Source organism: Bacteroides faecis MAJ27 (assembly GCF_900106755.1).
GTDB classification, from domain to species: domain Bacteria; phylum Bacteroidota; class Bacteroidia; order Bacteroidales; family Bacteroidaceae; genus Bacteroides; species Bacteroides faecis.
The window spans coordinates 1-57,671 of the sequence record NZ_FNNN01000024.1 but is presented as its reverse complement, the minus strand read 5'-3'; the positions used below and the strand labels follow the sequence as shown (position 1 = coordinate 57,671).

General features: G+C 39.4%; 49 protein-coding genes, 4 pseudogenes and 1 riboswitch (1 of these 54 running past the window's edge). Of the genes and pseudogenes, 24 read left to right on the top strand and 29 right to left on the bottom strand.

The features are described from left to right. Positions 1-3,751: the 3' portion of a hybrid sensor histidine kinase/response regulator transcription factor gene (locus tag BLW31_RS18370; RefSeq protein ID WP_010535405.1), read on the top strand. Its footprint begins 383 nt before the window's first position; the window shows 3,751 of its 4,134 coding nt (coding positions 384-4,134); the start codon falls outside the window, past its left edge; it ends in the stop codon at positions 3,749-3,751. Between the two features lie 53 nt (positions 3,752-3,804). Here the strand turns inward: BLW31_RS18370 and BLW31_RS18365 are convergent, their stop codons facing one another. Beyond that, on the bottom strand, positions 3,805-6,042 hold the full coding sequence (locus BLW31_RS18365; protein ID WP_029425007.1) for a TonB-dependent receptor: 2,238 nt from the start codon (positions 6,040-6,042) through the stop codon (positions 3,805-3,807). Beyond that, positions 6,043-6,139: riboswitch (TPP riboswitch) on the bottom strand. A 131-nt stretch (positions 6,140-6,270) separates the two neighbouring features. On the opposite strand from BLW31_RS18365, the gene BLW31_RS18360 reads away from it, so the two are divergent. Beyond that, a complete protein-coding gene (locus tag BLW31_RS18360) occupies positions 6,271-7,182 on the top strand; it encodes a mechanosensitive ion channel family protein (protein ID WP_022301675.1) in 912 nt (303 codons plus the stop codon). Positions 7,183-7,279: 97 nt separating this feature from the next. On the opposite strand, the gene BLW31_RS18355 is transcribed toward BLW31_RS18360, so the two are convergent. Together BLW31_RS18355 and BLW31_RS18350 are read right to left on the bottom strand one after the other, a co-directional pair. Further along, positions 7,280-7,519: a hypothetical protein gene (locus BLW31_RS18355; protein ID WP_008763772.1), complete on the bottom strand. Its 240-nt coding sequence runs from the start codon at positions 7,517-7,519 to the stop codon at positions 7,280-7,282. Positions 7,520-7,579: 60 nt separating this feature from the next. Further along, complete coding sequence (locus BLW31_RS18350) at positions 7,580-8,866, bottom strand: O-acetylhomoserine aminocarboxypropyltransferase/cysteine synthase family protein (protein WP_010535402.1); 1,287 nt, start codon at positions 8,864-8,866, stop codon at positions 7,580-7,582. A gap of 178 nt (positions 8,867-9,044) precedes the next feature. On the opposite strand from BLW31_RS18350, the gene BLW31_RS18345 reads away from it, so the two are divergent. After that, the gene (locus BLW31_RS18345) at positions 9,045-9,515 is read left to right on the top strand and encodes an Lrp/AsnC family transcriptional regulator (protein ID WP_010535401.1); all 471 of its coding nucleotides are present in this window, start codon (positions 9,045-9,047) and stop codon (positions 9,513-9,515) included. Here BLW31_RS18345 and BLW31_RS18340 read toward each other — a convergent pair. Both BLW31_RS18340 and BLW31_RS18335 read right to left on the bottom strand, forming a co-directional pair. Continuing rightward, a complete protein-coding gene (locus BLW31_RS18340) occupies positions 9,512-10,369 on the bottom strand; it encodes a 23S rRNA (adenine(2030)-N(6))-methyltransferase RlmJ (protein WP_010535400.1) in 858 nt (285 codons plus the stop codon). The genes BLW31_RS18345 and BLW31_RS18340 overlap by 4 nt on opposite strands. 77 nt (positions 10,370-10,446) lie before the next feature. Continuing rightward, on the bottom strand, positions 10,447-11,019 hold the full coding sequence (locus BLW31_RS18335; protein WP_010535399.1) for a Crp/Fnr family transcriptional regulator: 573 nt from the start codon (positions 11,017-11,019) through the stop codon (positions 10,447-10,449). A 260-nt stretch (positions 11,020-11,279) separates the two neighbouring features. Here BLW31_RS18335 and BLW31_RS18330 point away from each other — a divergent pair, with 260 nt between their 5' ends. The 4 genes and pseudogenes from BLW31_RS18330 (at position 11,280) to BLW31_RS18315 (ending at position 15,164) form a co-directional block, all read left to right on the top strand. Further along, positions 11,280-11,903: a CatB-related O-acetyltransferase gene (locus tag BLW31_RS18330; RefSeq protein WP_010535398.1), complete on the top strand. Its 624-nt coding sequence runs from the start codon at positions 11,280-11,282 to the stop codon at positions 11,901-11,903. 175 nt (positions 11,904-12,078) lie between these two features. Further along, positions 12,079-13,448, top strand: a pseudogene (locus tag BLW31_RS18325) (MATE family efflux transporter). 301 nt (positions 13,449-13,749) lie between these two features. Then, entirely contained in the window at positions 13,750-14,706 is a 957-nt protein-coding gene (locus BLW31_RS18320) for a bifunctional helix-turn-helix transcriptional regulator/GNAT family N-acetyltransferase (protein WP_010535397.1), read from the top strand. Beyond that, positions 14,703-15,164 (top strand): DUF3795 domain-containing protein, encoded by a 462-nt coding sequence (locus BLW31_RS18315; RefSeq protein WP_010535396.1) that lies wholly within the window; start codon positions 14,703-14,705, stop codon positions 15,162-15,164. The genes BLW31_RS18320 and BLW31_RS18315 overlap by 4 nt, the downstream gene beginning before the upstream one ends. Positions 15,165-15,186: 22 nt before the next feature. Here the strand turns inward: BLW31_RS18315 and BLW31_RS24915 are convergent, their stop codons facing one another. Both BLW31_RS24915 and BLW31_RS18305 read right to left on the bottom strand, forming a co-directional pair. Beyond that, on the bottom strand, positions 15,187-15,390 hold the full coding sequence (locus tag BLW31_RS24915; RefSeq protein WP_029425004.1) for a hypothetical protein: 204 nt from the start codon (positions 15,388-15,390) through the stop codon (positions 15,187-15,189). A 77-nt stretch (positions 15,391-15,467) separates the two neighbouring features. Beyond that, positions 15,468-15,896, bottom strand: coding sequence for a DUF3788 domain-containing protein (locus BLW31_RS18305; protein ID WP_010535394.1), 429 nt, complete (start codon positions 15,894-15,896; stop codon positions 15,468-15,470). A gap of 147 nt (positions 15,897-16,043) precedes the next feature. Between BLW31_RS18305 and BLW31_RS18300 the strand changes: the two genes are divergently transcribed. Both BLW31_RS18300 and BLW31_RS18295 read left to right on the top strand, forming a co-directional pair. After that, positions 16,044-17,999 carry a DUF3857 domain-containing protein gene (locus tag BLW31_RS18300; RefSeq protein ID WP_010535393.1) on the top strand — a complete coding sequence of 652 codons (1,956 nt, stop codon included), beginning with the start codon at positions 16,044-16,046 and terminating at the stop codon, positions 17,997-17,999. 6 nt (positions 18,000-18,005) lie between these two features. Then, positions 18,006-19,568 (top strand): DUF3857 domain-containing protein, encoded by a 1,563-nt coding sequence (locus BLW31_RS18295; RefSeq protein ID WP_010535392.1) that lies wholly within the window; start codon positions 18,006-18,008, stop codon positions 19,566-19,568. Between the two features lie 181 nt (positions 19,569-19,749). Here BLW31_RS18295 and BLW31_RS18290 read toward each other — a convergent pair. Then, positions 19,750-20,032 (bottom strand): annotated as a pseudogene (locus BLW31_RS18290) (AraC family transcriptional regulator); the annotation flags it as partial. Between the two features lie 122 nt (positions 20,033-20,154). Between BLW31_RS18290 and BLW31_RS18285 the strand changes: the two are divergent. Next, on the top strand, positions 20,155-20,778 hold the full coding sequence (locus BLW31_RS18285; protein ID WP_010535390.1) for a hypothetical protein: 624 nt from the start codon (positions 20,155-20,157) through the stop codon (positions 20,776-20,778). 20 nt (positions 20,779-20,798) lie between these two features. On the opposite strand, the gene BLW31_RS18280 is transcribed toward BLW31_RS18285, so the two are convergent. Next, positions 20,799-21,200 carry a GNAT family N-acetyltransferase gene (locus BLW31_RS18280; protein WP_010535389.1) on the bottom strand — a complete coding sequence of 134 codons (402 nt, stop codon included), beginning with the start codon at positions 21,198-21,200 and terminating at the stop codon, positions 20,799-20,801. 12 nt (positions 21,201-21,212) lie between these two features. Further along, positions 21,213-22,088 (bottom strand): helix-turn-helix domain-containing protein, encoded by an 876-nt coding sequence (locus BLW31_RS18275; protein WP_010535388.1) that lies wholly within the window; start codon positions 22,086-22,088, stop codon positions 21,213-21,215. 231 nt (positions 22,089-22,319) lie between these two features. Here BLW31_RS18275 and BLW31_RS18270 point away from each other — a divergent pair, with 231 nt between their 5' ends. Then, positions 22,320-22,625 (top strand): hypothetical protein, encoded by a 306-nt coding sequence (locus tag BLW31_RS18270; protein WP_010535387.1) that lies wholly within the window; start codon positions 22,320-22,322, stop codon positions 22,623-22,625. Between the two features lie 551 nt (positions 22,626-23,176). Continuing rightward, positions 23,177-23,401: a winged helix-turn-helix domain-containing protein gene (locus BLW31_RS18265; protein ID WP_010535386.1), complete on the top strand. Its 225-nt coding sequence runs from the start codon at positions 23,177-23,179 to the stop codon at positions 23,399-23,401. 210 nt (positions 23,402-23,611) lie between these two features. Here BLW31_RS18265 and BLW31_RS18260 read toward each other — a convergent pair whose 3' ends face one another. The 6 genes and pseudogenes from BLW31_RS18260 to BLW31_RS18235 all read right to left on the bottom strand — a co-directional run bounded on the left by BLW31_RS18260 (position 23,612) and on the right by BLW31_RS18235 (position 34,976). Next, positions 23,612-24,760 (bottom strand): acyltransferase family protein, encoded by a 1,149-nt coding sequence (locus tag BLW31_RS18260; protein WP_010535385.1) that lies wholly within the window; start codon positions 24,758-24,760, stop codon positions 23,612-23,614. Between the two features lie 109 nt (positions 24,761-24,869). Continuing rightward, complete coding sequence (locus BLW31_RS18255; protein WP_010535384.1) at positions 24,870-25,433, bottom strand: Crp/Fnr family transcriptional regulator; 564 nt, start codon at positions 25,431-25,433, stop codon at positions 24,870-24,872. Between the two features lie 263 nt (positions 25,434-25,696). After that, positions 25,697-27,190 carry a RagB/SusD family nutrient uptake outer membrane protein gene (locus BLW31_RS18250; RefSeq protein ID WP_010535383.1) on the bottom strand — a complete coding sequence of 498 codons (1,494 nt, stop codon included), beginning with the start codon at positions 27,188-27,190 and terminating at the stop codon, positions 25,697-25,699. 33 nt (positions 27,191-27,223) lie between these two features. Further along, positions 27,224-29,796: pseudogene (locus tag BLW31_RS18245) on the bottom strand (SusC/RagA family TonB-linked outer membrane protein). A 242-nt stretch (positions 29,797-30,038) separates the two neighbouring features. Further along, the gene (locus BLW31_RS18240) at positions 30,039-31,871 is read right to left on the bottom strand and encodes a RagB/SusD family nutrient uptake outer membrane protein (protein ID WP_029425002.1); all 1,833 of its coding nucleotides are present in this window, start codon (positions 31,869-31,871) and stop codon (positions 30,039-30,041) included. A gap of 18 nt (positions 31,872-31,889) precedes the next feature. Then, positions 31,890-34,976 (bottom strand): SusC/RagA family TonB-linked outer membrane protein, encoded by a 3,087-nt coding sequence (locus tag BLW31_RS18235; RefSeq protein WP_010535381.1) that lies wholly within the window; start codon positions 34,974-34,976, stop codon positions 31,890-31,892. A gap of 329 nt (positions 34,977-35,305) precedes the next feature. On the opposite strand from BLW31_RS18235, the gene BLW31_RS18230 reads away from it, so the two are divergent. From BLW31_RS18230 to BLW31_RS18220, 3 genes are all read left to right on the top strand, one after another. Next, positions 35,306-35,695 (top strand): helix-turn-helix domain-containing protein, encoded by a 390-nt coding sequence (locus BLW31_RS18230; RefSeq protein ID WP_010535380.1) that lies wholly within the window; start codon positions 35,306-35,308, stop codon positions 35,693-35,695. 43 nt (positions 35,696-35,738) lie between these two features. After that, positions 35,739-36,149 (top strand): helix-turn-helix domain-containing protein, encoded by a 411-nt coding sequence (locus BLW31_RS18225; RefSeq protein WP_011108252.1) that lies wholly within the window; start codon positions 35,739-35,741, stop codon positions 36,147-36,149. A gap of 1,112 nt (positions 36,150-37,261) precedes the next feature. Beyond that, on the top strand, positions 37,262-38,659 hold the full coding sequence (locus tag BLW31_RS18220) for a bacteriophage abortive infection AbiH family protein (protein WP_010535378.1): 1,398 nt from the start codon (positions 37,262-37,264) through the stop codon (positions 38,657-38,659). 230 nt (positions 38,660-38,889) lie between these two features. On the opposite strand, the gene BLW31_RS18215 is transcribed toward BLW31_RS18220, so the two are convergent. From BLW31_RS18215 to BLW31_RS18160, 12 genes and pseudogenes are all read right to left on the bottom strand, one after another. Then, entirely contained in the window at positions 38,890-39,258 is a 369-nt protein-coding gene (locus BLW31_RS18215) for a DUF6463 family protein (protein ID WP_010535377.1), read from the bottom strand. A gap of 81 nt (positions 39,259-39,339) precedes the next feature. Then, positions 39,340-40,143, bottom strand: coding sequence for an AraC family transcriptional regulator (locus tag BLW31_RS18210; protein ID WP_029424999.1), 804 nt, complete (start codon positions 40,141-40,143; stop codon positions 39,340-39,342). A gap of 448 nt (positions 40,144-40,591) precedes the next feature. Further along, the gene (locus BLW31_RS18205) at positions 40,592-41,209 is read right to left on the bottom strand and encodes a hypothetical protein (RefSeq protein ID WP_010535375.1); all 618 of its coding nucleotides are present in this window, start codon (positions 41,207-41,209) and stop codon (positions 40,592-40,594) included. Next, positions 41,200-42,702, bottom strand: coding sequence for a transglycosylase domain-containing protein (locus BLW31_RS18200; protein WP_010535374.1), 1,503 nt, complete (start codon positions 42,700-42,702; stop codon positions 41,200-41,202). Before BLW31_RS18200 ends, BLW31_RS18205 begins: the two co-directional genes overlap by 10 nt. A 297-nt stretch (positions 42,703-42,999) precedes the next feature. Beyond that, positions 43,000-43,723 (bottom strand): annotated as a pseudogene (locus BLW31_RS18195) (DUF5712 family protein); the annotation flags it as partial. Positions 43,724-43,727: 4 nt separating this feature from the next. Next, positions 43,728-44,312 carry a BfmA/BtgA family mobilization protein gene (locus BLW31_RS18190; RefSeq protein WP_010535373.1) on the bottom strand — a complete coding sequence of 195 codons (585 nt, stop codon included), beginning with the start codon at positions 44,310-44,312 and terminating at the stop codon, positions 43,728-43,730. A 284-nt stretch (positions 44,313-44,596) separates the two neighbouring features. Beyond that, entirely contained in the window at positions 44,597-44,929 is a 333-nt protein-coding gene (locus BLW31_RS18185; RefSeq protein ID WP_010535372.1) for a helix-turn-helix domain-containing protein, read from the bottom strand. Between the two features lie 129 nt (positions 44,930-45,058). Further along, complete coding sequence (locus tag BLW31_RS18180) at positions 45,059-45,403, bottom strand: RteC domain-containing protein (RefSeq protein ID WP_010535371.1); 345 nt, start codon at positions 45,401-45,403, stop codon at positions 45,059-45,061. Between the two features lie 43 nt (positions 45,404-45,446). Then, positions 45,447-45,728 (bottom strand): hypothetical protein, encoded by a 282-nt coding sequence (locus tag BLW31_RS18175; RefSeq protein WP_010535370.1) that lies wholly within the window; start codon positions 45,726-45,728, stop codon positions 45,447-45,449. A 66-nt stretch (positions 45,729-45,794) separates the two neighbouring features. Then, positions 45,795-46,445: an HAD family hydrolase gene (locus BLW31_RS18170; RefSeq protein WP_010535369.1), complete on the bottom strand. Its 651-nt coding sequence runs from the start codon at positions 46,443-46,445 to the stop codon at positions 45,795-45,797. After that, entirely contained in the window at positions 46,442-47,047 is a 606-nt protein-coding gene (locus BLW31_RS18165) for a sugar O-acetyltransferase (protein ID WP_007485298.1), read from the bottom strand. The genes BLW31_RS18170 and BLW31_RS18165 overlap by 4 nt, the downstream gene beginning before the upstream one ends. Positions 47,048-47,058: 11 nt before the next feature. After that, positions 47,059-47,568 carry a nitroreductase family protein gene (locus BLW31_RS18160; RefSeq protein WP_022302430.1) on the bottom strand — a complete coding sequence of 170 codons (510 nt, stop codon included), beginning with the start codon at positions 47,566-47,568 and terminating at the stop codon, positions 47,059-47,061. Positions 47,569-47,677: 109 nt separating this feature from the next. Here BLW31_RS18160 and BLW31_RS18155 point away from each other — a divergent pair, with 109 nt between their 5' ends. The 8 genes from BLW31_RS18155 to BLW31_RS18120 all read left to right on the top strand — a co-directional run bounded on the left by BLW31_RS18155 (position 47,678) and on the right by BLW31_RS18120 (position 55,939). Beyond that, positions 47,678-48,520: a helix-turn-helix domain-containing protein gene (locus tag BLW31_RS18155; RefSeq protein WP_010535367.1), complete on the top strand. Its 843-nt coding sequence runs from the start codon at positions 47,678-47,680 to the stop codon at positions 48,518-48,520. 196 nt (positions 48,521-48,716) lie between these two features. Beyond that, positions 48,717-49,031, top strand: a complete 315-nt coding sequence (locus tag BLW31_RS18150) for a helix-turn-helix domain-containing protein (RefSeq protein ID WP_010535366.1) — start codon at positions 48,717-48,719, stop codon at positions 49,029-49,031. Beyond that, positions 49,018-49,221, top strand: coding sequence for a DUF3876 domain-containing protein (locus BLW31_RS18145; protein WP_010535365.1), 204 nt, complete (start codon positions 49,018-49,020; stop codon positions 49,219-49,221). The genes BLW31_RS18150 and BLW31_RS18145 overlap by 14 nt, the downstream gene beginning before the upstream one ends. Before the next feature lie 126 nt (positions 49,222-49,347). Beyond that, complete coding sequence (locus tag BLW31_RS18140) at positions 49,348-49,686, top strand: helix-turn-helix domain-containing protein (protein WP_010535364.1); 339 nt, start codon at positions 49,348-49,350, stop codon at positions 49,684-49,686. Beyond that, entirely contained in the window at positions 49,667-51,745 is a 2,079-nt protein-coding gene (locus BLW31_RS18135; protein WP_010535363.1) for a toprim domain-containing protein, read from the top strand. The genes BLW31_RS18140 and BLW31_RS18135 overlap by 20 nt, the downstream gene beginning before the upstream one ends. Continuing rightward, complete coding sequence (locus BLW31_RS18130) at positions 51,742-52,125, top strand: helix-turn-helix domain-containing protein (RefSeq protein WP_010535362.1); 384 nt, start codon at positions 51,742-51,744, stop codon at positions 52,123-52,125. Before BLW31_RS18135 ends, BLW31_RS18130 begins: the two co-directional genes overlap by 4 nt. A 368-nt stretch (positions 52,126-52,493) precedes the next feature. After that, positions 52,494-54,245 carry an SIR2 family protein gene (locus tag BLW31_RS18125; RefSeq protein ID WP_010535361.1) on the top strand — a complete coding sequence of 584 codons (1,752 nt, stop codon included), beginning with the start codon at positions 52,494-52,496 and terminating at the stop codon, positions 54,243-54,245. Positions 54,246-54,283: 38 nt separating this feature from the next. After that, positions 54,284-55,939 (top strand): DUF8451 domain-containing protein, encoded by a 1,656-nt coding sequence (locus BLW31_RS18120; RefSeq protein ID WP_010535360.1) that lies wholly within the window; start codon positions 54,284-54,286, stop codon positions 55,937-55,939. A 207-nt stretch (positions 55,940-56,146) separates the two neighbouring features. On the opposite strand, the gene BLW31_RS25210 is transcribed toward BLW31_RS18120, so the two are convergent. Further along, on the bottom strand, positions 56,147-56,776 hold the full coding sequence (locus tag BLW31_RS25210; protein WP_022302434.1) for a hypothetical protein: 630 nt from the start codon (positions 56,774-56,776) through the stop codon (positions 56,147-56,149). Positions 56,777-57,249: 473 nt separating this feature from the next. On the opposite strand from BLW31_RS25210, the gene BLW31_RS18110 reads away from it, so the two are divergent. Continuing rightward, positions 57,250-57,480 carry a hypothetical protein gene (locus BLW31_RS18110; protein ID WP_010535359.1) on the top strand — a complete coding sequence of 77 codons (231 nt, stop codon included), beginning with the start codon at positions 57,250-57,252 and terminating at the stop codon, positions 57,478-57,480. The last annotated feature ends 191 nt before the right edge of the window (positions 57,481-57,671 follow it).

Below are 57,671 nucleotides of genomic sequence, written 5' to 3'. Positions count from 1 at the left end.
TTCTGTAAGTGCTATGGAAATAACGGGGGATTCACTTTTTTGGATAGTAAAAGGCGGACAATTGCAATGCTTGAAACGACATTATAAATTAGTGAAAGGTGACTTACAAATAGAGATGACCGTCGAAGCAGGCTATCCGTTTTTTTTAGATGAGGGGGAATCTTTTTCGAATTTATGTGCTTCACAAGACGGGCATTTCTTGTATTTGGTTACCGATAAGGGAAATTTGTTGTTCTTTGATAAGATTGCAGGTAAAGTGGTCCGGAAGTTCAAATACTCTATTAATCCTAGTGCTAATGCTACTACTATCATGAGTGAAGGGGAATATATTTGGGTTTCTTCTATAGTGGGTGGAGTAACTCGTCTGCATATTCCCACGGGAAAATCTGATTATTATCAGTATAATGAGGATGCCAGGTTGTCTTCTTTATCACATTCAGATGCGTATGGGGTGGTTGCATTGGATAATGATTCTTACATTGCAGTAACCTGGAATGGATATACTCTGTTAGCTCCTGAAGAAAATGATCCTTCTAAGTTGTTGGCAACGCCTTATACGAATACCTCATTTTTGCAGTACCGGAATGTAGAGACAAGAATGATTTCTGTTTATTATGATAAAGAGGGAATACTATGGATCGGAACTAGAGGAGGAGGGATTGTCTATTTTGATTTTAGACAGCATTCTTATATGCAATATCACAGCAAAAAACATAATGAAATCTCTGCTCAGGTAGCTGACAAAGATGGTCGAATTTGGTTGGGCACTTACCATGAAGGAATTATGCGTAGTGACCAGCCTTATGCTAAATCGCGACCACTGAACTTTTCTCCTGTGGGCAATCAAAAGGAAGTCCCGGTGTTTTGTGCAATCAAAGATTCATGTTCTAATTTATGGTTTGGAAATGCTTCCGGAAACTTGATTTGTTATGACTGGAGTTCCGATTCTTTCCATATATATCCGCTCAATTATTTAGGGAAAAAGGTAAACTCCTATATAGTGGCCTTAATGATTGACTCCCGTTATCGGTTTTGGGTATGCACTTCTGCCGGATTGTACTTATTTGATCATCAGACAGGTCATTTTGAATTATTCTCATTGCGTGAAGCCTTGAAAGAAGATGCAGAGCCATGGGTCACTGCTATTTGTGAAGATAAACAGCGGAATATCTGGATAGGGACAGCAAAAGGTATTGTACGATTATCACAGGTCAATGTTCGTCCATTCAAGATGGTTCATGGATATGAAGAAAAAGAAAATATAGGAGCTCGTGTAGTTAGTGCTTTACTGACTGGTACTGACGGAACTGTATATGTGGGTTATAAAAATGGATTTGGAATCATTCCTGTGGGCGAAGATAGGATAACGTCTTTTTATACAGTAAAAGATGGACTTTGTAATGATTGTATAGATTGTATAGTGGAAGATGAGAAGAAGCGTATTTGGTTGGGGAGTATATCCGGTATCTCAAGATATAGCCGACAACAACATGTCTTCTACAACTATTATATTTCTAGTAGCAATAAATCTGTGATGTTGTTTAAGAATACTTTATTTTGGGGAAATAACAAGAGCTTAACTTATTTTGAACCGGAAATACTGACATCTGCCACCATTGCCAGCAAAACTCTTTTAACTGGATTGGAAGTCGATAATAAACAAATCAATATAGGTGAGAAGATAAAAGGGCAAGTTGTTTTGGACTCAAATATTGCATCAATTGACCATTTGGAACTGGTCAATGCAAACCGTGATTTCTCTCTCCTTTTCAATAATCTGGCTTTTTCGAAGGATCTGCAAAAATATAGCTATCGGTTATATCCATATCAAAAAGATTGGATTGTTTCTGAAGCGGGTAAGGTCTCGTTTACCAACTTGTCTGCCGGTTATTATATTTTTGAAGTCAAAACATTGTTCCCTAATAATACGGAAGGAGACGTTACTGCATTGCCGATAACAATCCTTCCACATTGGAGCCAGACCGTTTGGTTTCGTTTGCTTTTGATTTTCTCGGTTTTATTTTTGGTTGGTTATATTTTCTATAGTTTGTTGCGGCGGCAACATCGTTTCAAAAAAATGATTCAATTGAAACATGAACTGACGATTGCAAATTTGGAGAGAAACGCAGAACGGCATATACGGGAAGAACGTGAGAACTTTTTTATGAATGCTGCTCATGAGTTAAGAACTCCTCTTACTTTGATACTTGCTTCTATACATGATATAATGAAGTCCATTACCCCATCGGATAATTGGTTTGATTCATTTAGCAGATTGCACAAGAATTGTCTTTCTCTACAGACATTGGTTGATCGTCTGCTATATGTACAGAAGATAGAGGGAGGCATGATAAAACTTCATTTGTCAGAATCGGATATAAAGGAGATTGTTAGCCGGGTGGCTAATCCTTTTCTGCAAATGGCTATGGTCAAGAAGCGGGAATTTTTGGTCCAGGTGGATACAGTGCCTTTGTATTTATGGGTGGATGTGGCGAAAATAGAATCAGCTGTTCAAAATTTGTTATCAAATGCCTTTAAATACACTTCTCAGAATGGACGTATTGAACTGGCTGTGTCAGAGGCGGAAATTGACGGAAGACCTTATTGCCTTGTAACAGTGTCTGATAATGGAGTTGGGATACCTGATGATTTGCAACAGCACGTGTTTGATTCGTTTGTAACAGGGAAACGTATCCCGCAATATTCCACGTCAATAGGTCTTGGATTACATATTGTAAAGCATACGATGGGGTTGCATCATGGATTTGTAACGTTAACCAGTCGTGTTGGAGAAGGAAGCCGGTTCGTTCTGCACATTCCGGTGGGACTTTCTCATTTTGTTCCAGGAGAATATGAAATGGTACCTGATCCGGTGAAGGGAGATTTGTTGGAAGAGTGTACGACAGAAGAACGTCCGATGGAAGAAGTAATAGCAGAAAAGAATGAGACTATGGAGGAGACCGTTAACAGAGTGAAAAATAATAAGGAATTTTTGTTGATCATAGAGGACCACGATGAGATGAGAGAATATTTATGCAGTCTATTTAAAGAAGATTATAATGTTATTGAGGCTGGAAATGGAGAAGAAGGGGTGGCTATGGCTGATAAATATATACCTAAATTAATCATATCTGATATAATGATGCCTGTTAAAGATGGGTTTGAATGTAGTCGGGAGATTCGTGAAAATAAGCGGACTTTTCATATACCGGTTATCTTTTTAACAGCTAAAGCAGAGGATGCTGACCGGTTGAAAAGTTTACAAATAGGGGTAGATGACTATATAATGAAACCTTTTAATCCGGAGTTATTGAAAGAGAAGGTGAAAGCGTTGATAGAACAACGTGATCTGTTAAGAAAACTTTATGCGAAAACTCTTATGCTGGATGAAGAGGTACTGGAATCTTCAGAAGATGTTCAGGATGTTTTTATGCCTAAAATGCTTCAGATTATAGAAGAAAATTTATCAAACCGGAATTTTACAATAAAAGTGCTGACGGACCAATTGAATATGAGCCAGCCGACCCTTTATCGCAAGGTTAAGCAGAAAACTGGTTTGTCGATTATAGAGGTGATTCATGGAGTACGGATGAGTAAAGCTGCATCTATTATCATGAGCAGGCGATATAGCAGTCTGACAGAAGTTGCGGAAATGGTAGGATATGATTCGATGATTTCCTTCCGTAAGCAGTTCGTTGCACAGTTTGGGGTGCTTCCTTCCAAATATATGGAAGAGAAAATGAGGAAATAAGAAGCCGCGTTTCATGTTGGCGGCTTCTGTACTATCTGTTTGAATTGTTATTGTTAAAAACGGAAAGACACATGTCCCATAACGTTTGTTCCCGCCTGGGCAGCATATCCGGCAGAATCTATTCTATGATTCACGTCCTTATCGTATGAACTGGATGCCCAGCCGTTATTCTCATATTCTTCGTTGAAGAGATTATAGACGGTCACACCCAAAGTGATTTCTTTCGCTACCTTGCGGGGCTTGAATGTATAAGCCAGATTCAGGTTGTTTACAAAATACTTATCCAGTGTCAATGCTTCTACTTCGGCGTTTGTCATGTATTGCTTACCGACAAACTGAGATTGAAGAGAGGCTTCGAATCCCTGATACGTAAAAGCGAAACGGTTGTTTAGCAGGAAATCTGGTGAAAAAGCGATTCGGGTACTCTTATGAGAAACGCTTGCGACATCCAATAAGTTCCAGTCATCATCGTATATGGGAATGTTTTCTACGAAATTTTTGATACGGTTTTTGCTCCATGTGGCATTGATATCCCACTGGAACCATTTGCACGGCTTGATGCCTAACATGAGTTCGATTCCCATCCGGTAACTGTCCGGAACGTTTTCAGTCAGAGCTTCACCAATATCATTTAGTGCACCGGTGAGGACAAGCTGGTCGGTATAATCCATGTAGTAAAAATTGGCACCTGCTGTCAGCCAATGAGTGGCAAAGGTATATCCGGCTTCGTAGTCGAGCAGCTTTTCGGCTTTCGGGTAGCTGTCCGGATTGCCATCGGTATAGTTGTTTCTTGTCGGTTCTTTTTGGGCAACGGAGAAAGAGGCATAGATGCGATGGTTGGAGTTGATATTCCAGTTCAGTCCGACTTTCGGGTTGAAGAAGTCGAATTTCTTGTCTATGGCGAGTGGTCGCAACGTGTTTTTATTCCAGTCGTATTTGTCATTTGTCCCGTCGATGGTGTAGTCTATATGCCGGTATTGGAGATCGGCATAGGCACTTAGGCCTTTGGACAGGTCGTAAGTTGCTTTCAGGTAGATGTTGCCATCGGTTTTCTTCGATTGGTTACGATAGTATTCGTGTTCGGGAGATAATGCGCCGATGTAGTTCTTCACCCAGGTCACTCTTCCAAAGTTGCTGCCCCGGTACTGATTCAAGCCTCCGCCCAAGGAAGCTGTCAGCCGGTGGTTGGTATAATTGAGGGAGAATACACCTCCGCCAAACTTATTGTCCATTTTCTTTTGGCGGACCAGATCGCTTTTCGAAACTTCTTTTCCATCCATTGTAAATGGTTTCAGCCCGTATGTTACCAGATAGCTACTGTCTTTGTACTCTTCATAGTAGCCGTCTCCTTTGGTATAGTGCAAGGCTGCGTTCAGATTCCATGCGGTAGAGAAACTATGATTGAAAATAAGTTGATAGTTCTTTTGTAGATAATTATCTGTCTGGTCAGCATAATAATGTTTCTTTCCGTCGTCTCCTTTATACTCCCCACAGGAATTATAACGTCTTCCGAATTCCTGCATTTCCTCCTTGCTGGCGTAGTTCCACGCATGATAAGTCTTTTCTTTTCCGGAAAATGCGATGAGTTTGACAGATGTGTTTTCTGCAAAATATCCTCCTTGCAGATAGTACGAACTGAGATTGACTGAAGCACGGTCGATGTAACCGTCCGTACCGATATTGGAGAGGCGGGCATCGAATGTCCAGTGGTTGTTCAGCAGTCCGGTTCCCACTTTAACGGTTTCCTTGTGCGTGTTGAAAGAACCATAAGAACCGTTGAATTCTGCATACGGTTTCATAGATGCACCTTCGGTCTGCATATTGACACTGGCTCCGAATGCACCGGCTCCATTGGTCGATGTGCCTGCACCACGTTGTACCTGCATATCTTTTACAGAAGAAGAGAAGTCGGGCATATTTACCCAAAACAGGTTATGGCTCTCAGCGTCATTCATGGGGATACCATTGACGGTGATGTTGATACGTGTGCCATCCGTTCCGCGTACACGAAGTGTCGTATAACCGATTCCCGACCCCGCATCCGAGGTGGTGAGTGTGGAAGGAGTCATACTCAACAGGTAAGGGATATCCTGTCCGAAGTTCACCTTTTTAAGTTCGGCTTTGCCTATATTGGTAAATGCTACGGGAGTTTTTGCTGTAGCACGGGTGGATACTACCTGCACCTCTTGCAGGTTGATTACTTTCAGACTGTCTGATACTGCACTCGTTTGTGCATGGACAGGGAAGCCTGCGCCCAATAAGGCGACGGCCATCATCATATTTTTTTTCATCTTGCTTATTAATTGGTTCTCTACGCCGGCATTACCCGGTTCAGATTCTATGGGTATGTTCTCAGCCCGTCATGTTAAGGCACCCCTACTTTGTGAATCGGTGACAAAATTACAGCTTTTGCGGGAGGAAAGCAAAAAAAACTTTTAGATTTGCTAAAAACAATATAACTTTGTCGTTTGTTAAAATATAGCAAGATAGGGATTTATTCATTTTAATATATATCAATTATGCTACTATTATTTCAAGCGACAGCAACACAGCTTGCTGATTCAACGCAAATCGTCGCAGATAAATTAATGGAAGAGGCGATTGCCAATGCGGATGGACTGGACAAGCTTACTCTTATCACCCAACAATTGGTAGACTTCGGTATCCGTGCCGGAGAACGTATCCTGATTGCAGCCATTGTCTTCACTGTAGGACGTTTCCTGATATCAATGCTCAACAGATTTGTCGGACGTCTGATGGACAGAAGAAAAGTCGATGTAAGTATCAAGACTTTTGTGAAAAGCTTGGTAAACATCCTGTTGACTATTCTTTTAATCATTTCCGTAGTCGGAGCTTTGGGAGTTGAAACAACTTCGTTTGCTGCTTTGCTGGCTTCTGCCGGTGTGGCCGTAGGTATGGCATTGTCCGGAAATTTGCAGAACTTTGCCGGAGGACTGATCGTATTGCTCTTCAAGCCTTATAAGGTAGGAGACTGGATTGAAAGTCAGGGAGTTTCCGGAACCGTGAAGGAAATACAGATATTCCATACGATTTTGACTACCGGAGACAATAAAGTGATCTATATACCAAACGGCGCAATGAGCAGTGGAGTCGTAACAAACTACAATACACAGACTACCCGCCGTGTAGAATGGATTGTCGGAGTCGATTACGGAGAAGATTATAATAAGGTACAGCAGATTGTCCGTGATATTTTGACGTCTGATAAGCGGATTCTGAGTGATCCGGCTCCGTTTATAGCTCTTCATGCGTTGGATGCCAGCAGTGTGAATGTGGTGGCACGAGTTTGGGTGAATACAGCAGATTATTGGGGAGTTTATTTTGATATAAACAAGACTATTTATGAAACCTTTAATGAAAAAGGTATCAACTTCCCGTTCCCGCAACTTACAGTGCACCAGGGCAATTGATTTCTATGCTATATATGCTAAAACGAGAGAGTTTCACTTGGGTGAGGCTCTCTCGTTTTATATGAACAGTTTGTCTGGTGTGATTGGAAAATTTCTTTTATTTTATGCCGAAGTCTTCAGCAAATTCATATCGGTCTTCTTTGATTCCCAGTACATGGTTGATCTTCCTCCTTTTTTCGAGGTCTTTAAAGTAGCTTTCTACGACCTGATAGAGATCAAAATTACTGGTTGATCCTGCGGCAAGATCAAGTGATTCCACCATTTTTTCTACTGCCTGGTGGATTTTTCCTGCGTCTATCAGATGCAGTTCGTTGCTGTGTATTAAATATTTTTCCATAACTGCAATGTTTTAATGTTATATTGTTATAACGTATCACGGTGATGGAAAGTTCAATCCTCAGATTTTGGCAAGTGCCTGATCCAGGTCAGCAATCAAATCATTGATATGTTCTGTCCCGATGGACAAACGTACCGTTCCCGGATAAATTTCCTGTTCCGCAAGCTCCTGTGCATTGAGTTGCGAATGGGTAGTGCTTGCCGGATGGATAACCAGTGATTTTACGTCGGCTACATTAGCCAGTAATGAGAAAATTTCCAGACTGTCGATAAAACGGTGTGCCTCTTCTTGTCCGCCTTTTACTTCAAAAGTAAAGATTGAACCTGCGCCATTCGGGAAATAGCGTTGATAGAGCGCATGATCCGGATGATCGGGAAGTGAAGGATGGTTGACTTTCTTCACCTTTGGATGATTATTCAGGAAGTTCACAACTTTTAGTGCGTTTTCTACATGGCGCTCTACACGCAGTGAAAGTGTTTCCAGACCTTGCAGCAATATAAAAGCATTGAACGGACTGATAGTCGCTCCCGTATCACGTAGCAAAGTGGCGCGGATACGGGTGACGTAAGCGGCAGGACCGGCAGCATCTACAAAGCGTACTCCGTGATAACTTGGGTCGGGTTCTGTCAGTTGCGGGAATTTTCCGGAAGCTACCCAGTCGAATTTTCCGGAATCAACGATTACTCCTCCCAATGAACTGCCATGACCGCCAATGAATTTGGTTGCAGAATGCACGACGATGTCTGCACCATGTTCGATAGGACGAATTAAATAGGGAGTGCCGAATGTGTTATCTATGATCAACGGTATTTTATGGCTGTGAGCAATTGCGGACACGGCTTCTATATCGATAATATTGGAATTCGGATTTCCGAGTGTCTCGATAAATATGGCTTTTGTATTTTCCTGAATCGCTTTCTCAAAGTTGGAAAGGTCGCTCGGGTCAACGAACGTGGTAGTAACTCCATAGTTGGGTAACGTGTGTGCCAGCAAGTTATAACTTCCCCCGTAAATTGTCTTGGCAGCTACGATGTGGTCGCCTGCGCGAGTGATGTTTTCGAAAGCATAAGTAATTGCGGCGGCGCCGGAAGCAACCGCCAGCCCTGCTATCCCTCCTTCGAGGACAGCTACCCGTTCTTCAAAAACACCTTGGGTGGAGTTGGTCAGACGCCCATAGATATTACCCGGATCTTGCAGACCGAAACGTGCGGCTGCATGAGCCGAATTATGGAATACATAAGAAGTAGTCTGATAAATAGGTACTGCGCGTGCATCTGTTGTCGGATCTGCTTGTTCTTGTCCTACATGAACCTGTAATGTCTCAAAGTGTAAATTCTTTCTTTCCATAATCGTATGCTTTTTAAGTTTAATGTTCTCTCTTTATTTTCTTGCAAAGTTATGGAGCGTAGAAATATCGAACAATATATAACTGAAATATAGAAAATAATACTATTTTTGTATCGTTATACAGAATAAGACGATTGTCTTATTCTTTAAAATCACCTGTTAGAAGAATATTTTTCTTATGGATACTTTTGAGAAATTGGATAAAGTGGATTTGCAGATACTTCGTACTTTGCAAGAGAATGCGCGATTGACGACTAAAGAGTTGGCTGCGCGGGTAAGTCTTTCATCAACTCCTGTTTTCGAACGACTCAAACGTCTTGAAAGCGGAGGATATATAAAGAAGTATATAGCTGTGCTGGATGCAGAGAAACTGAATCAGGGCTTTGTAGTCTTTTGCAGTGTCAAACTAAGGCGGCTAAACAGGGATATTGCGGCTGAGTTTACCCGGATCATACAGGATATTCCCGAGGTGACCGAATGCTATAATATATCGGGCAGCTATGATTACTTGCTGAAGATTCATGCTCCCAATATGAAATATTACCAAGAGTTCATCCTTAATATACTGGGGACTATCGATAGCTTGGGTTCACTGGAAAGCACATTTGTGATGGCGGAAGTGAAGCATCGGTATGGAATCCATATTTAGTTGAAGGGCTTATCTCTGTATAGGCTTCCATCCTTATCCTTGTATGTTGCGTTCTGGTAGAGACGAACCAGCATATCACTATAATCAAGAATAATCTTCTTTGATTGTTGCGATAAGTTTGTAGCCAGAATGCCGCTGCCTATAATACCGGGATTGTATAATACCGTATCTTGTCTGATAGATTTCATTATTAGCTCTACACAAGTATACTCTTTGATTCCTGCATCTTTTAGCCGGGGCATAATGTATGAATTCAGATAGCTTTTATCGTTTAGAGTCATGAAGCCATACCATAATAAGCACTTCATTCCCAATCGGGTAGCTTCTATTAATAGATCCAGATAAGTTAGTCCGGATGTTCCTTTCTTGTCAATCTCATAAGGGTCGATATGAACGAAAGTGTCTTTACGCAGCGAAGGCAGTAGGGCTATGACTCCTTCAAGGGAATCGGTGTGATACAGGTGGACAGAAGGAAGTAGATCTGCTCGTTCCGCAAACAGTGCTACATTATCCAGAGCACTCTTTTCGAGATCAAAGAATATAAATCTTTGTGCCTTCCTTCCTGCTATTTTCATGGCTAAAGCCGGAGAGCCTAAATAGCAGCCTCCCTGCATTTCTGTATATTCCAGCTGAAAGTAAGTGGAGTCTTTTAAATCTTGATTGTCGCCTTCTGCCACTTTTTCTAAGAAATGATAAATGCCATATTGCTGTTCCGGAGTTTGTTTCATCGGATAAATAGCACAGGCAGAATTTGTTTCTACATAGATTGATGAACTCTCTCTGCGAAGAACTTCGCAAAGTACCAGATGTTTCAGTACATCGGGTTGTTTGCCAAAATGAATATAAGTTGCCATATCTTTGCCAATTTACTGTTTACGGTGGCAATATTAGGGCATATACGACAAGAAAACATTGACCAAAGTCAAGACTTTTATTTAAATAGCTGTTTTCTCCGTATTCTGCTCAATGTTTCAGAGGTGATTCCCAAAAACTGGGCTATTTCTTTCAGGGATAGATGTTTTTGCAAATCAGGACATCGCTTCATCAGAGTCTGATAACGCTGTTCGGGAGTATCGCAGTAAAAACCTAATAAACGCTGGTATATTTCTGCAAACATATTTTCTGCTATTTGTCTTCCCAGACGTTGAGTATCCATGTCTGTTTCCCAAAACTGGTTAAGTCTGTCTGAAGTGAGGAGATAAACTTCGCAGGCTGTAGATGCTTGTATGTTGACTGTAGAATTTGTCTTGCTCATCAAAGAAGGGTAATCGCAGACAAAGTCGTCTTTGAAACTATAGCCGACAATCCATTCATTGGCGTTTCCATCGATGTGTGACAGGCGGAAGATGCCGGATGAAACGAATCCTATCTGACTGTTCTTTTCATTCTGCCGGATCAGATAGTCGTTTTTTTTTAGCTTCTTGCAGATACCTTCTTCCAGAAATATCTTTTCCAGTTTTCCTGTATCTATTGTTGTATTATCTTTTACGTTGAATGGATTCATATATAATACTGTTAGCATATTTAGCAAATATACATGATAATTCTTAGAATGTCGTGCGGGATATGAAAATTATCCAGTACCTTTGTCAGGTGATATGAACCCTATTCTTTTAACGCAATGAAATGGCAACGTTGTAAATAGCTTCGCTTTATATGGACGATGAACAATGGTAAAGTCTGTTGTTCAGGTCTTTTGTGACTTAATAAGTCATATGGTATTTTATTATTTTATATTAAAAACGATATAAAGAAGCAATTACAATGAATACAAATATATATCCGCGAACTAATGATCTTCAGACTATTTATCTGAATGCCGTTATCGATAATCCTGATATAAAGGTAGGTGACTACACTATATACAATGATTTTGTGAATGATCCTGTCCAGTTTGAGAAGAACAACGTATTATATCATTATTCTATCAATGGAGACCGGTTGATAATAGGAAAATTCTGTTCGATAGCTTGCGGGGCTAAGTTTCTGTTTAATAGTGCCAATCATACTTTACGCTCTTTATCGAATTATCCGTTTCCTATATTTTTTGAGGAATGGCAGTTGGACAAGAGAAATATCACTTCAGCCTGGGATAATAAAGGTGATATCGTGATTGGAAATGATGTCTGGATTGGCTATGAAGCTGTTATTATGGCAGGAGTGCATATTGGCGACGGAGCGATTATTGCGTCACGGGCAGTTGTCACTAAAGATGTTCCTCCTTATACAATAGTGGGCGGAACGCCTGCGAAGAAAATCCGGATGCGTTTTGATGAAGATACGATCGCACAGCTGCAGGAACTGAAATGGTGGGACTGGAATATTGATAAGATAGCTCAATATCTACCTCACATAATGAATGGAAATACGGAAGAACTTATGAAATAAATAATGTTGTTTGTATGGAATGTGAATCAGTGGTTGAATCTGATTCGCATTTCTATTATTTAGAATCATCTGTATTCCTCCTCTATTTTATTTCAGAGTCAATATATCTGTCACCTTTGTAAGATTAGCCTGTTTTTCTAGTAACTTTGTACCGGCTTTAGAAAAGAAATGTGGAATGATAAATAAATATGAAGAACGGCTGGGAACAGAACGTATGTTACCGCTTGTTTTTAAAATGGCTCTTCCGGCAGTAGCCGCACAGTTTGTCAATTTGCTTTATAGCATTGTCGACCGTATATACATCGGACATATTCCGGGAATTGGAACCGATGCGCTGGCCGGTGTAGGGGTGACTACTTCCCTTATTATACTGATTTCTTCCTTCTCGGCGATAGTCGGCGGTGGTGGTCGCTGGCTGCTATGGCACTTGGGCAGGGAGACCGTTCACGGGCTGGGAAAATACTGGGAAATGGCTTCGTTTTGCTGATATTATTTACTCTATTAACATCTTTCATCGCATATACTTTTATGGAGCCTATTCTCCTTTTTACAGGAGCTTCTGAAAACACATTGGAATATGCGGTTGATTATCTTTCCATTTATCTGCTGGGAACGATATTTGTTGAGATATCCACAGGTTTGAACAGCTTTATCAATGCACAAGGGCGTCCTGCCATCGCTATGTACTCAGTCTTAATAGGAGCTTTACTGAATATCGCCCTTGATCCTATCTTCATCTTTTGGTTGGATATGGGGGTAAAAGGAGCGGCTTTGGCTACTGTATTTTCCCAAGCGTGCAGTGCGGCATGGGTATTGAGTTTTCTTTTCTCCCGACGTGCCTCTTTACCTCTGGAAAGACGCTATATCAGGCTGGACCGAAAGATTATACTTGCCATCTTTGCTTTAGGTGTATCTCCTTTTATTATGGCAAGCACAGAGAGCCTGGTCGGTTTTGTTCTGAATAGCAGTCTGAAAGGATTTGGAGATATTTATATCAGTGCTTTGACTGTTCTGCAAAGTGCGATGCAGTTTGCCAGCGTACCGCTCACTGGATTTGCGCAAGGTTTTGTACCGATTATAAGTTATAATTATGGTCATGGCGACAAACAGCGTGTGAAAGATTGTTTCCGTATTGTGATGATTACTATGTTCTCATTTAACCTGGTATTGATGCTTTTCATGATTCTGTTTCCTTCAGTTATCGCGTCTGCATTCACCAGCGATGAAAGACTGATTGATACAGTTCGTTGGACGATGCCTGTCTTTTTGGGCGGCATGACAATCTTTGGGTTACAACGTGCTTGTCAGAATATGTTTGTAGCGCTGGGACAGGCCAGAATTTCTATCTTTATTGCTTTATTGCGTAAGGTGATTTTGTTGATTCCGCTGGCATTGATATTACCGCATTTTATGGGAGTGACCGGAGTCTATGCAGCTGAGGCTATATCCGACGCAACAGCTGCCATTTGTTGTACGTTGTTGTTCTTTTGGCAATTTCCTAAAATTCTGGGAAGGATTCAGGAAGGTTCTCTACGTACGGCTTAGAAATTATTTGATTAATCTCTTATGGGTGAGAATGGCACCAGAGTGCAACATGATCTCATTAATCAATATATCTATAAGATTGTGAAGTAGATAAATGAGACCTGATAACAAAAAAGACTTGGAACTTGTTCATTTTCGGTTAAGTTAGGTATAATTCCGCATTCGTGGGATGTAAAAAAAGGATATTATCCAATAAATATGTAATCAGTTACGTATTTATTGGATAATATTTGTTTGTATAGTCGAAAGTATTTATATTTGCGTAATTAATTACGTATTTAATAACGCAAATAATAAAGACATGGACTTTTTTAATCAGACGGGGAAATTAGCTATAGGCAGCCGACTGCGTATGCTGACTGATAAGATCACAGTAGATGCAGCTGCAATCTACAAAATGTTTGGAGTAGACTTGAAACCCAAGTGGTTTCCTGTATTTTTTGTATTATCTCGTGGGGAGGCGAAAACGATTACCTCTATTGCGAGAGAAATAGGTCACTCTCATCCTTCAGTGAGTAATATAATAAAGGAAATGGTGGCTAAAGGATTGGTAAAAGAATCAAAAGACAAGTCGGACGGGAGAAGAAATGTAGTAATGTTATCTGCCAAAGGGAAGAAGATGTCGGATTCTTTTGCTGAGCAATGTGTGGATGTGACGACCGCTATTGAAGAGATAACCCGGCAGACCCGGAATGATCTTTGGAAAGCTATTGAAGAATGGGAAGAACTATTGTCAGATAAATCTCTGCTGCAACGGGTAAAAGAGGCGAAAATGGTGAGAGAGAATCAGGATATCAGAATTGTACCTTATGAACCATGCTATCAGCCGGCCTTCCGAGCTCTTAATGAAGAATGGATAACTGCCTATTTCCGAATGGAAAAAGCCGACTATAAGGCCTTGGATCATCCGCAGGAATACATTTTGGATAAAGGCGGAACTATTCTGGTGGCTCTTTATAAGAATGAGCCGGTCGGTGTATGTGCTTTGTGCAAGATGGATCATCCGCTTTATGATTATGAGTTGGCCAAACTTGCTGTCAGTCCTGAAGTACAGGGAAAAGGTATCGGAGTACTGCTTTGTGAAGCTGTCGTGAATAAAGCCAAAGAGTTGGGTGGTAAAAGAATCTTTATAGAAAGCAATACACGGTTGAAACCTGCTATTCATATTTATCATAAACTAGGATTCAAGGAACTTTCCGAATATCACACGACTTATGAAAGGGGAGACATTCAAATGGAATTAATAATAGAAGAATGAAAAAGGCAGATAGCGAATTTATAAAGGGGCGTATTGCCCCTTGTGGTCTGCATTGTGGAAAATGCTTTGCTTTTGCAGACGGAGATATTTCTTATCATAGCAATGAACTTAAAAGGTCACTGGGCAACTTTGATGTATATGCACAGCGTTTTGTAGCTATGCTTGACGAACCTGTTTTTGCAAAGTATCCGGACTTTAAAGAGTTTCTGGATCATTTGTCCGTAGCGACTTGTCAAGGATGCAGGAAAGAAAAATGCAAGTTGTTCAAAACTTGTAATGTACGTGCATGCAGCGAAGAGAAACAAGTCGATTTTTGTTTCCAGTGCAGCCAGTTCCCCTGTGAAAATACAGGTTTCGACGAGCATTTATACAAAAGATTTGTAACCATCAACAGGCGAATGCAAGAGATTGGAGTGGAAAAGTATTACGAGGAGGTCAGAAATATACCCCGTTATTAGGTTGTCAATTCCTCCTCTTATTTCATTCCAGTTCTTGTGCATAAATATTGATGGCGCGCAGTGCCTTTGAAATTTCAGTCGGAGTAATGTTCTGACATCCTATTCTTAATACTTTCTCCCAGTCCTCCAAATCTACATTCCATTTGTAGATTTGAGGACATAGGGTGAAAAGAGTTGCGATATGTTTTATTTTTCTGGTATCAAAAATGTTGCAAGGGGGAATTATTTGTTTGGATAGGGCTTCTTGAAGGGGGCAATATGAGAAATTTATTTTGTGGGATATCGTGCTTTTCCTTAAGAAATCTATATATTTATTTTTCTGTTTGGCTTCCTTTTGATTAGTAGGAGTCGTTCCATATCATTGAATAGTTCTGTGTTTTTTAATTCAAACATGATCCATTTACCATCGTGAAAAGTGGTAGCTTCATCATATATCATCTGTACCTCGTTAGAAAACAGTTCTCGCTGCATTTCGAATTTGGCACGTTCATCTTTACCTAAGATAACCATAAATCCCAAAGTACGTTCTTTGGCATATAGTGCACAAAGAGTTTTACCGCCTTTACGGTATTTGTATTCATATGTCCACGCTTTGCCGCCACGATTCCAAAGTTGCTCCATTTCATAGCTTTGCTCAATGAGTTGGCAGAGCCGGTTCCATACATTATGAAGTTCTGTGCCTATCAGAGTCTCTATGTCTCTGGGAGTCGGTACTTGAAAAGTCTCTTTCATGTTATTACTGTTTTATATCAGATATGTAATGTGTCGCAAAGATCGGAAAATCTTTTAGTGAATCGTTGTCAGATATAGCTATCTTGTGCTGGGTAATCGATTATTTTATTTACATTTGTTTTTATAAATAAAAAGTGAGTGAAAAACATGAGAAAACAACTATTAGTGTCATTCCTTTGTTGCCTTCTTGCTTCGGCCACATCATTGGCTCAAAACTGGAAATCTTATGAAAAGATTGCGAAGGGAAAGACTTACGAAACTTCCGATTGCGTGACGCTGTTGGATAGCACGCTGGTGTCTGTCCAACCTACCGGGCAAGGCTCGTTTGCCGTATGTAAAGTAATTAAGGTACAGACTCCGAAAGGAGCAGTGGACAACCGGGTGATAAAATACGATTATGACCCTTTGACTGCTTATGCTGAGTTTAAACACGTAACCATCTATCGTGCCAATGGTAAGATAGATGAGCTTGATGTAAAAGGAACCTGTGATTATGCTGCTCCTGCCCGGGCTATTTATTGGGGAGCGAGACAAATCATGATCGAAGTGGGTGCTTTGCAGCCCGGTGATGTCGTGGACTACGAAATAGCTAAAAAAGGTTTTACTTATGCGTTGCTTACAGCCGGTGATGAAGACGAATCACGTTTTATTCCGCCTATGCGTGGGCAGTTTTATGATATTGTTCCCTTTTGGAGCAATACTCCTACTGTACGTAAAGTTTATGTAGTAAGTATTCCGATGGAGAAGGAACTTCAATTTCAGTTTTATCAGGGGGAGTGCACCTCATCTATGCGCTATGAAGACGGTTGCAAAAAATATAGTTTTGTGATGAATGATATGGTGCCTTTCGCTAAAGAACCGAACATGGTAGATCTTTTCGATGCGGCTCCCAAACTGATGATGTCTTCAACTCCACAATGGAAAGACAAATCGCTTTGGTTCAATAAAGTGAACGAAGATTATGGGAGCTTTGCCCCATTGCCCGAAGCGCAGAAGAAGGTGGATGAATTGGTAAAAGGTAAGAACACCGAAATGGAAAAGATTGCTGTACTGACTCATTGGGTGGCAGATAATATTCGCTATTCCGGTATTTCGATGGGAAAAGGAGAGGGTTTCACGCTCCATAATACGAAAATGAATTATACTGACCGTTGTGGAGTCTGCAAAGATATAGCAGGTACACTGATTTCATTTTTGCGTATGGCCGGTTTCGAGGCCTATCCGGCGATGACTATGGCAGGAAGTCGTGTAGAGAGTATTCCTGCCGATCATTTTAATCACTGTGTGGCTGTGGTAAAATTGAGTAATGGAACTTATATGCCCCTCGACCCTACGTGGGTTCCTTTCTGCCGCGAGTTGTGGAGTAGTGCCGAACAGCAGCAAAACTATCTACCGGGGGTACCCGAAGGTTCTGATTTGTGTATCACCCCGGTTTCATCTCCCGAAAACCATTATGTACGTATCAAAGCTGATAACCGTCTGGAGGCAGATGGTACACTGCGTGGTACTTTCACTCTTACAGCCGAAGGACAAAGTGACAGCAATATCCGCCGCATTTTTACTACCGGTTTTCAGAGCGAATGGAAAAGTACGATGGAGCGCCAACTGTTAACTATCTCTCCTAAAGCCAGATTGCTGAGCGTAGACTATGGAAAGAATCCCAAAGATTATCAGGCTGCACCTATTAAAATCACTTTTCGTTATGAGATACCCGACTATGCCTTGAAAGGGGAGGGAGAGATGTTCTTCCGTCCGATGGTGATGAATAACCTTTATAATCAGGTACGTTCTTATTTGCGTATCGACACTTCAGTAGAAAATCGCAAATATGGTTTCAAAGATGGTTGTTCCCGTTTGGTCGAGCTGGATGAAATGATTCAGCTTCCGGCGGGATACAAACTGGTGAATGCTGCCAAGAATGAAATGATGCAAGGAGTAGGAGCTGACTTTGAAGGTTCGCTGACACAGAAAGGGAATAAAGTGTTGCTCCACAATAGGCTGGCTTTGAAGAAACGTGTCTATGAGGCTTCCGATTGGGAAAGTTTCCGCAATGCTGTTAATGCCCACAAGGCGTATGGTGAATATTTGGTGATAAAAAAGTAGAGCAGAATGAAAAATACATATTATTATATAGTAACACTGGTGATGCTGATTCTGGCACTCCCAATGAAAGCGGCATCCGAAGCTGAATTTGGAAAACTGAGCAAGACTTATACGTTACACGCTGACGGTAGTCAGGAAATGCGTGTGCAAAAAGAGCTGACTTTATTTACCCATGCAGCGATGAACCGTGTGTATGGAGAGAGTTTTATTATTTACAATCCGGAATATCAGAAACTGGAGATACACGATTCTTATACTCGTCAGAAAGATGGTACTATTGTGAAGACTCCTGAAAATGCGTTTGTAGAGGTACTTCCTTCTGCGGCGGCAGATGCTCCGGCTTATAACAGTTTGAAAGAGATGGTAATTGTCCATACGGGGCTGGAGTTGGGAGCCACTATTTATCTGGATTACTCTGTTGTTACTCGTCCGGGATATTTGCCCGAACTGGATGTGTGTGAGCAGGTGGAAGAGCTTTCCCCAATCAGGGAATATGTATTTTCACTGTCAGTGCCCGAAAGCAAACCTCTGCATTATGAATGGTTGAATGGGAAAATTGCTCCGGTTGTAAAAACTGCGGATGGTATGAAAACGGTGACCTGGACATTGAAAAATGTGCAACCACGTCCTTATTCACTTGACGTATCTTTGCCCGCAGGCAATATACAGGCAGTTGTGGCATCAACTTATGCTTCAAAAGCTGATGCGTTGAAAGTGATAAAACAACAATTAGAAAATAATGGAAAAGATGTTTCCGAATTAGCACAGAAGTTGACTGCCGGTGCACAAACTACAGAACAAAAAAAGGATTTACTCACTGTTTATGTAGAAGGGTTAGGAAATTGCAGTCTGACATTATCACAAACCGGATACCGTTTGCGACCGGCTTTTGAGGTGATTCGTTCCGCATACGGAACTGAAGCGGAGAAAGCAGCTCTGTTGGCTGCCTTGCAGCAGGCGATAGGTATTCGTGCGGAGCTAAAAGCGGCTTTTCCTAAAACTGAAGATAAAGATGCAGCCGGGCTTGCTGCTCTTAGTGGATTGTTTGTGACCAATAATGGGGTTGCTGATATACAAGATTTTATTTCAGTTGTTGATCTGAATGCTCAACCGGTAGCTTTGAAGAAGGTTACTCATGTTATTTCACGGACTGATACATTACGGGTGAGTGATAAAACCGGAAAGATGCTGGCTGGTGGTTATCGGAAAATTGATTTGCCACAGGCTCGCGGTGGGTGGGCAAGTTACGATGGACGTATGACGGCTCTGAATACCACTCGTCCTGTTAATTTGCTTTTGCGGTATTTGCCTGATGAAACTTACACCTATATCGTAAAAATCGATGAAGGAATGAAATCAACGGTTATACCAACTAATAAAAAGATGGAAAATCCTGTCGGTAGCATGGAAGTTGCAGTGAAAAAGGCGGTGGATAAAATAGAGATCATCCGTACTTTGAAACTGAAAAAGCAATTGATAACTCCGGCTGACTATCCGGCATATTATTGCTTGATGGCGGAATGGATGGACATCAATGGCAATAGCCTGTTATTTCAAACTATAAAGTAAATCTGATAATTAGATCGTTCTGATTGTTATGCTATCCAAAACTTGTCGAAGGACTTTTCTTTTCTGATTAGAGGAGAAGAGCTCCTTCGATTTACCCGGTAAAGTAAATTATTCATTAAAGAAGTTTTATCGGAATGCAAATATCGACAATGTGCTTGTTCTCCGGATGAATCTAGTGCCTTAATTCTGTAACAATCTCACTTATCCGCATCTCGTTATGTAATAATCGATCTTCTACTAATTTTAGTTTATAATTTAAAATATCGACCTGGGTAATTTGCCGAAATGCCAAAATGCCTGCTGATAACTTTGGTCTTGATTTTATCAGGTTGGTAGATATTAGTTTGGATATATTGCAGAATATCCAATGCCTTTTCTTCTGAGTATTCGTCTACCTGTCTCGGCAAAAACATGGCAATGTTGCGTGCGACTACAATAATTATCGTATTAATCAACTGAATGATACTTATATGGAAAGATATAGTATAAATGGGTGTTTATTCATTAATTCAGCTTGCGATGATAGTATATTTTCCATATAACCTTTATCTTTGCACTGAATTAGAACAAACAGTCAATTAAAAATATGAAAACAGCAATATTAGCATTAGGAGTTTTGTGCATGATGGGAGGTTGTTCATCAAAGGCAACAAGTTCAAAAGGTGTCGTTTGTGATGCGACTATGAATACAGTAACGATTGTTACAAATAAAAATGATACACTTTCATTCAGTACGATGGATGCGAGTAAAGATGAGGTCAATGGTCTGCTTCTGAATGATACTCTGGAGGTATTCTATACAGGAAAATACACACCGGGAATGCAGGCTTCTAAGCTGGTTCAGTATCCGCAATCTCCGATAGTAGGAGGTGACCGTGATGAGCATGGTTGCATCGGCTCTGCCGGATATGTATGGTGTGAGGTGCAACAGGATTGTATTCGTTTGTTCGAAAAAGGAATCCGTACGGAAGCGGTTGATTGCAATGACGCTTCTGCTTTCATTGTTTTTAGCCCTGATTCTACACGAGTAGAGCTTTTCTTTTCTAATGATCAACCCAATGAAATTCTGGAAAGACGTGGCCTGCCATCAGGAGGTTATGCATGGAATGTGGAAGATGATGATACAAAGAATGTACGGTTCGTAGATGGCGTGTGGACGATCAGCCAGAGAAATAGGTTGATTTATAGCCAAAAATCAGAAATAAAATGATTGGCAGTAAATAATCGTTTTTATAAATGCCTGATTTGCATGGCCGCTCCTTCCTCTAATAACGAGAATCCATGTTTCTCGTAGAAAACAATATTTTTCTTTTCATCCGGCATGATGTTGAGGTAGAGGTAATCTCTGTATTTCTCCTTTACAATATCTAGGAGCTTTCCGGCAATACCATTCCCCTGATAATCGGGGTGTACTAATAAATAATGGAGAAATGCAACCATTTCTCCATCATCCAGTGCACGGATGAGGCCAACTAATTGGGTTCCATCCCATGCGGTTACTACTAATGACGAAGATTTTAATGCTTTAATTAGCCGTTCGGGATATTTCCCCGATAACCATTTTACAGACAAGAATAGTTCTTCTACCTCTTGTTCTGTGAAGTCTTTTGTCTCTTTGTATACTATATTCATAAGTTGTTTAATTTATTCTCTGAATTCTGCCGGTAAATATCCTGTCTGTCGTTTGAAGAATTTTACGAAATAAGATGGATCTTCAAATCCCAGATAGAAAGCGATTTCTTTGATCTTTAGACTGGAATGAAGCAGTTGACGTTTGGCTTCCAGTATCACTCGGTCATTGATAATCTTCAATGGTGTACTATGAGAACTTTCATAAACACAGTTAGTCAGAGTTTTAGTCGATACGTTTAGATAATTGGCATATTCTTTAACTGTGTGTATGTGTCGGTAGTGGTGCTCCAATGTTTGACGGAACTGAACAAAAGTACGATTGGACGAATTGTTGATACACAATGGGATGCCTGTTCCCCTTTGTCCGATACGCTGTATGTAGATCAGGAACATTTTTACTAAATACTTTAGATAGTCTTTATGGGCAAATGTATTTATATTCCGGCTTTCAGTCTCCATTTCTTCTGTAATATAAGCCAAACGTTGGATATTCTCCGGGGTTACATTATAATAAGGAACAGCATCGAAGGCATTGAAGACATTATATTTCAGGAATACATTTTCGCTGCTTCCTTCGTCTGAAAGAAAACTTTCATTGAAATGAATAATCACTCCTTCAGCTTCCTGATTATTGTCGAAATAATGTATCTGGCCGGGTGATATAAAGAACAACGTATTGTCGCTTACCGAATACTCCTTAAAATCAACATAGTGGACTCCTGTACCTTTCTGAAACCATATAATCTGGTAAAAGCCATGTATGTGCGGCTGCTTGGGATTGTCGCCGTTTTCAAAGAAAAAATCCGGCATTTTCATTAGCTCGAACTGAATACTGGCAGGTGTCTTTTCTTCCAAATGATAAAGAGGAAATGTTTCTGTCTTTTTCATTAGCGGATATGGTATTAGTAATACAATTGATGGATATAAGTTTGCTTGCAAAGATAAGTTGTTTTTATGTCAGGTCAATGGTAAAAAAGAGATATTTAATGGTAAATTAAGGAAGTGAGTTTGAAAGTATGAAATAGCCTTCTCAAATTTACCATTCATTTTCTTAAAACCCCATTGAATACCAATGCCGGTAGTTCTAACTTTGCAGTGTTAATTTAAAAACAAAAGATTATGGCAACAGAAAAAACTGTGGGAGCTTATTTGGAAATAACTCTTAAAGTAAATGAGAACGATCGTGCGGCTGCCGCAGCTGTGTACACAAAGTATCGTCAACCGTTTTTGGATACAATATCCGGTGCAGTCAGTAAGCAATTACTTGTAAGGGGGGAAGATGTGCAGGTACTTCATGGTTTTACTTCTACAACAGAGGCCGAAGGGTATTTAGTCTCTGATTTGTTTAATCAGGATGTAGTAGTTGAACTAAAGCCCTACTTTCAGGCAGCCCCTGAAGTGTACATTTACAATGTAGTTGGTTGAATTTAGCAAATCTCTCCCTTCCTCTTGAACCCGGCAAATAAATAGGGCGCTTAAGTGGAAGGGAGATTTGATGAGGAGAGAGACTCTATTGTAGTTGTAATGCTAAGAAATGTGATAAATTAGTAGTCGCAAAGCAAAAAAAAAGGACGAATGTAATCTTTAATATAAAATTTTGCTATATTTGTATAGCCGTTGAAAGGTGCGTTCATTGAGACTAAATATTGAAAAGCGTTCAGCTTTTTTACGTAGTAACGAAACTACCAATTTCTTTACCCTCGGGGTAAATATTACAACACGTAAAAATGGCTGAACGCCTACGCTTATTATACATATACTTTGCGTGGGCGTTCTTCTCATTTGTGTTGTAGGGATTGGTAGTTCCTGTTGCTACATTTGGGAAGAAAAGGCTCACGTTTTTTTATACCTATCCTCGATAATCAAGATAACATTCAAAACAGATGAAAAGATCTTTAGTTTGGGTTTTATAGTGAAAAAGCGTTGTCCCTTAGACGAGTTAGTTTCCCTTTTGTATTAATTCTAAAAAGACTACTATGGATAAGAAAATTGTAGGTGTCAACGCGGGAAAGATTTGGCATGTTCTCAATGAAGTCGATGGAATTTCCATCCCGGAACTTGCCCGAAAAGTAAATCTTAGTGTAGAAAGCACGGCTTTGGCAGTCGGTTGGCTGGCACGTGAAAACAAAGTGTTTATTGAACGCAAGAATGGACTGGTAGAGGTTTATAATGAAAGTCATATGACTTTCTCTTTTGGATAGTTCGTAATACTTATTGATTTAATGGGGAGCATTGCATCAAGCATGGTGTAATGCTCTTTTTTATTGTTTGTTTTGAGTAAACTGCCATTGTTATTTACCTTCTATTTTTCTTTAGTCGGACTTTGCCAAAGATGAGAAAATAGCCTCACCTTGATAAGCATTCTTTCTTATCAAGGTGAGATGATTGTTTCTTTTTAAAAGATACTATTCTTATTTTTTGGCCAGAAACTTCTTGCTCAGCCACTTTCTTACAGGCTCATCATATAGTTTCAGACAAAGATAAGCCAGCAAGATGCTTCCGAAGAACACGACCAGGGCTATCGGCCAGGACTGGGAGAAAGTAATATGTGGTTCTTTACTCCACAACCAGGCATAGAACAGATACATGAAAGGATAGTGGATGATGTATACCGGATAAGATATATCTCCCAGAAATTTACAGATCTTGGCTGTGCCTTTATCTGTAGTTTTTCCCGAAGCACCCAGGTAGACCAGTAGCGGGAAAATAAGAATGGTGCATACAGCATCGTAAATGCCGTTCATCCACTGAGAAGTGTGACCGCCAACGTAGGGCATGGAAAGTAAAACGAGAGTTGCCACGCTGCACATCCAGAAAGCCCCTTTGATGTGGACAGGTTTAAAGATGCGTGACATCAATAATCCGATAGAGAATGCAAACAGCATGCGTAGAAAACCTCCGATCAGGTTATAGTCGATCATCGACCAGCCTACTCCTAAGTGATAGTTGCCGGAAAGATTGAATATCGAGAAGGACGCCAATCCGATTCCTGCTATCACAACGAGTATCGTAAGTGCTTTGGTAGACAGTCGGCGAATAAACAGGGCATACAAAATATTACCGATATACTCGAAGAACAAAGACCAGCTGGGACCATTCAAAGGATACATCTCACCGTTTCCACGGACTTCGGGACCTGTACCCGGAACAGCCGGGATCAGGAAAAGATTGAGGAGCATGGCCAACATGACCATGGATATGGAAACACGGGTGCCATCCCATTGCTCGCAGCCTTGTATACAAAATGTAATAGCGCCTAAAACGGCTCCCATAACAACCATCGGATGCAGACGGATTAACCTGCGTTTGAAGAACTCTTTCTGGGTCATCGTTGTTTTCCAACGGTCGTCATAAGCATAGCCGATAACGAAGCCCGACAGAATAAAGAAGAAATCGACAGCCAGATATCCATGATTGAATTTCTGATCGATGGGACTTGTGGCAAAGCCTTCAAATACATGATACCATATAACCAGAAGGGCCGCAACCCCTCGCAGTCCGTCAAGGAGTACGTAATGGGGTTTAGAGTCTGCAAAGGCAGAAGAAGAGATTTTTTGCATGTTTTAAATTATTGTTCAAATTAGTATTAGTCATTGTAGAAGCCGCAAAAATACGGATTTTATAGGTTTAAAAATTTGTCCTGCATCAAAATCTTACCATGTATGAGAATTATTTGTATGCTCTGAGGCGGCTGAGTGTTGAAAGTGTTATGCCCAGATAAGAGGCGATGTATCCTAATTGTATCCGCTGGCACATTTGAGGAAACTGAAGCTTGAATGCTTCATATCTTTCTTTAGCAGACAGGGTAAGGCGGTCTTTGTGCGAACGGTGCAGGCGTCTGTATTCGTTTTGATGAATCACTCTTCCCCAGTTTGCCAGTTCGATATTGGTTTCAAACAACCGGAGCAGATCCGTCAGTGATATTTTGTATGCGACAACATCCTCAAGGGTTTCCACAAATTCTTCGCTCATCTTATTATAATATAATTCATCCATACTGAAGACAATCGCCCCTTCACATGCAAAAGAAGTTGTTATCTCTTCTCCGTTTACCAGCCAGAAAGAGCGGGTCATCCCTTCTTCTATAAAATAAGCCGATTTGCAAAACTTGTTAGCCTCTATCAGTTGATGTCTCTTTGGAAAATGACATAATACTGTATTTTCTTTTAGTATTTGTATCGTTTCATCCGAAATTGGATACAAAGAGTTCATCTTATCTATAATATTCCTCATAAAGTAGCCCTTAATAATTTTCTGTCAAGTGCAAAAATAGGAAAAACAATTCTGCTCACAATAGATGCAGGTGAAAAAGGGCTTTGTTTTATCGATTCGTTTACTAAGGAGGAAAGAAGCGGGAGAGTGAGGACTGTGTTGAATGGTAAAGAAGGTACATTTCAGTTTTTATGAAATGTACCTTCTTTGATATCAGGGGGACAGGTTAAATATGTGAATATAGCCAGTTTATTCCGGAAATTATATACATCAATAGACGTTGGTTATCTTGGATTCTGCTGTATATTCGGATTGGCATCTATCTCACTTTGCGGGATAGGCAGAGCTATTCTCAGATCGGTAGCTTCTATCTTTTGTGCGTTAAATGCTTTCAGAGTTTCAAGATGCCAACTGCCTTTGCGTTCAATAGCCAGGCCATTGCGTAAGTAGTCATAGAAGATTTCCCCTTCTCCAACCAGTTCCTTGCGGCGTTCTTTAAGAATTCTGTCCAGAGTGAAAGTCTCTGTTGATACTTGTTGACTCGTATCCGTGGTACGGCGGCTGATAATGTCATTCAGATAACTTTGTGCCTCTTCAAGATTCGTTCCTTTTTTCAGTCCCGCTTCAGCCGCATTCAGATAGACTTCGGAAAGGCGGATGATGCAAATGTTATTGGTCTTGGGATCATCTCCGGTCTTACCGGGGAATTTGGCAAGATAGACTTTCTCGTGCCTGGCGGCAGTCGGAAGTCCGGTGTTGTTTTCTATAACAGATTCCTTTGTCAGGCAATGGCGTACATCCTTGGGATCTTCATTCAGCAGGTTGAGAAAATCCTCCGACAAGATCAGATTATTCCAGTCGATTGTTGCTTCGTTGGCATAAACCATCGGAGCACCCTCACCGCCTGTACCTCCAGAGGGTTCGGATAAAGTGATGTAGAGTTCGAATAATGATTCCGACTGGAAATCCTGTCCCCATACATTGGGATATTCCTCATAACTGTAAAGCTGGTAACGTCCGCCATTGTTATTGATAACATCCGTAGCGGCATCATAGGCTTTCTGATATTCACCCATATTCAGATAGACTCTCGATAGTAATGCCTGAGCTGCCCAGTAGTTGATATAACCATTGGATGTCTCTTGTGTCAATCCGGAGAGTGCATTGCTCATGTCACTGACTACCTGTTCGTAGCATTGTGCTACAGTATTGCGTGACGGTTTATGCGTGGGATCGGACGGGGAGGTTTCGATGGGTACTCCCAATGAAGCCCCCTTGTCATTCGTATAAGGCATTCCGAACAACCGGGTCAGGTTGAAGAGAGAAAGTCCCCGCATGACCAGCGCTTCGGACTTAATGCGGTTCAGTTCTTTGGTATCACTGCTTTGAATACTGCCCGACTCAATTTTCTGTATCAGATTATTCGTCTGTCGTATTACTTTATAAACGGTGTTCCAGGGCAGTACAATATTCAGATTATCGGAAGCAAGCACGTTGTATTCATAATAGGGAGATACGCGTTTTCCGTCTCCTTTGGTTATACGTGCCTGTACATCGGCGGCACGGCAATCACCGTAATACCAATAGTTATCTCCGTAGTAGCTGTGGCCGGATGCCAGACGATAAATTCCGTTCAGAGCGATTTGGGCATCGTCCAGTGTTACGATTGCCTGTCCTGTTTCTACCGAACTGGTAGTGTTAAGGTCTAACCAGTCTGCCGAGCAGGAACTGTTTAGCAAAACCATTGCTGTAAGTATGTATATATGAATTCGTTTCATTATGCTGTTTATTTAGTTAGAATGACATGTGTGTTAGAATGATAATTGTGCTCCGAAACTGAAAGTACGCATAGCAGGAGCCTCACAAAAGACTTCGCCGTTGACGGGTGTTTCGGGGTCATACTGTTTCCATTTGGCCCAGGTCAGCAGGTTGTTTCCTGAGAAATATATGCGTACTTTGTCAATCATCAGTTTTTGCGTCCACTGGTTGGGCAGTGTGAAGCCGAGTGTAAAGTTCTTCAGGCGTAAATGATCGGTACTATGGATATAGCGGGACGAGTTGGTAGAAGTAGCCGATTCGTTATATACAAACCGGGGAATGTCTGTCTGATCTCCGGGATTCTGCCAACGGTTCATCATATATGCGGGTAAGTTGTATCGTGAACTATAGATGGAGCTAGTGCCGTTTTCAATATAAGTTCCCAGTTTGTCGAACGAGTAGCCGCCCAATGAATAAGTCAGCGTAAAAGTCAGGTCTATCCATTTGTAATTCAGAATATTGGTGAATCCTCCCGATACTTTGGGAGTGGCTGTTTTGTACGGAATGGATTCTGCTTTGTCAGCGTCGGTGGTAAGTTCGCGATTGTAGCTTCCGTCCTCATTTTTAGTGTTCAGGTAATATTGGGCATAACCGGTCTGTGGGTCTACTCCGGCAAACTCTTTTACATAAAACGTATGATAGGGGAGACCTACTTTATGGATGAACCATGTTCCCTCAATCGTTTGATCCAATAGTCCGTTGAGTGAAACAATCTTATTTCGGTTATGGCTCAGGTTGAAAACACTGGTCCAGTTAAAGTCGTTGGAAACAACGTTCAGCGTACGCAACTCAAATTCTATTCCCTTGTTGTTCAAGCGTCCGATGTTGCTCAAATAGCTGGTAAATCCGGTAGTGGCGCTGATGGGGAGGCTGTAGAGCAAGTCTTTGGTATCCCGGTTGTAATATTCCAGACTCGCGAAAATACGGTTAATAAATGAAAGGTCGATACCCAGGTTCAAACTGTAATTCTTTTCCCATGTCAACAAATCATTAGGTTGTGACGATTCATAAGATCCGGCTGCCTCCATGTAGTTTTCGCCATAACTGTATAGCCCTTTGTAGCCATAGTATGAGCCGGGTTGATTTCCGTTTACACCATACGAAGCACGTATCTTGACATCACTCAGAACCGGTTTTACGGCTTTCATAAAATTCTCGTTGCCCAAATGCCACATGCCCGATACAGACCAGAAATTACCCCAACGGTTGTTGGGTGAAAGACGTGAACTGCCGTCCCGGCGGTAACTTCCGGCAATGTAGTAGCGGTCGTCATAATCATAATTCAGTCGTGAAAGATATGAAATCATCCGATAGGCCTGAGTGGCAGACTTGAAACTGTTCAATACGGCGGCATTATCCGGTTCTGTCAGTTTATCACTGGGCAGTTTGGACTTTTCACCCGAAGCGTGGTCTGTCTGGTAACTTTCTATTTCATAAGCTGCCAATACATTCAGGTGATGCTTGTGGGCGAAAGTATGCACATAGTTCAGGGAGGTCGATGAAATCAGTTTGCCGTATTCAATAAAACCTTTGGCTGTCTGGGCATCGCTTCCGCTTTTAGGGCCAGCCGAACTCAAAGGGTTATAATAGCGTGAATCCTTCTGGATGGTATAATCATAGCTTAATGTTTCCTTTAGTTTGAGACCTTTGACCGGCTCTATCGCTGCGTAACCGGTTGAAAACATACGTGTCATACGCACGCGGTTGTAATCGGTCAATATATCACGCAACGGGTTCAGGCTGGTGCCGTCATAAGCTCCTACGTAGTTCCCTTCTTCATCACGTACCACCATGGAGGGTGTCATGGTCATAGCTACGCACAGGAAAGGGTTGATAGATGATCCGCGTTCTTCATTCATCTCCTGATTCATTTGTGAGAACATCATATTTGCTCCTACTTCTCCGTATTTGCCGACTTTTTGCGTCATGTTCAAACGTGCAGAGTAACGGTCCAGACTGGAGTTTTTGGCCAATCCTTCCTGACTGTTGTAGCCGAGCGAGGCATAGAATGTAGAACGGTCGTTACCGCCGGAGACGGAAGCTTCATAACTCTGATGTGTAGCGGTGCGGAGCAGTTCTTTTCGCCAGTCCGTGTATCCCATAGCCGGTTTATACGCATACGTGCCGATATTGGAACTGGCATATTCAGCCGGAGACTCCATACCGTTGTCTGTTGCATAATTCAGCAATCCTTCATAAAGAAGTTCTTCACGTTGGTCACCATTCAAGGTAGGGCGGAAGTCGACAGCCGCATGAGAGAAACCGCCTGACACGTTCAAATCCACACGTACCTTTCCGGTATTTCCTGTGTTTTCATTCCCACGTAAGATACGACCAGCATCTTGGTTCCGGCTTCAACGGACAACTGAAACTGACCGTTGATATCAGTAATCACTCCTTTGGTGGGATTTCCCTTTACACTGACGGTGGCGCCGATAAGTGGTTCATTATCCTCTGATGATATAACAACGCCCGATATGTTCAGTTGCTGAGCGGATGCATACGAAATACTCAACAAACTAAACAGTAAGCTAAAACATAATGTTAACCTTTGATTAATCTTCATACTTTTATATTTAAAAACACATTTGTTGTAAGGTCGATACAAAGTGTATACCAATGGGGTATAAAGAATTTCTTAAAAAGATAAGATACAGATTAACAGCGAAGTTGAAAAATGGATATTTGGGAGGAGGTGTGGAGGAAATGTGGAAAGGTGTGGAAAATATACCCAATCGTTGGTACAGTCAATAGTGTGGCTATATGGATCATTGTACCGATAATGATTGGGTATATGGGTATTATAATTTAATATCCCGGATTCTGATACTCGCTGCCATTAATAATGGTAGCGGTAAAGGTCGTAGAAATGGGACGTAAAGCATAATTCGGATCAAAGAACCGTGCGAGATCCGGGTGAGTATCTTTCAGATAATCGGAACTCTTGAACATCCCTGTCCGTTTCAAATCGTAGAAGCGGCAATATTCACCGCATAGTTCGCGTCCTCTTTCGTCTAATACGTCACGAACCGTCATGTTGCCCGTTAACGGATTTGCTCCGGCACGCTCGCGAACCTTATTCAGGTATTTGGCGGCATTCGCTCCTCCGTTCAGATAAATGTCAGCCTCTGCGGCAATCAGATAGACTTCCGCCATACGCATGATAAACGTAGCGTTTAAGTTTCCGTTTCTTTGTTTGGAGGCGTTTGCAACGTAATAGTTACTGCTGTTGTGCTTGTTTAGTGACGGATAATAGTAACGGAACAGATTCTCGCTGGTACCGTCGTTCTTGTAATTCCCTGTTACATTTGTATACGAGTAGTTCATATTCACATTGTTGTTTCTATCACTGTAGACATGGTTGTGATCAATCAACAAATAGTCGGTCTTGTGCTCATTCTGTTTTTCCGTAGAATAATCCGCATCCTGCGGCATGATAAATTTAATGGCCGGATCACCTTTCTTCAGAGTTTTGCCGATAACTGTTTCGTCTTTGTCGTACATGTGTACGGCACTTTCGTCCCAAGTATAACTTTTATTGGCCTTCCATTGGGTAGTGAATGACTGGTGGAATCTGGGGTCTAACGTGCCGTCATTCTGTACATACAGATTCAGCAAGTGTTGCGTAGGCATGAAGATGCCGCTGACGGAGCCTTCCCATGTCAGTCGTGTCTCCTGATTGTCTTCACGGGCACCGAACTTATTGATGTCACACAGGAAATACTCGTCATTGCGGTTTAACTTGTAGTTACCGTTGCTCGAACCGTGTCCGTCCGTGCCTGCATACCAGCGATGTTTCCAAAGCGCTTCCTTGTTTTCCCAGTTATTGCTTTCTTCGAATACTTCACTGTACGTAGGATACATATAAGTGTTGTATTTCCCGCCACCCGATTCGCAGTCGGAGATCAGCTGCAAGGCTGCGTCGAGAGCTTCCTGCAGGTATTCCGTGCTTCCATACTCGTAGGTCTGCAGACAGGCTTTTGCCAGAAAGCCGAGAGCGGCCTTCTTGGTTGGAGTGGTAGTCGTGGCATGATTCCCGATTGACAGCCATTCGGATGCGAATCTCAGGTCGGGCAGGATGACTTCTTTGTAGATAGTCATCGGGTCGGTGCGGACAGGAGAGTAGTTGAGGCTGGTTTCCGGTTCCGTAAGCATGGTTACCCCTCCGAATTGTTCCACTGCGTTGAAGTAATAGACAGCTCTCATGAAGCGGGCTTCGGCAATTTTCGCATTCCGTTCCTCTTCTGTGGTGTAGGGAGGCTTGTCGCCTAAGGCGATGGCTTCGTTGCAGGAACCTATTCCGTCATATGTCCCGTTCCACCAGTTATTGGTGTAGGTCGTGTTGGGCGATGTGCCGGCGAAAAACCAGAACCATTCGGTGTAGCTTGCCGATTGGTTAGCCTTGTACGTCCAGAGGTCCGTATCCCCTTCGGTCAGCGACATCCAGTCTGCGGCACCGTAGTAAAACCTTTCCATTGCGAAGTAGCACTGGTTGATCAGTGTTTCGTATCCCTCGGTTGAGGTAGCCAATGTTTCATTGGTAAATGCGCCCGGGTTGTACTCTTCCAGCGAGCAGGAATGCAGGAATAGTGCGGACAGCAGGACAGAGTAAAAAACTGTTTTTAAATGTATACTTTTCATTGTCATTTTCTTCTTTAATTAGAATGTGAGATTAACTCCAAATACAAATTGCCGATAGGTGGGAAACGCGTCCGAACCGTTCGTTTCGGGGTCTGTGTCCTTCAGTTGCTTGTCTTTCACAAAGATGAACGGATTGTAGGCCGTAGCGTAGATGCGGCATTTCTCCATCAATACTTTGCGGGAAATGTTGGCGGGGAGGGTATATCCCAGAGTGATATTCTTGATCTTGATGAAGGAGCCGTCGTGTACTCTCAGCGAAGGATATACCGTTTTTTGTTCGTCTCCCGTTCCGGGACGCGGGAAGTATGCGCCCTGATTGTCCTCTGTCCAGTAATCCACGCCTGCCAGCTGATTCTTGGTCACACTTTGCTCTGCGGTATAGTAGCCGAGCAGGTCACTGTTGATTGTCTGCCCGTAGCGTGCCATTGCAAAGACGGATAAATCGAAGTTCTTGTAGGTGAAGGAGTTGTTCAGTCCGATGATCCAGTCCGGATTCGTGTGTCCCAGAATCTGTCTGTCATCGGTGCTGTATTTATGTACTCCGCCGTCTCCGTTTTTATCCACTGTTTCTATCTTGATAAATCCCGGATTTACGCCATACGCATCCAGCGTCTCCTTTGGAGTGTCACTTCCCCAGATTCCTGCATATTTATAGCCGTAAATGGCATGAATCGGTTCACCGGTAAACAGGTTCTCGGAGATCAGGTCACCGTCGGGCAGCTTGTCTATCTTCTCCTTGCTCCAGGTGGCGGACAGGGTCGTGTTCCATGTAAAGTCCTTGTGCTGTATATTGTGGGAGTTCAATATCACTTCCACGCCCTGATTGCTGGTTTGGGCGATATTCTGCCAGATAGACAGAGGAGAACCCCATCCGGTCAGTCCGCTGGTGATGGGCAATATACGCTTGAATAATAATCCTTTGGTGGTTGTTCTGAACCATTCAATGGAACCGTCGATGCGGCTGTTCAGTATGCCGAAGTCCAGACCGATGTTCCAGTTGTACGATTTTTCCCAACCGAGGTCGGCACTGCCGTAAGTCTCCGAGTATTGTGTGAAAGGAACGATTTTTCCATTGACAGAGACTCCGCTGGCAGAATATACGTAGGCTTGTGTAGTGGTGCTGTAAGCGTCTGTTCCGCCGGAGTTGCCCGTGATGCCGTAGCTGACTCTCAGTTTCAGGTTGTCCAGCCAGCTTCGTGTCTTTTCCATAAAAGCCTCGTCGGAAATTCTCCAGGCTATGGCGCCTGCCGGGAAAGCATCCCATTTGTGTCCGGCGGAGAATTGTGAGACACCGTCCCAACGGGTGGAGAAGTTGAATAAGTATTTGCTCTTGTATGAATAGTTGAGGCGGAAAGCAAAAGACATTTTCTGTGTCTGTGCGAAGTCCGATTCCACATGTGGGGAGGAACCCGAAGTCAACCGCCAGAACGACCATTGGTCTACCATCTGTCCGCTTGCGGCAGCCATGTTGCTTTCCGACTGGTTCTTGTTCCACGAAGTGATTAAAGAACCTCCTACCGTATGCGCTTTGGCAAGGGTCGTGCTGTATGCCAGAATGTTTTCCCACGTGTAATTCCATGCGTTGTCATTGGTGATGGAGGCGTGAGGCGAACCCGCATAACTCGGACGGTTGGCGTTGCATTGGTTTCCCCAGTATTGTCCTCGTCGGGAATGGTTCAATGTCCCGTTGATCCGGCTGGTGAATGTGAAATCTTTGAGAGGAGTCAGTTCGACATACCCGCTCATATTCAGGTAAGTGGAACGGGTGTTGTTCGCATATTGATTCTCTATAAAATCTCCCATCGGCGAATACTGCCCTGTGATATATTCGTGATTGATCTTGCCTTCCTCATCGTAGGCATTCCCCAACGGGAAAGCGGAGAGGGAACGGGTAAACGTGTTTTTCACGCCGGAATTCAAATCACGGTACACCAGATTGGAGGTAAAACCGACTTTCGCCCACGAAAAGAGTTGCTGGTCGATGTTGAGCCGTAAAGAGTACCGGTTCAGATTTTCATTGCTGAGCAGGCCTTCTTCCCGGTTGTAGGAGGTCGAAGCGAATATCCTTGTCTTTTCCGTTCCGCTGCTTACCGAAAGGCTGTACTTTTGTGTGGTAGCTGTATTGCCGGAAACCTCGTCTACCCAGTCAATCCATTTTCCGGCATTATACGCATCTGTAAAAGCCTGTTTGCCCAGTAGTGCAGACATATCGGAAGGGAAATCACCGTTCTTATATCGGTATGCCTCTTTCTGGTAAGTCACCCATTCATCCTGAGTCATTCCGTGTTTGTAGTTGGGCGATCCGCTGAAGCCGTAATACGCGTCAAAGTTGATTGTGGCTTTGCCTTCTTTTCCTCTTTTGGTGGTGATAATCACAACACCGTTTGCTCCTGCCGAACCGTAAATGGCGGTGGATGAAGCATCCTTCAGAACATCGACACTTTCAATATCGGAAGGGTTGACCTGACTATAGCTTCCGGGGATTCCGTCGATAATAAACAGTGGCTCGTTATTGCCATATATGGAACGCGAACCACGCAGCAAGATGCTGACTTCACCGCCTACCTGTCCCGATGTTTTGGTGATGTCCATGCCGGGTATCTTTCCTTGAAGAGCTTCCATCACATTACTGGTAGGAGCAGCCAGTACCTCGGCACTTTTGACAGAGGTTACCGCTCCTGTCAGATCCCGCTTTTTGACGGAACCGTATCCTACTACTACCACTTCGTCAATCAGTCGGGCATCTTCCACCATCGTGATTTCCAGTTTGCTTTTATTGCGTGTGCTGACTTCCTGTTCTATGTATCCCATGTAAGATACTTTGAGTACTGCGTTGGGCGAAACACGCAGTGTGAAGAGTCCGTCTACATTTGTAATAGTCCCGTTGTTTGTGCCTTTTTCTACAATATTAGCTCCGATTATCGTCTCCCCCTGAGAGTTTTTCACTACGCCGGAGATGCTTCTGCTCTGCTGGCCGTAGACTTGTGTGGCTCCGACTACCGATATTATTCCTGTTAAAAGGAATAGCAGGTAGAATCTTATCATATAAACTGTCTTTAGGGTAACGTCTGTCCCTATGTTTGTTTTATCAGAAAATGATTTCATGTTTTTTGTTTAATTGTATGTTCACTAATTGGTTTTTGAATAGTTAAATCTCTGAATGATTTAAATCTATGTCCGATTATACCGATTTGATTTACTCCATAGGCTATTAGATTTTATTGGTTAAAACTGCGATTGTACCGTGAATTGACGGTCAATCTCTGAGTGTATGTATTTGATGTGGCGCCACGGTCAATATCAACTTATTTAGACTGATTGGACAAAAGTAGGCATAGAGCGTTGTGGATTGAAAAAAATAAAGTTGACTTTAAGTCAGAATGGGTTGATTTTTACTATCTTTGTCTCAATGTAATCACATAAAGAACAATAATATGGATGTCGAAGTAAAAAATAAAGCAAACAGGAGGCACGTCGGACATAATCTGCAAAAGATCCGTGTTTATTTTGGTATGAAGCAGGAGGCTTTAGCGGCTGATCTTGGTGTAAATCAACAGGTCATTTCAAAGATTGAAAAACAGGAAGAAATCGAAGAAGGGCTTCTAAATCAAATAGCTTCTGTATTGGGGATATCTGCTGAGGTGATTAAGGATTTTGATGTTGAGAAGGCAATATATAATATCAATAACATTAGAGATAACACCTTTGAACAAGGAGCTACATCAATAGCCCAGCAGTTCAATCCATTGGATAAAATCGTGGAATTGTATGAACGTCTGCTGCAAAGTGAGAGAGAGAAAATTGAATTATTAAAGAAAAGGTGATTATTATTAGTTGATTAACTAATTTAACTAAGAAATAAATATTATGGAAACAGAAACTTATACAAACAGTTCACATTTGGGGCGTAAAATAGAAAGAATACGCCGTCTTCGTGGTATGACTCAAACGGATTTGGGTGAGTTACTAGGGGTGACAAAACAGGCTATTTCCAAAATGGAACAAGCGGAAAAGATAGATGATGAGAAGTTAAAACAAGTGGCTACTGCATTGGGGGTTACAGAAGAAGGCTTAAAGAAATTTACAGAAGAAACTGTATTATACTATACAAGCAATTTCTATGAGAACTGCCATGTAAGCGCATCTAATATAGGGCCTATTACTCATGTGGAAAATCTCAACCATTTTTCAATGGATCAAGCAGTGAAGTTATTTGAGGAGTTACTTAAAATCGAAAGAGATAAATATGATAAGGGAAAAGAGGAAAGCGCTAAATAATAATAGGTTTATCCTTTTCCTTATTTAGGATTCTTAGAAATATATGATAAAGCTCCATTTAGTTGTTCGGACATTGAAGAATAACTAAATGGAGCTTTAATTTGATAGATATCCTATAAATGTGTTCTAATCAAATAATTGATAGAAGTCAGCAATTGAATTATTGCTTCTTGCTTATCATTTAAAATGGGTTGAATGATTTAATAATGGGCTAAATGATTTAACAATGAGCAAACCGGTACAGAAATGAACTACACTGTCTATATATAAATTCAAATCATACAAATCTAAAAGTGGTTTATTGGATAAAGAATTCTTATGCTAAATTTAGCTCCGGCTTGTGCAATGAATAATCCCTTCCAGTGCATAAATTAATTCGTCCGCCTATAGCCGGACGCAAGTTTGCCTATAGCCGACGTTTCGTTTGCCTATAGCCGGATGAAACGTTGCCTATAGGCGGACGAATTAATTTATGCACCCGCGGATATTATTTTTTATAGAGAAAATGTTTATTGTGTTCGTCTGCAATGATTGCAGTAACTCGAAAGTAGATTCAAGAAACATCAATAGAGTAAGTAACTCATAGTCACTTTTTCCCATAATACTCTATTATACAAATGAATACAATGCACCTTCTTTTTTGGGTATTATGTTCTCTCTCTGTATATTTGAATGTCGCAATCATGCTTTTCTATCTATGATATTGATTGGCGCATATAGTGCGATAACTAACTCACATAATGTGCAATAGCTACCGCACATGATATGGATTAGCTATCGCACATTATGTGAGTTAGCTTAAAGGCATAAATTATTTTATAGAATGACAATTTCAAATCAGCAGACTATGTGTCTGTTTACATTAAAAGAATAAGAAGATGCATTGTAACAGGCTGAACAGTTGAATGATAGATGAAAATATGATTTGCTGACGAAGTTTTATTTTATTCATAGCTACATAGCAATAAGTCAAACGGTATGAAATTGGTTAGTTATCTTTGGGCAATGAGACTAGCGAACTTTGAAAATTATTATCTTTGTTACCTTATGTAATGATACAGTTTGGTCTAGAACAATAGATACTGTAATTTGTGACTGAAAATTTGATAATTATGAACATTGGCGATAGTGATATTCTATATTCTTTTGATAGAGCCCGTCTAATTGACAGAGCTTGCAATGGATTCATGAGAATAGACGGGCTTACCTTTAAACGAGCTAGAGATTATATGGACAAATATAGTGCTCGTGATTATTTGATGCAATGTCCACTTGACCTTTCAACGAAAGAATTGGTCAGTGGGATGAAAGATTATTGCCTGCAGCGTAGAGCCGAAATGCTCGAACCTTATCGAAAAAAAAGATATTCAATTAATGGTGATCCCATTCATCATCTTTATATTATAGGTAATGGATTTGACAGATATCATGGTGCTGATTCTACTTATATGGATTTTCGCAATTACCTATTAAAGCGCAATGATTTTGTCGTGAAGATGTTCGAACTCTTCTTCGGTCCCCGATCTATGATGAATAATTTTGATGATTATAATGATTATCTTTTGTGCCTACAATACGGACGCAAATTGCCAGCTCCAAAGAACACTTGGGCTAAAGACTATTTATGGAAGGATTTTGAAAAATATCTTAGTGAACTGAACAGGGAACGTATTTTTGATTTTGTTGATGAGAATTTGCCGCGATTATACGAAGATGACGAGAATTTTAGTTATGCTGAATATTTAGGTCCTATAGATATTGTTGCTGATGTTGTTTCTTCTTGTACCTTCGAAATGCAATATCAGTTTCACCGGTGGATTAATACCATACATTACAAGAAAGGGTTTAGGAAGAATATGCTGTATCTTGATCCGAACGCTGCTTACCTGAATTTTAATTATACATTGTTTCTTGAAACAGAATATAATATTTCCCGGGAACATATTCTTTATATTCACGGAGATAGAAGACAGAAATTTGGCTCTTTGGTTTTAGGGCATAATGTAGAGGATAATGAAGTCGCTTTTGATGAGTGGGTTCATAAACATAAAAATCGTCGGAGATATCGCCCGAATCTGAAGGATAAGAAGGGTAAATATTTTGCCAATGATAAGTTGGTCTATCTCGCTTTCTTTTTAAAGGATATGAAAAAAGGGAATTGGAAAAATCCAATAAGATATTATGCTGTAGATCATATTGAGGAGCGTTTGGAAAATTATTATGCGAAGAACATAAAACATTCTAATGACATAATAGATCATAACTTGGGCTTTTTTGAGTCGCTGAATGATTTGAAAGAGATTACATTGCTTGGTCATTCGCTGGGTGATGTAGACTTTCCATATTTTAAGGCAATTGTTGAAAATGTAAGAAATGTGGATGATCTGATTTGGAATTTTAGTTATTATAGTGATAATGATATTAAAAATATCAGAAGATTTTGCAGACATCTGAATATTCCCCAAGGAAAAAATGTCCGGCATTTCAAGATGTCTGATATAAAGCGGTAGCCGGACTCACATCATTCGCATACCTTTAATTCTAAACGATCTGTTTGGTGGTGTGTGACTAGTTAATGCTGCTATTATGCAGTGTTCTATTGTATAGGTGTGTACGCTTTCTGCCTTGAGCAGAGTTTCTAAAACCAGAATCGCTAGTAGGTCTTTAAGACTCGAATGTGATTTGTTTAATGGTTATGAGGGCAGGCACAAGTCTGCCCTCTTTTCAAAATTGAAGGATATCACAATCCTCTTTTTTTATTTGAATAAATAATAATAATTGCTTGCGGCAAAAAGAGCCAGAAACCGGAGGCAGGTTCAATAATACAACCGATTATGGTAAGCAGTAAAATAGAGTAACCTAAAAATACGGGTGCCGGTTTTTGTTCTTTTCTGATATAATATTGAAGCGTTTGCCCCAAAAGGATAAGTATTACTCCACAGATCAAGAACCAAAAGGCGAATCCTTGACTATAATTCTCTCCAATAGAGTTTACCAATCCATTTCTGAGCATTTCCGAAAAAGCATCTTTTCCGATAAATAGTGCATAAATCGTATGAATGATTCCTGTCGCTGTTAAAAATGTCCCACTATATTTCCAAAGTTTCATGTTCTTATTATTTATATACTTGGTTAATGCTGCAAATATAAAGTATAATAAGATATGGGTATTGGATGAATTCGACTTTTTTTATTTTGTATAAATGATAGTAGTCTCATTATCGGGGGGCAATGATAAAAAGAAATTTGGAGTACTACCGGATAGCTTTTTCACTTCTCTTGATAAATGAGAAGCATCATAATATCCGGCTTTTACTGCTACTGATAAAAGGTTGTCAGATGATTCGTTCCTCAATATTTTAATCGCATTCTTGAATCTTACTATACTGTTATATTTTTGAGGAGTAAAACCTGTATGTAACTTGAATTTTCGTTCAAAGTGTCGTTGGCACAGATTAACTTCGTTCATTAAATGGCTTATGGATATCTTGCCTTCATGCGCATTAATTTGATTCACAGCATATGCGATTTGTGCATCCATTGTATGGTCGCTTTTATATAGGTGTTCTTTCAGATAGCGTTCTATTAAATTAATCTTGCCCTGAATACCCTGTTCTTCGAATAACCTTTCAGCAAAAGAATCGCTGAAAATAGTATCTAAGTCATTCACACTTAATCTTATATTTGTCAATTCGCTTAGAGAAATTTTCATAAAACGGGATAGTCCGCATGGACGAAAGCGAACTCCAAATGTATTGATAGTACCTGATGATGTTATTAATGTCGAACAGATGTTCATGGGACCAATAAAATAAGAATGATAAGGTTGCATCATAATGCCGTGATTAACTGTACTTTCTAATATAAACATAAAATCTGTACATCCATCTGTAGATAATTTTATTTGCATACCTTGTTCTGTTTGGCCTTTGAATTCCCAATATCTATCAACATAGGGAGCAAGTATATGGCATGGTAAGTATTCTTTGTACATATTTAGAAAGGGTATCTGTTGAAAAACGATCTGATAGTACAAATATAAGCAATCGTATAGGATTCCTATTGTACGATTTCGACATTTGTATTTGTTTTAGATTCTTTATAATAGGAAATTTAATTCCTTATTGTGCTGCTTTCGGGTAGACATTGAGTATGTCTCTTTATTCTTTTTACCATCATCCTTGGTTTAAGATATTGCACATCTTGCGTTATGAAAAAGAGCAACTCAAAAAATAACTTTGAATTGCTCTCTTATTTTAGTGATCCGCCTGGGATTCTCCTAAGAGAGTTACCATGCTGATATTTAAAACTTTATATTTTTAGCTTCAAGCATATCCCATGATTTAACCCACTAATTTGCTACGTGCTTTTGCGGTAGTTTGCTCATGGAGAATACTGGGAACAAAGATATGCAATTCATTTGCATTATTAAAAATATGTAGCTATATTATATATTTCTCAAGAATCAACATCACAGCAAATATGAATATACAGCAAAATATAATCCATACAACAGATAAAAAGACAATACTTTTTATGAGATAGAAAATAGCAATTAGGATAAATACTATAAAGCTTATAGCTTTAATTAGTTGTATAAAATATGCTATTACTCTTTTATAAGTATTAGTCGTGTCATGTTTTAGAAAATATTGATTTTCTTTTCGAATTATCTCTGCACATTTATCAATCGTTTCTCTTAGCTCCTTTCTTGTGTCTAACACTAATCTTTCATTAGTCACTTCTTTAAATGCAATCTCTATAATATTTACAATTATCTTTTCATCAACATAAGCCAGTTTGTCTGATAGAATTATTTTTTGTAGTTCTTCCTTTATATTTGTCTCTTGAGGAAATAATGCAATTATATTTATATAATTGTACAGTTCTGACAATATGCCAATCCTTTTTTCTGTTACTTTGAAAAAAGTTTCTCTAGATTGTCTCATAGGTGTTTTGATTAATTCTTTACATATCCAAGCTATGAAACCTACTAAAAGCGTAATTAATATACTTAATATGTCTTTATTCTCAGATATGAAATTATTGATTACATCCATGTGTACATTTTTTTTGGGCTAAAAATATTTCGAGCAATATTTTTAATAGAGTTAATAAAGCTTCCATCTTTAGAATAATCATTTATAGAGTTTTCTTGCCTCATTATCCCTAAGACAATCTTTTCATTCCCTAAAATTGCAAATCTTTCTTTATTTCCATTTGTAGTCCCTGTTTTTAAAAATAAGTTATTTATATCTATTCCTAGTTTTATTTTTGCTATTTGACATAATAGTTGCTTGCATTCATTTTTAAAAGGATCATCATTGTTTAGGAAAAAATCAGCATATAATTTAGTGAGCTCAAATAAAGAAATTCCATCGCTAGTTGCTCCAAGAATGCTAGATGGGTGTATATTGCTCTCTTCTTTATTTAGTAAACTAGCTATGAATTTTAAGACGTTATTCATGCCTATTTTATTGGCAGCATTTATAAAAGCGTTGTTATTTGATGTCAAAAGTGCTTCTTGTATATTTAAGACAGACTTGCTGGGTAGTTCTGCTTCCTTTACGTTCCATTTTTGATTGTTAATTGTAGTTATGCAATTAAATGTTTCTTCTTTTGAAACCCCATTTTCTCTATAAAAAGTATATAAAAAAGGTTTTAATGTAGAGCCTATATTAGAATGAAAAGTAAGAGGATAATCTATTCCATATTTACTATTAATACCGATTATTTTCCCATCTTGTAAAATAACAATTGATATGGGATAAGGAGATTTTTCTATAGTGTAATTAATAAAATTCTGTAAATCAAAATTGAGGCTTGTTAGTATGCTTGATTTCTTATTATTGATAGATTTTGTGATATATGGTATTACAGATGGAGGAATTATTGACAGTTTATTGTATTCAAAGTTGTATGTCCACATTTTATTATTCTGATAAACATTCTTACTTATAATTCCTTTTTTAAAAAGAATTTCATTAAGAAGGTTGTATCTTTTCATGCATAAATCAGAGTGTCTTATATAATAATTTGGTCCTCTTAATATGGTTAATAGTAATAGTTGTTCTTGTTGTGATAAGAGATAAGGCTCTTTGGCAAAATAGTATAAACTTGCTGCTCTTATTCCATATAAGTTTTTTCCCCAATAAATATTGTTAAAATATAAATCTAATATCTCTTCTTTTGTGTGTTCTCTCTCTAAGGACATAGCATACAGTATTTCTTTTATCTTTCGATGAAAGGTTATAGAATGGTCTTCGAATAGATTGCGAGCTAACTGTTGTGTTATGGTGCTTCCTCCTTGTATGATTCTTCGAGCTTTGATATTCATATATAAGGCTCTTGATATTGATTTTATATCAATTCCTAGGTGTGAAAAGTAGCGCTTGTCTTCAATTGCTATCAGATTTTTTCTTATTTTCCTACTATAATGCGTTACAATGGCTTTCTGTTTGTAAGATTGTGAAACTATACCAAAAGGAATTTTTCGGTTCCTTTTGCCTTGTGTGTACGTAACAAAACCTATATATTCATTATCTTGAAACATAATTCTTACTTTTTTGCAAAGATACAACATTAATGAGTATTTTAAAAATTGAAAGGTGATGATTTATAATGGTTTGGTAATCTTAGGCATGAGTGTACTACTTTTATAATTTATATTCTCTTTTGGCGTCATACTTGTTTTTTGAAATTAAAAATTTCGTATAGGTGCTTTTGGTGAAACGAAATTGATGGAGACAACTTAATTTTCTTATAATCTATCAGACCTGTTTCTTCTATAGACTATCTGATTGTTTGTTTCTTTGTTTTCAAGACTGATAAATAGCAAATTTTCTTGATTATTATCTTGATTGATTTTTGTTTTTCTTTCACTGGATTGAAGTTCTTGTTTTTGTAATTTAAGTTGGTCGATTATATTGCCGTTCTTCATCATGTTCTGATAATCAAAAGATTCCAATTGTTGGCGCTCGTAACCAAACAGCTTATCAAAGCCTTCTTCCGCTTGTTGGAATAGGTTCACACGATCAAATCCACCTTTAATTACTCCGTTCTTGGTGCTCTTATGATTGGTTAGTGGGGGATAGCTTCTTTTTATTTGCTTGGTCTTTCCGGCTCACAATCAAATGGCAGTGCATATTCAGTTCATTATCGGAACGGTTGCGGCTAAAATGAATCTTACCATAAAATTTTATATCCGAAGTGGATAGTTCCTTATTGAAGTTCTTGGCATATTCAGGAATAAACACTTCCCGGATATACCGCTTCATGGATTCGGCTTGTTCATGTTCTGTATTACCCATTGCTTGAAGTTCCTTTTTCGATGGGCTGACATGAATAGCATAAAACTTAGCATCCGTTTTTAGGAGTTGCCCAATATTTGTATCTATATCCTTTATGACTTTTGATTTATATATATTATCATCTGTAAGATTGAAAAAGCCTTCAGTATAGATGCCTTTCTCCATTCGTTCTAAATCTTCATGCTCTAAATAATTAGCTAGCTGTCGGCTACTTCCTGCATTGTTATATGTTCCGTTTGATGGTGGAGCAAAATCTATGTGCATAATCCTATGCATTTATTAGATTACTGATTTCAGTCTTCAAGTTTTCCTTCCTTTTGCCATCCATCACACCACAAGCGGACAACTCTGAATAGAGTTGTATCAGTTGAAGTAGCTTCTTATAATTTCGTTGGTATATCTGGTAAAGTGTATTAATCTTTTTGGACTGGTTGTTTATCACATCGGCATGATTACAAAACTGTTCACTTAACTTTTTAAGCACGACTGTTTGTCTCTCCTGGCTGGCTTCCTGTTGAGAGAGAATACGAGTTTCTAGAGTTTTGGCAATAGCATCGAAACGCAAAGCAATAGAATTTGTTGCCCGTATCATGGGATTCAGTTGTTCTTCCTCGTAGTGACGGATGAAACGGATAATATCATCCTGCCTCTTATTTATTTTCGCCAGTTCTGATTTTACGGATTCTGGTGCTTCGGATGGGTTGATATGTGCCTTATCTATATACCCAAAAGCCAACTTTACAACTTCACTCTTTTTCAGTGAATAGCGTTTGCATATTTTTTCTACCAAAGTTGCCGTTTCCTTGTCAATGGAAATGGTCGTGAATATCGTTTTTCGACTGCTGTTTGGCATAGTAATTACTTTTTTATAGAAATATGAATGGATAAATACCTGATAATAAGCGTTGCAAAGAAAATGCTTATTACAGGTGTCATTACAGTGTGTTCTTGTAACACGCTAAAGCCGAAGGCTTTGCCTCGCAGAGCAAGAGGGAAGAACAGGACTTGTCCAGTTCCCTCTTGCTCGATTTAGCGAAACGGGCTGAACCGATAGGTGAAGCAGTTTCTGTTAAATCGAGGTGACAACACAAAGAAATAGCCCGCACACAGGCTTCTTCCCTCTACTGCGTTTTGCTATCAGGGCTGATTTGTCAACTGATTGTCTTTTTCAAACCGTTTGTAGGTTTGGGAATCGGCACGTTCACGAACAAAAGCTCGAATATCTACAGCCCGATAATAGGTTTTCCTTCCGATAGTGAAATAAGGAAGTTGATTATTTACTTTGTAGCGTTGAAGAGTTCGGAAAGATACTTTCAGGAGAAAAGCTAAATCCTGATTATCAAGAATCTTCTCATTATCATCTAGTACTGTATCAGTATTGATAAGAGATTTCAAATCTTGTCCGATTACGGTGAGCTTTTTGGATAGCTTTTCCATCCACTTCTCGAAGTTTTCATTGTCTATATACATTTTGCTTCATTTTTTAGTTCAACATTATTGTTTTCAATCGATTGATGAAGCAAAGTACGGTAAATGGATACAAATAAGTTAGGGGTGTAGTATATCTACTCCCCTAACAATTGTTGGTAAGTTCCTGATTTATAGATAACCTTTCTTTTTACTTTCTTCAGCAATAGCTTTGCGAAGTGTATCTAAAAATTCAGTTACTTTAGATGGCTTTCGCTTTATGACGCTTTCGTGTTTCTTGTGAACATCTCCTAATTTGATATTAAAGAGGTGTTCAAATGCTCTCCCAATTTCTGTTAATGGTGATTTTGTTCCGGCATGGGTTACTACCCTTTGTGATAGGAATAGTCCACTAATCAACTCCATGATTTCAACTAAGTTGGTATTGTCGGTCAAATAGAGTGGTGAAGGTGGAAGGCTGTTTATTCTATTTTGAAATTGGCTGGGATACTGAATTTTTAGATTCAGCAGTTCCATTTCTGCGGTAACAGTAGCCTGTACCTTTTGTATGAACAGCTTTTTAAGCGCATTTTTCCCCCTGCCCGTAAAGAGGTATTGTCTCAAGTAAAGCTATCTCGATACGGGTAGCTGCAAGAATTCGATAAGTAGTTGAATAATCATTTCCATTACTTATAGTTCTAATCTGTTCAACAAATTCGCCATAGGCTTCTTGCATTTCACTATTAGTTACTTCTTGTGAGGTTTCATAGAATAGTCTGAACATCCTCATGTTTAACAATACATTCATAAGCATAATTTTAATGGTAAGTATTATATAGAAAGACTTTACGTCTGATTTCATGCTTTTATATTACCAATAAATATCCATTATGCCAGAAAATACTAAAATCAATCTACGAATATGAATCTAAACTAAATGAGCTTCTTTCTTTAGAAAAGAATGAAGTGATTTGATAGAACTAAACACATATCCTTGATTTTCCTTTTCTAATTTCTTCATTTTTGAGAGTGAGGCTATCCATGCAGCAGATAAGCATTGTATTCCAACTTTACTACAAGCGGTAATATCGGAAAATTCATCTCCAACATATACCATTTCTGCTGGTTGGATATTATATTTTGACATTAGTTCTGCCATTGATTCCGCTTTTGTGTTTCTATCTGGAGATCCGATTGAAATACTGTCAAAAAGAGCTTCCATTTCAAAATGGTGAAGCGTAATATCACAACTCCTTTGACCTTTACCTGTTATTAAAGATACAATAATTGAGTTCTTCTTCAATTCTGTTATCAATTCTCTTATCCCCGCAAATGGTTGAATGTAGACTGTGTGCATTTCTTTGTATTTCACATAAAAATCAATCAGAGCTTTTTCCCAATCTTCTGAAACGACCTCTTTAATCATTCCCTCTTCATTAAGTCCGAATGTTTTCACAATATCATCTTTTGACAATATTTTTGATGCATAGGGAGATACTGCCTGCTTAAAGGCTTCGATACACATTGGGATTGTATCGGCAATTGTACCATCCAAATCAAAAGCGACCAATTTTATCATAGTTTCTTAGTTTGATTGATTTGACGTATCACTTTACATGGATTTCCAACAGCTAAACTATTTGCCGGAATATCTTTTGTAACAACACTACCTGCTCCAATTACACTACCGTACCCAATTGTTATTCCGGGAAGGATTATTACACCTCCACCAATCCAGCATCCATCCTCAATTGTAATAGGCAAAGCGTAAGTGCGGCGAACTCGTTTTATTCCATCTTCTGTTTCAACAGGCGCTAGCCGTTCATCTAAATCAATAGGGTGAGTTGCTGTATAAAGCTGAACATTAGGGGCAATAAGAACATTACTTCCGATAGTGATTTTATTACAATCCACAAAGGTACAACCGGTATTTACAGTAACATTATCCCCTATATGTATATTGCAGCCATAATCACAGATAAACGGACTGGCAACCGAAACTTTCATTCCGATACTACCTAGCATCTTTTTTAGCAAGCTGTGTTTTTCTTCTTTATCCTCATAAGGTAATGAATTATATTTCATCAATAACTTATGTGTTCGGGTCTTTAAATCCAAGAAAACTTGATTATGACAATCATACCATTCACCAGCTAGACATTTTTCCATTTCTGTTTTCATAATTGTTACGTTTATAAGATTGAAACTATTTCGATTATATCTTTTCTTTTAGATGATTTTTCAGGTGGTTGTTTTACATAACCTAATGAAATAATTGCCACAGGGTACATATTGGAAGATAAATGAAGATTATCCTTTAGCATATCTGGATCGAAATTACATACCCAGCAGCTACCTAATCCTTGTTCTGCTGCGGCTAAACAAATATGTTCAGTCGCTATTGCTGCATCAATATCTGCATGGTTCTTATTGTCTGATTTTCTCACCCAAGAAATTGAATTATCAGCACAAACTACAATATAGAGTGGAGCTTCGGTAAACCATTCACGTGGATAAGATTGTTGAATCAGTAGTTTGGGCTTATTGCTTTTTACGACAAAAAAGTGCCAAGGTTGATAGTTTACAGCAGAAGGAGCAAAAGGGGCACATTCTAAAATGTAGTCGAGTTTTTCTTGCTCAATCATATCAGAAGAATAGTTTCTTGCTGAATAACGTTGTTTTGATAGTTCTAAAAAGTTCATAAGTAATCTAATTTTGATTTGTGGCAAAGTTATACCTATTTTATTTCAAATATAGGTATATATTTTCGCTATATTGGTATAATTCCGCTTTATGTGTTATATTTGAGGTATGAAAAAAGAAAATCTTCATCAACCATTTGAGATCAGCTTTAACGAGCATAATGAATCGTTATTAACTGAGCATGAGCATACTTTTTTTGAACTAGTCTACATCTTAACAGGAACAGGTATTCAATGGATTAACAATAATATGTTCCCATATCATGATGGACACTTGTTCTTGATAACTCCAAATGATTCTCATTCCTTTGAGATTCACACAACTACAAAATTCATTAATATCAAGTTTAATGACATCTATATACATTCAGCCATATTTGGTTCAGAGAATATTCAGAGATTAGAATTTATTTTGCAACATGCAAATCATCAACCGGGTTGCATCCTTAGAAATAAGGTGGATAAGTTATTAGTGAAACCAATGATTGAAGCAATTATTCGGGAGTATGTAAATAGGAATCTGTATAGTAAAGAGATTATCACGCAGTTGATAAATACTATAATTATTGTTGTGGCAAGAAATATAGCTATGTTTTTACCTCAACAAGTCGATGAATGTTCAGATGATAAGTCTCTCGATATTCTTCAATATATTCAAGCAAATATCTATCAAACAGGTAAAATTAGAGCAAAAGAAATCAGTCGGCATTTTGGTATATCTGAAAGTTACTTGGGACGTTATATAAAAAAGCACACCAACGAAACAATGCAGCAATACATATTAAGCTATAAACTAAAATTGGTCGAAAGCAGATTGTTACATAGTCAAATGAGAATAAATGAGATTGCCGAAGAACTAGGATTTACCGATGAAAGCCATTTGAGTAAATTTTTTAAAAAAAACAAAGGCTGTAGTCCTTCAAGTTTCAGAAAAAGTAATAAGACAATATGATGCGTATCTATTCTTAATCTAATATATTTCAACGATAACATATATACTACTTATCTGTTTTCTTATTTCAATAAGAAGCCAGCAATAGTCAAATTCCACCACTTCCAGACAGTTTTTAAAACGTCTCTTGATTCTTCTTTCATTTGCCGATGAAAATAGAATCAACACGTTTTATAAACCATTTAAAAGAGAAAGTATGGAAGTAGTAACCATTGAAAAGAGAACCTTTTCGTATGTCTGCGAACGGTTCACCGAGTTTGCCAAACGAATAGAAAGTTTGTGCAGCACTCATACCCAGAAAGTAGAAAACTGGCAGGATAGTCAGGAAGTGTGCCTGTTGTTAGGCTTTAGTAAGCGAACGCTGCAATATTACCGAAGCAGTGGACGGCTGGCTTATTCTCAAATCGGCAGCAAGATTTATTATAAGTCTTCCGATATTGAAAGAATTATTGCGGACAGTGAAACACAAAATCAATCATCCAAACAAACCACGTCTTATGAAAAGAACTAAAGAAGATTACCCGTCCTTCAACCTGTTTTCTATTGTCGGCACATGGGAAAGCGTTAATCTGAATCCTACGGTTATCATCTACCGGAACGATAAAGAGTATCTTCTTTCTATTATATATGTATCGGAAACCACCAAACAGGCTTCGCTCGCTACTTATGAAATCCAGTATTCCAAAATGCGAAGATATTGAAAAGATGGTTATTAGGTTAAATTTATTAGGTATTTCTTGAAAAGTTATGCCAAGTTGGTAACAAGTTGGCAAATGCTCCGGCACTATTGGATGAACTTTGCAGCAAATTAAAATGATAACTGTAATATGGAAGTAATAACAATGGATAGCAAGGTGTATAAAGACCTTGTCGGGAAAATTCAACGAATTGCCGACTTCGTGGCAAAGGCACAGGTTATGCCCAAAGAGGAAAATGAGGTGTGGCTGGATAGTAATCAGGTGGCGGATGCCCTGAATATAAGTACACGCACATTACAACGATTGAGAAACGAAAACCTGATAAGTTACTCTATGCTGAGAGGGCGGTGTCTTTATAAACTTTCGGAAATAGAACGGGGACTGAATGAACGCATCATCAAATGCAAACCACAGGATAGGGAGAATTTTCGGAGGAATTATTTCTTGAATGATAACGAGAACGAATAAAGAGGATATTCTTCTGCTAACGGATAAGGGGTTGGCGGTTTTCAAGTATTATATCCCTTTCTCTTTTAAACTCGGACGTAATTTCTTAAATCCGCTGTACAAAGATAGCAAGGCTTCGTGTAATGTGTATTTTGACCGGAGAAACGGAATGTACAAAATGAAGGATTTCGGAAATGATGATTATTCGGGGGACTGTTTTGCGTTGGTCGGCAAGCTAAACGGACTGAATTGTAAAGAACCTAAAGACTTTGTGCAAATACTGGCTATCATTCGGGATATGCACTTGGGCTTATCTGACAAGTCCGAAATGAGAATTTCCTCTACTACATCTGTTCCGGTGATTGCGGAAGTTACACATGTACCGAAAAGGAAGAAAGCAAGGCCTTATACGTTGGCGCAAAAGAGCTTTACGGCTGCGGAACTTGCCTTTTGGGGAGAAAGTGGTATCACGCAAGAGGTGCTGAAATTGTTCCAGGTGGTTTCGTTGAAGAAGTTCAGCAGCGAGAATAACGAAGGGAAACCGTTCAGCATTGTGGCGACGGATAAAGAACCGGTATTCGGATATACTGCAAAGCAATATGTGAAGGTGTACCGCCCGCACTCGGAGATGCGCTTTTTATATGCGGGGGATTTTGGGGAGAATTACTGCTTTGGGCTGGAACAGTTGCCTGCTAAGGGGGATTTGCTCTTTATTACAGGCGGTGAGAAGGACGTGATGAGCCTGACGGTTCATGGGTTCCATGCTATCTGCTTCAATTCGGAAACGGTGACTATTCCCGTGGGGATTATTCATAGACTCTCTTTCCGGTTCAAACATATTGTCCTGCTCTATGATGTGGATAAGGCGGGGCTGGACAGTTCGGCAAAACAAGAACTGGCGTTGAAGAACTACGGGGTGAAACGATTGTTGCTGCCACTGGAGGGAACGAAGGTGGAAAAAGATATTTCGGACTTTTTCCGTTTGGGAAACAGTCGGGAGGATTTGATTAAACTATTTCTGGATTATCTGGATACAATATACAGCGAAACTATGTCTGCTCTGAAATCTTGTGAGGTGGATTTTAATAATCCGCCACCCGTGGCACAAATGGTTGTGTCGGTGAATGATGTGCCGTTAGGCACGCAAGGGAATATCCTCTGTATTACCGGTGGTGAGGGAACCGGAAAAAGTAATTATGTGACGGCATTGATAGCCGGTGCCATCGGACAATCCGACAATAATAAGGATAAGGTGATGGATACGTTGGGGGTGTCGGTTTGTGAAAACAGCAAGCGGAAGGCGATTCTGTTCTATGATACGGAACAGTCGGAGGTGCAGACGTACAAGAACATTACAAACCTTTTAAGGTGTTGCGGACGGGAAACGATGCCGGAATACCTGAAAGTGTATTGCCTGACGGGAATGAGCCGGAAAGAACGCTTGCAGGCGATTATCCAAAGCATGGATAAGTTTCATTATCAGTTCCGAGGGATTCACATGGTGGTGATCGACGGGATTGCGGATTTGATAAAGGGTGCGAATGATGAAACGGAAAGTATTGCCGTGGTGGAGGAATTGTACCGGCTGACGGGGATTTACAATACTTGTATCGTTACTATCCTGCATTTTATTCCTTCGGGGCTGAAGTTGCGCGGGCATCTGGGTAGTGAGTTGCAACGAAAGGCGGCGGCTATCCTCTTGATAGAGAAAGATACTGATCCGTCGGTGTCGGTGGTGAAGGCGCTGAAGGTGCGTGACGGTAGCCCGCTGGATGTGCCTATCATGCAGTTTGCATGGGATAAGGATGCCGGGATGCACGTGTATCTGGGGGAAAAGCCGAAAGAGGAAAAGGAGAAGCGGAAAGAGGATGAACTCGTGGCGGTGGCACGGGATATTTTCGGACGGCAGGACTTTATTACTTATGTGGATTTAGCGGAACAGATTCAAGCGATACTGGACGTGAAGGAACGCACGGCGAAAAGTTATATCAAGTTCATGCGGGAGAAGGAAATCATACGGAAAGACCCGTCGAACCAGAGTTATTATATCATCGGGAACTTAAAACAGGCGGGATTATGATACCATTGGATAAAGAAACATTCGAGGCGTATATGGAACGGTTGCTCGAACAAGTGGAAAGGGTTGTAGGCACACTGGACAAGAAGAACAAGAAGCCGCAAAATTACCTGAACGGGGAACGGCTGTACGATAACCAGGATGTTTGCCTGTTGCTGAACATCAGCAAACAGACGTTGCAACGGTATAGGGATAATGGACTGAAATATCACACGATCCTGCATAAGACGTATTATAGGGAGAAGGACTTGCACGAGTTTATACGGAGGTATTTCGATGGAGAGAATGTAGGGAAAGGCAAAACGAAGGAATGTAAGGAAGATGAACGTACAGAGGATGGTATGTTGTCCGATGATGAGAACGAAGTAACAGAAGATATTTAGGTTGTTATAATTTCCATTTAAGCAGATTTAGCCGATAACCTGACGTTGTGTGTAGCACGTACTGTCGTGATGATAGGACGGGATATTTTTTCAAAATTTCGGCAGTAATAAGATAATACTGCCGAAATTTTGATGTATAGCCCAATCAAGTAGTTTTGATAAATATGACAGCTTAATGTTTGAAAATTATATAATTCGATTTATTAATATGTTTGCTATGAGTAAAAATAATCTTATATTTGCATGTACCTCAATAGCATGATTGTCAATGGCACTTTATAACAAGAAGACAAATATTGCTATGTTACATAACTAATAATAAAGAGAAGGTCTATTTTAATTCGCTTTCTTGCAAACAACAATATAACATGAATAATTTATTAACAACATTATCATTCTCCATATATTTTAATAAAGGAGTTTATGCCTTACTATTAGGATCTGGAATTTCTCGTTCAGCAGGAATACCAACAGGTTGGAATATTGTAACGGATCTTATACACAAACTTGCGGTGCAATATGGAACGAGTAACATTGATAATCCTGAAAAATGGTTTGAAGAACAATATGGTGAATCCCCCAATTATTCGACAATCTTATCTAAGTTAGTCCATACTCAAACAGAACGGGTTAATTTACTAAAACCGTATTTTGAACCAAATGAAGAAGAAATAGAAAACCACTTGAAAGAACCGACAAAAGCACATAGGGCTATTGCACAATTGGCAAAAGATGGTTATATAAAATTAGTATTAACAACTAATTTTGACCGATTATTAGAGAAAGCATTAGAGGACGTTGGTATTATTCCACAAGTAATTTGCCATTCTGATGATATAGATGGTGCAATCCCACTTGTACATGCAGGATTTACAATCGTAAAAATAAATGGCGACTATATTGATTGCAGATTTCTAAATACCGAAGATGAACTTGCTGATTATCCTGATAAATTAAAAGACTATGTGTTACGTATAGTAAACGAATTTGGGGTTATTACATGTGGTTGGTCTGGAGAATGGGATAAGGGCTTGGTAAATATTATCCGAAGTTCAGAAAATCGAAGATATGAAAGCTATTTTACGTATTGCAATAAATGCGAGAATACTTTGAAAGAGTTAGCCACGTTCCGTTGTGGAAATGTATTGGCTATTGAAAATGCCGATTCTTTTTTTACAGAACTGGCGGAAAGAGTTATGGCTTTATCCTCTTTAGAGGGGAATCATCCTCTGAGTAAGGATATTGCAGTTGAAAGATTAAAAAGATATATTGTTAAATCAGAAAAGATTATTCTGTATAATGATTTGTTTGAAAATGAGGCAGAAAGAGCTTGTAATAAAATTATACAGTATTATAATTTCCCGCTTAATTCTCAAACATTTAACGAATGTTTAAAACGTCATTTAAATGCTATTGATACATTACTTCCGATGTGTATCACTGCAGTTCGTTGGTCAAAACCAGTTCATGAACAAGCTATATTCGATATGTTAACTCGTTTTGTTGAATTTCCCATAAAATGTGGAGGTAGTTACCAGTCGGAAACAGTTAAATTGCACTATCTTTCCGGATTATTACTAATGTATGTAGTAGGTATTTCATGTATCAAATATGATAAGTATTCTTTTTTGAATAAAATACTGCACATATCTGCACGTAATTCAATTCATGATGATAAAGTTAATATTACAGGAATCATTCATCCTTGTATTTTTGATAGGGACATTGCAAATAACTTTATTGGACACGGAAATAAATATACGCCTATAAGCACATTAATTCATAATAAGATTAGGAGCTTATTTAATTCTATATTAAGAGAAGACTTGGATTTTGATATAACATTTGATATTTTTGAATATTTATATTCACTGAATTACCTGTATCTAAACGGAGAAGAATTTGGGAGAGTATGGGTACCGTGGGGAGAATATAAATGGAGAGCTATAAATTACACGAGAATGACGAATGACCCATTTAATAGCTTTTTCGCTGAAGCTGATAAATTGCGAGATAACTGGTTACCCCTAAAAGGGAATATGTTTGACGGGAAATACTCAACTTATACAGAAACAAAACAAAAGGTTGACGAATTTCTTAAAAAAATATATTTGCATTAATTTTTATAGTATCATTTTGTAAAAACAACAATAAGAATATGAGTGAAATATCTGAATTAAAGATACTCCGGGAAAGTGAAGACCGAATTGAATTTAAAGAGGCTAAAAAGAATTATCCTTTTGCCGGAGGAAGTCATAGTGACCCAACTGAACGCAGGCGTTGTGTATTAGGCTACGTGGTAGCATTAGCCAATGAGGGCGGTGGACGACTTGTTTTAGGTATGGCTGACAAACTTCCACATGAGGTTGTTGGAACAGACTTCGCCAATGGTAAAACCGGTGCTTTAGAGGATGAAATTTATAATCGGTTAAGCATTAGAGTAAAAACGGAGGAATTGTTTGAAAATGAGAAGAGAGTACTTATCATAAACATTCCATCCCGTCCAATAGGTAAATTATTAAAGTTTGAAGGCGTTCCTTTAATGAGAACCGGAGAAAGTTTGCGGGAAATGTCAGACCAAGAAATTTTTAAAATATTATCAGAGCAGGAACCTGACTTCTCTGCTAAAATCTGTGATGCTTTAAAAATTGAGGATTTGGATAAAGATGCCATAAATCTTTTGAAACAGAAATACGCAGAAAAACAAAATAACAAGTCATTCCTTACTTTACCCGATGAACAGATTCTATCAGACCTTGAATTATTGAAAGACGGGAAACTTAATTATGCTGCTTTGATTCTGTTAGGCAAGAAAGAAAGCATAAAAAAGTATCTGCCACAATGTAATATTGTTATTGAATATCGGCTCAATCATTCCATGATTCCTTATACAGCAAGAGTGGAATATCAAGAGCCTTTATTTATCGGAATAGATAAAGTCTGGTCATATATAAACCAACCGGCAAGCAATCCATTATTGCATATCAGTGAAGGTCCATATATTTATGATGTACCTTCCTTTAATGAAGAAGTTATCAGAGAGGCTATTTTAAACGCTGTTGCCCATCGCAGCTATCAAATACAGAGTGATATTGTTATAAAACAATATCCTGATGAAATTACAATATCTAATGCAGGAGGTTTTCCTATCGGAGTAGATATAAATAACATCTTAACTGTGAATAGTATCCCAAGAAGCAAAAGACTAACAGAAATCCTTCAAAAGACGGGATTAGTTGAGCGTTCAGGACAAGGGGTGGATAAGATGTTCTATTATTGTATAATGGAAAGTAAACCACTACCCGATTATTCAAAAACAGATGCTTATCAGGTCAATTTGACCTTTCAGGCAGCCATTCAGGATAAGGCTTTTTTATTCTTTATGAAAGAAGTACAAGAAAGTAGGGCTGAAAAACTGAATGTTTTTGATTTGCTTACATTGGACAAAATACGTAAAGGTATTAATGATAGTTTAGACCCCAATATCATTGAAAAGTTAAGAAAAGAACAGCTTATTACAGTAAATGAGGGAACTACTTATTCATTAGCGGATAAATACAAGCAATTTATTCCTCGTAAGGAAAGTATTAAAGGAGTCACCTCACAACAATTGCAGAAAGTCAATGAGTGTTTTAAAACTCACGATAGCATAAGTAAAAGTACACTTATGGAAACTTTTAATGGAGTACTCACAGAAAAACAAGTGAGGAATCTTATTAGCAGGATGGAGCAATCCGGAATCATTAAAAGGATAGGTGTCGGTAAAGCTACTAAATACATTAAGGATTGGGACAAATTTAAGAAATATATATAATAGGGCTGTATTTTTCTTTTTAGGGCTGTATTTTTTAAGATACGAATAGAAATTCCTGTATTTCAATCTGTTATGTTTTGATGTCTAATTGGGCTGCAAAAAAGAAATAGAGGGCTAAACAAAATAGGAACTAGTAACTTTTTACTTTAAATAGTAGCTTTGAGTAATAGCCGCCATCACTTCGTACATGAAGCATGGCGGCTATTTTTAGTTATAACTTAAAGCCTTTGGGCTTGTTGGTATAGGCGGTGTCTGGGTCGTCCTTATTGCCGGGCTTGGGGATAAGTCGGTGCGAGAGGGATGCTGTTCAACGGACTGCTGTTCGGCGGGCGGTTGTTGTGCGGATTGTTGTTGGAAAGCATCGACAAATACTCCGGTTCCGCTCGACGGGTCGAGGAAACAGGACGGGGCAATTCCGTAGTTGCCCAATTCGGAAGCAAGAACTGATACAATGTCCTGCGGCGTGTAGAACGCCGTCAGGACAGAGTTTTTCAAACTGGAAAAGTAACGCTTGTATTCCGCTTCGTCTTTTGAATGGCTGCGGATGACGCTGTGGAGTTGGGAAACAAATGGGAACAACTCGCGGTCGCTCTTTGTCCAACGGGCAACGTCGGCAAGGCTGGAATAGGGGGCACAGAACGATGTGTGTAAACTACGGCGGCTGCAAAAACATGTTGGATTGCCGATGAATAAAGGGGTTGAATCAATTTCCATAAAATGGGAGAAACAAAACGATGCGTTACATTGCTTGGCATTTGAGTTACATTCCAGTATTATTTGAACAGTTTGAATACTATGGGAGTAACTTTGAGCTAATATGATGGAGTAAATAGCCATTGAATTACTAATAAAGACCAGCTAGGGGACTACTTGTAGCCTATTTCTGTGCATTGAGCAGAGGTAGGCTACATTTATATTCAAGCATTTGAGAAACTGTTTAAATAGGTTGGTTATTGGTATTGGCCGGCAATCTGCATTGGAAAGTTTGATTTGATGATGATTTGTTAAAAACATAGTTGGGGATACTGTTGGGGATACAGTTGGGGATACCGGATTTTGCACGATAGGTATCGTATTTTAAAAGTTGGGGATACCTTTTCGGGACATTTTTAAGTGTGTTCGAATATACATAACGCCCAAGTTAATACCCTTTTTGCTGCTTTTTTGCGTTTTAACAGGGGGATAATACCAAATTTTTTATGATTATTTGAGATATAAACATGAGATAAATCGCTGATTTATAGTGTGTATGTTGGATGAAATATGTATTTTAGCGGTGAAAAAGTGTGTGTGGATTAAAGATTGTACTCATGATAATTGATATATCTATAATTAAGTGGAATGATATGGAAACTCTTCCAGAAGAGCATAAACCTGTTTTATTGCTATGGTTTGATGATAAGTATAATGAGGTCCATGGCTCTTCTGCTATGTATGATAAAGATGATAGAGGCTTTATTGATTCTGATGCTTTTGATATTCCTCGTGTTTTTGATAATGCATTAGCTTGGGCTGAATATCCTCAATTGGTATTGTTTTAAATCACTTAAAGAAGAATCAAGCATACAGAAAGATGCGAATTCGTGGGACTTTTTTGAACTAAATTTTAGTCCCACGATTTATCCACCAATAATATGGGATCAATGAATAAATCTGAGGGATGAAATTACAAATTCTTATCTTTGCCTTCAAATTTATAGAAAATGGAGTTAAATGTTTATCGTCTTCTTCT

Excerpts from the sequence above, each read along its gene's own strand:
- BLW31_RS18165 (WP_007485298.1), bottom strand. The coding sequence starts at position 47,047 with ATGAAAACAGAAATGGAAAAATGTCTAGCTGGTGAATGGTATGATTGT.
- BLW31_RS18205 (WP_010535375.1), bottom strand. The coding sequence starts at position 41,209 with ATGGATGTAATCAATAATTTCATATCTGAGAATAAAGACATATTAAGT.
- BLW31_RS18330 (WP_010535398.1), top strand. The coding sequence starts at position 11,280 with ATGAATACAAATATATATCCGCGAACTAATGATCTTCAGACTATTTAT.
- BLW31_RS25210 (WP_022302434.1), bottom strand. The coding sequence starts at position 56,776 with ATGGCTATTTACTCCATCATATTAGCTCAAAGTTACTCCCATAGTATT.
- BLW31_RS18280 (WP_010535389.1), bottom strand. The coding sequence starts at position 21,200 with ATGAATATAGTATACAAAGAGACAAAAGACTTCACAGAACAAGAGGTA.
- BLW31_RS18285 (WP_010535390.1), top strand. The coding sequence starts at position 20,155 with ATGAAAACAGCAATATTAGCATTAGGAGTTTTGTGCATGATGGGAGGT.
- BLW31_RS18305 (WP_010535394.1), bottom strand. The coding sequence starts at position 15,896 with ATGAAAGAGACTTTTCAAGTACCGACTCCCAGAGACATAGAGACTCTG.
- BLW31_RS18275 (WP_010535388.1), bottom strand. The coding sequence starts at position 22,088 with ATGAAAAAGACAGAAACATTTCCTCTTTATCATTTGGAAGAAAAGACA.
- BLW31_RS18230 (WP_010535380.1), top strand. The coding sequence starts at position 35,306 with ATGGATGTCGAAGTAAAAAATAAAGCAAACAGGAGGCACGTCGGACAT.
- BLW31_RS18155 (WP_010535367.1), top strand. The coding sequence starts at position 47,678 with ATGAAAAAAGAAAATCTTCATCAACCATTTGAGATCAGCTTTAACGAG.
- BLW31_RS18260 (WP_010535385.1), bottom strand. The coding sequence starts at position 24,760 with ATGCAAAAAATCTCTTCTTCTGCCTTTGCAGACTCTAAACCCCATTAC.
- BLW31_RS18145 (WP_010535365.1), top strand. The coding sequence starts at position 49,018 with ATGAAAAGAACTAAAGAAGATTACCCGTCCTTCAACCTGTTTTCTATT.
- BLW31_RS18225 (WP_011108252.1), top strand. The coding sequence starts at position 35,739 with ATGGAAACAGAAACTTATACAAACAGTTCACATTTGGGGCGTAAAATA.
- BLW31_RS18265 (WP_010535386.1), top strand. The coding sequence starts at position 23,177 with ATGGATAAGAAAATTGTAGGTGTCAACGCGGGAAAGATTTGGCATGTT.
- BLW31_RS18180 (WP_010535371.1), bottom strand. The coding sequence starts at position 45,403 with ATGGAACTGCTGAATCTAAAAATTCAGTATCCCAGCCAATTTCAAAAT.
- BLW31_RS18295 (WP_010535392.1), top strand. The coding sequence starts at position 18,006 with ATGAAAAATACATATTATTATATAGTAACACTGGTGATGCTGATTCTG.
- BLW31_RS18320 (WP_010535397.1), top strand. The coding sequence starts at position 13,750 with ATGGACTTTTTTAATCAGACGGGGAAATTAGCTATAGGCAGCCGACTG.
- BLW31_RS18340 (WP_010535400.1), bottom strand. The coding sequence starts at position 10,369 with ATGGCAACTTATATTCATTTTGGCAAACAACCCGATGTACTGAAACAT.
- BLW31_RS18120 (WP_010535360.1), top strand. The coding sequence starts at position 54,284 with ATGAGTGAAATATCTGAATTAAAGATACTCCGGGAAAGTGAAGACCGA.
- BLW31_RS18110 (WP_010535359.1), top strand. The coding sequence starts at position 57,250 with ATGATAATTGATATATCTATAATTAAGTGGAATGATATGGAAACTCTT.
- BLW31_RS18135 (WP_010535363.1), top strand. The coding sequence starts at position 49,667 with ATGATAACGAGAACGAATAAAGAGGATATTCTTCTGCTAACGGATAAG.
- BLW31_RS18350 (WP_010535402.1), bottom strand. The coding sequence starts at position 8,866 with ATGGAAAGAAAGAATTTACACTTTGAGACATTACAGGTTCATGTAGGA.
- BLW31_RS18220 (WP_010535378.1), top strand. The coding sequence starts at position 37,262 with ATGAACATTGGCGATAGTGATATTCTATATTCTTTTGATAGAGCCCGT.
- BLW31_RS18210 (WP_029424999.1), bottom strand. The coding sequence starts at position 40,143 with ATGTACAAAGAATACTTACCATGCCATATACTTGCTCCCTATGTTGAT.
- BLW31_RS18365 (WP_029425007.1), bottom strand. The coding sequence starts at position 6,042 with ATGAAAAAAAATATGATGATGGCCGTCGCCTTATTGGGCGCAGGCTTC.
- BLW31_RS18215 (WP_010535377.1), bottom strand. The coding sequence starts at position 39,258 with ATGAAACTTTGGAAATATAGTGGGACATTTTTAACAGCGACAGGAATC.
- BLW31_RS18140 (WP_010535364.1), top strand. The coding sequence starts at position 49,348 with ATGGAAGTAATAACAATGGATAGCAAGGTGTATAAAGACCTTGTCGGG.
- BLW31_RS18270 (WP_010535387.1), top strand. The coding sequence starts at position 22,320 with ATGGCAACAGAAAAAACTGTGGGAGCTTATTTGGAAATAACTCTTAAA.
- BLW31_RS18240 (WP_029425002.1), bottom strand. The coding sequence starts at position 31,871 with ATGAAAAGTATACATTTAAAAACAGTTTTTTACTCTGTCCTGCTGTCC.
- BLW31_RS18130 (WP_010535362.1), top strand. The coding sequence starts at position 51,742 with ATGATACCATTGGATAAAGAAACATTCGAGGCGTATATGGAACGGTTG.
- BLW31_RS18200 (WP_010535374.1), bottom strand. The coding sequence starts at position 42,702 with ATGTTTCAAGATAATGAATATATAGGTTTTGTTACGTACACACAAGGC.
- BLW31_RS18190 (WP_010535373.1), bottom strand. The coding sequence starts at position 44,312 with ATGCCAAACAGCAGTCGAAAAACGATATTCACGACCATTTCCATTGAC.
- BLW31_RS18235 (WP_010535381.1), bottom strand. The coding sequence starts at position 34,976 with ATGAAATCATTTTCTGATAAAACAAACATAGGGACAGACGTTACCCTA.
- BLW31_RS18150 (WP_010535366.1), top strand. The coding sequence starts at position 48,717 with ATGGAAGTAGTAACCATTGAAAAGAGAACCTTTTCGTATGTCTGCGAA.
- BLW31_RS18315 (WP_010535396.1), top strand. The coding sequence starts at position 14,703 with ATGAAAAAGGCAGATAGCGAATTTATAAAGGGGCGTATTGCCCCTTGT.
- BLW31_RS18300 (WP_010535393.1), top strand. The coding sequence starts at position 16,044 with ATGAGAAAACAACTATTAGTGTCATTCCTTTGTTGCCTTCTTGCTTCG.
- BLW31_RS18170 (WP_010535369.1), bottom strand. The coding sequence starts at position 46,445 with ATGATAAAATTGGTCGCTTTTGATTTGGATGGTACAATTGCCGATACA.
- BLW31_RS18255 (WP_010535384.1), bottom strand. The coding sequence starts at position 25,433 with ATGAGGAATATTATAGATAAGATGAACTCTTTGTATCCAATTTCGGAT.
- BLW31_RS18360 (WP_022301675.1), top strand. The coding sequence starts at position 6,271 with ATGCTACTATTATTTCAAGCGACAGCAACACAGCTTGCTGATTCAACG.
- BLW31_RS18185 (WP_010535372.1), bottom strand. The coding sequence starts at position 44,929 with ATGTATATAGACAATGAAAACTTCGAGAAGTGGATGGAAAAGCTATCC.
- BLW31_RS18345 (WP_010535401.1), top strand. The coding sequence starts at position 9,045 with ATGGATACTTTTGAGAAATTGGATAAAGTGGATTTGCAGATACTTCGT.
- BLW31_RS18125 (WP_010535361.1), top strand. The coding sequence starts at position 52,494 with ATGAATAATTTATTAACAACATTATCATTCTCCATATATTTTAATAAA.
- BLW31_RS18175 (WP_010535370.1), bottom strand. The coding sequence starts at position 45,728 with ATGAAATCAGACGTAAAGTCTTTCTATATAATACTTACCATTAAAATT.
- BLW31_RS18355 (WP_008763772.1), bottom strand. The coding sequence starts at position 7,519 with ATGGAAAAATATTTAATACACAGCAACGAACTGCATCTGATAGACGCA.
- BLW31_RS18250 (WP_010535383.1), bottom strand. The coding sequence starts at position 27,190 with ATGAAACGAATTCATATATACATACTTACAGCAATGGTTTTGCTAAAC.
- BLW31_RS18335 (WP_010535399.1), bottom strand. The coding sequence starts at position 11,019 with ATGAATCCATTCAACGTAAAAGATAATACAACAATAGATACAGGAAAA.
- BLW31_RS18160 (WP_022302430.1), bottom strand. The coding sequence starts at position 47,568 with ATGAACTTTTTAGAACTATCAAAACAACGTTATTCAGCAAGAAACTAT.